General features: G+C 70.7%; 52 protein-coding genes, 3 tRNA genes and 1 pseudogene (3 of these 56 running past the window's edge). 28 read left to right on the forward strand and 28 right to left on the reverse strand.

What is annotated here, in order from left to right:
* Positions 1 to 191, reverse strand: the beginning of a protein-coding gene (locus tag CG740_RS15705) for an SSI family serine proteinase inhibitor (protein WP_100575743.1). Its footprint begins 247 nt before the window's first position; the window shows 191 of its 438 coding nt (coding positions 1–191); it begins with the start codon at positions 189 to 191; its stop codon lies beyond the left edge, outside the window.
* Between the two features lie 394 nt (positions 192 to 585).
* Between CG740_RS15705 and CG740_RS15710 the strand changes: the two genes are divergently transcribed.
* From CG740_RS15710 to CG740_RS15720, 3 genes are all read left to right on the forward strand, one after another.
* Positions 586 to 679: transfer RNA gene (locus tag CG740_RS15710), tRNA-Ser, on the forward strand.
* Positions 680 to 1,065: 386 nt separating this feature from the next.
* Positions 1,066 to 1,138 (forward strand) — tRNA-Arg (locus tag CG740_RS15715).
* Positions 1,139 to 1,368: 230 nt separating this feature from the next.
* Positions 1,369 to 2,010: an SIMPL domain-containing protein gene (locus CG740_RS15720; protein WP_100575744.1), complete on the forward strand. Its 642-nt coding sequence runs from the start codon at positions 1,369 to 1,371 to the stop codon at positions 2,008 to 2,010.
* A gap of 26 nt (positions 2,011 to 2,036) precedes the next feature.
* Here CG740_RS15720 and CG740_RS15725 read toward each other — a convergent pair whose 3' ends face one another.
* The gene (locus CG740_RS15725; protein ID WP_100575745.1) at positions 2,037 to 2,477 is read right to left on the reverse strand and encodes a VOC family protein; all 441 of its coding nucleotides are present in this window, start codon (positions 2,475 to 2,477) and stop codon (positions 2,037 to 2,039) included.
* 220 nt (positions 2,478 to 2,697) lie between these two features.
* Here CG740_RS15725 and CG740_RS15730 point away from each other — a divergent pair, with 220 nt between their 5' ends.
* From CG740_RS15730 to CG740_RS15775, 9 genes are all read left to right on the forward strand, one after another.
* Positions 2,698 to 2,955 (forward strand): hypothetical protein, encoded by a 258-nt coding sequence (locus tag CG740_RS15730; RefSeq protein ID WP_100575746.1) that lies wholly within the window; start codon positions 2,698 to 2,700, stop codon positions 2,953 to 2,955.
* 126 nt (positions 2,956 to 3,081) lie between these two features.
* Positions 3,082 to 3,960 (forward strand): DUF2797 domain-containing protein, encoded by an 879-nt coding sequence (locus CG740_RS15735; protein WP_100575747.1) that lies wholly within the window; start codon positions 3,082 to 3,084, stop codon positions 3,958 to 3,960.
* Positions 3,961 to 4,057: 97 nt separating this feature from the next.
* Positions 4,058 to 5,185: an amidohydrolase family protein gene (locus tag CG740_RS15740; protein WP_234376271.1), complete on the forward strand. Its 1,128-nt coding sequence runs from the start codon at positions 4,058 to 4,060 to the stop codon at positions 5,183 to 5,185.
* Between the two features lie 72 nt (positions 5,186 to 5,257).
* Complete coding sequence (locus tag CG740_RS15745; protein WP_053725868.1) at positions 5,258 to 5,998, forward strand: response regulator transcription factor; 741 nt, start codon at positions 5,258 to 5,260, stop codon at positions 5,996 to 5,998.
* Between the two features lie 6 nt (positions 5,999 to 6,004).
* Positions 6,005 to 7,636: a sensor histidine kinase gene (locus CG740_RS15750; protein WP_234376272.1), complete on the forward strand. Its 1,632-nt coding sequence runs from the start codon at positions 6,005 to 6,007 to the stop codon at positions 7,634 to 7,636.
* Positions 7,637 to 7,686: 50 nt separating this feature from the next.
* Positions 7,687 to 9,246 carry a bifunctional glycosyltransferase family 2/GtrA family protein gene (locus CG740_RS15755; protein ID WP_234376273.1) on the forward strand — a complete coding sequence of 520 codons (1,560 nt, stop codon included), beginning with the start codon at positions 7,687 to 7,689 and terminating at the stop codon, positions 9,244 to 9,246.
* Positions 9,243 to 11,450 carry an ArnT family glycosyltransferase gene (locus CG740_RS15765; RefSeq protein WP_100575748.1) on the forward strand — a complete coding sequence of 736 codons (2,208 nt, stop codon included), beginning with the start codon at positions 9,243 to 9,245 and terminating at the stop codon, positions 11,448 to 11,450. The genes CG740_RS15755 and CG740_RS15765 overlap by 4 nt, the downstream gene beginning before the upstream one ends.
* A gap of 717 nt (positions 11,451 to 12,167) precedes the next feature.
* Positions 12,168 to 13,751 carry an MFS transporter gene (locus CG740_RS15770; RefSeq protein WP_100575749.1) on the forward strand — a complete coding sequence of 528 codons (1,584 nt, stop codon included), beginning with the start codon at positions 12,168 to 12,170 and terminating at the stop codon, positions 13,749 to 13,751.
* 77 nt (positions 13,752 to 13,828) lie between these two features.
* Positions 13,829 to 14,605, forward strand: a complete 777-nt coding sequence (locus tag CG740_RS15775) for a TetR/AcrR family transcriptional regulator (protein WP_100575750.1) — start codon at positions 13,829 to 13,831, stop codon at positions 14,603 to 14,605.
* A 653-nt stretch (positions 14,606 to 15,258) separates the two neighbouring features.
* On the opposite strand, the gene CG740_RS15780 is transcribed toward CG740_RS15775, so the two are convergent.
* From CG740_RS15780 to CG740_RS15790, 3 genes are all read right to left on the reverse strand, one after another.
* Entirely contained in the window at positions 15,259 to 16,077 is an 819-nt protein-coding gene (locus CG740_RS15780; protein ID WP_100575751.1) for a YceI family protein, read from the reverse strand.
* 165 nt (positions 16,078 to 16,242) lie between these two features.
* A complete protein-coding gene (locus CG740_RS15785; protein ID WP_199846460.1) occupies positions 16,243 to 18,711 on the reverse strand; it encodes an MFS transporter in 2,469 nt (822 codons plus the stop codon).
* Between the two features lie 106 nt (positions 18,712 to 18,817).
* Positions 18,818 to 19,300: a MarR family winged helix-turn-helix transcriptional regulator gene (locus tag CG740_RS15790; protein WP_100575753.1), complete on the reverse strand. Its 483-nt coding sequence runs from the start codon at positions 19,298 to 19,300 to the stop codon at positions 18,818 to 18,820.
* A gap of 337 nt (positions 19,301 to 19,637) precedes the next feature.
* On the opposite strand from CG740_RS15790, the gene CG740_RS15795 reads away from it, so the two are divergent.
* Positions 19,638 to 19,856: a hypothetical protein gene (locus CG740_RS15795; protein ID WP_100575754.1), complete on the forward strand. Its 219-nt coding sequence runs from the start codon at positions 19,638 to 19,640 to the stop codon at positions 19,854 to 19,856.
* Between the two features lie 178 nt (positions 19,857 to 20,034).
* On the opposite strand, the gene CG740_RS15800 is transcribed toward CG740_RS15795, so the two are convergent.
* The 11 genes from CG740_RS15800 to CG740_RS15845 all read right to left on the reverse strand — a co-directional run bounded on the left by CG740_RS15800 (position 20,035) and on the right by CG740_RS15845 (position 27,748).
* A complete protein-coding gene (locus CG740_RS15800) occupies positions 20,035 to 20,895 on the reverse strand; it encodes a hypothetical protein (protein ID WP_100575755.1) in 861 nt (286 codons plus the stop codon).
* 135 nt (positions 20,896 to 21,030) lie between these two features.
* Positions 21,031 to 21,882, reverse strand: a complete 852-nt coding sequence (locus CG740_RS15805) for an RNA polymerase sigma factor SigF (RefSeq protein ID WP_100575756.1) — start codon at positions 21,880 to 21,882, stop codon at positions 21,031 to 21,033.
* A gap of 246 nt (positions 21,883 to 22,128) precedes the next feature.
* On the reverse strand, positions 22,129 to 23,004 hold the full coding sequence (locus CG740_RS15810; protein WP_100575816.1) for an RNA polymerase sigma factor SigF: 876 nt from the start codon (positions 23,002 to 23,004) through the stop codon (positions 22,129 to 22,131).
* Between the two features lie 232 nt (positions 23,005 to 23,236).
* Positions 23,237 to 23,530, reverse strand: a complete 294-nt coding sequence (locus CG740_RS15815; protein ID WP_100575757.1) for a Dabb family protein — start codon at positions 23,528 to 23,530, stop codon at positions 23,237 to 23,239.
* 190 nt (positions 23,531 to 23,720) lie between these two features.
* Positions 23,721 to 23,882: a hypothetical protein gene (locus CG740_RS40355; RefSeq protein ID WP_199846462.1), complete on the reverse strand. Its 162-nt coding sequence runs from the start codon at positions 23,880 to 23,882 to the stop codon at positions 23,721 to 23,723.
* A 433-nt stretch (positions 23,883 to 24,315) separates the two neighbouring features.
* Positions 24,316 to 25,065: a GAF and ANTAR domain-containing protein gene (locus tag CG740_RS15820; RefSeq protein ID WP_100575758.1), complete on the reverse strand. Its 750-nt coding sequence runs from the start codon at positions 25,063 to 25,065 to the stop codon at positions 24,316 to 24,318.
* Positions 25,062 to 25,796, reverse strand: a complete 735-nt coding sequence (locus tag CG740_RS15825) for an ANTAR domain-containing protein (RefSeq protein WP_234376274.1) — start codon at positions 25,794 to 25,796, stop codon at positions 25,062 to 25,064. Before CG740_RS15825 ends, CG740_RS15820 begins: the two co-directional genes overlap by 4 nt.
* A 373-nt stretch (positions 25,797 to 26,169) precedes the next feature.
* A tRNA-Ser gene (locus tag CG740_RS15830) sits at positions 26,170 to 26,254 on the reverse strand.
* A gap of 58 nt (positions 26,255 to 26,312) precedes the next feature.
* The gene (gene tadA, locus CG740_RS15835; RefSeq protein WP_100575817.1) at positions 26,313 to 26,741 is read right to left on the reverse strand and encodes a tRNA adenosine(34) deaminase TadA; all 429 of its coding nucleotides are present in this window, start codon (positions 26,739 to 26,741) and stop codon (positions 26,313 to 26,315) included.
* Between the two features lie 44 nt (positions 26,742 to 26,785).
* Complete coding sequence (locus CG740_RS15840) at positions 26,786 to 27,340, reverse strand: tRNA adenosine deaminase-associated protein (protein ID WP_100575760.1); 555 nt, start codon at positions 27,338 to 27,340, stop codon at positions 26,786 to 26,788.
* A gap of 228 nt (positions 27,341 to 27,568) precedes the next feature.
* Positions 27,569 to 27,748, reverse strand: coding sequence for a hypothetical protein (locus CG740_RS15845; RefSeq protein ID WP_100575761.1), 180 nt, complete (start codon positions 27,746 to 27,748; stop codon positions 27,569 to 27,571).
* 149 nt (positions 27,749 to 27,897) lie between these two features.
* Between CG740_RS15845 and upp the strand changes: the two genes are divergently transcribed.
* Positions 27,898 to 28,533 carry a uracil phosphoribosyltransferase gene (gene upp, locus CG740_RS15850; protein ID WP_100575818.1) on the forward strand — a complete coding sequence of 212 codons (636 nt, stop codon included), beginning with the start codon at positions 27,898 to 27,900 and terminating at the stop codon, positions 28,531 to 28,533.
* Between the two features lie 85 nt (positions 28,534 to 28,618).
* Here upp and CG740_RS15855 read toward each other — a convergent pair whose 3' ends face one another.
* Both CG740_RS15855 and CG740_RS15860 read right to left on the reverse strand, forming a co-directional pair.
* Complete coding sequence (locus CG740_RS15855; RefSeq protein ID WP_100575762.1) at positions 28,619 to 29,248, reverse strand: LytR C-terminal domain-containing protein; 630 nt, start codon at positions 29,246 to 29,248, stop codon at positions 28,619 to 28,621.
* A gap of 113 nt (positions 29,249 to 29,361) precedes the next feature.
* Positions 29,362 to 29,658, reverse strand: coding sequence for a type II toxin-antitoxin system VapB family antitoxin (locus tag CG740_RS15860; RefSeq protein ID WP_053725882.1), 297 nt, complete (start codon positions 29,656 to 29,658; stop codon positions 29,362 to 29,364).
* 96 nt (positions 29,659 to 29,754) lie between these two features.
* Between CG740_RS15860 and CG740_RS15865 the strand changes: the two genes are divergently transcribed.
* Entirely contained in the window at positions 29,755 to 31,548 is a 1,794-nt protein-coding gene (locus CG740_RS15865) for a helicase HerA-like domain-containing protein (RefSeq protein WP_234376275.1), read from the forward strand.
* Between the two features lie 941 nt (positions 31,549 to 32,489).
* Here CG740_RS15865 and CG740_RS15870 read toward each other — a convergent pair.
* Positions 32,490 to 33,071 (reverse strand): HhH-GPD-type base excision DNA repair protein, encoded by a 582-nt coding sequence (locus CG740_RS15870; protein WP_100575763.1) that lies wholly within the window; start codon positions 33,069 to 33,071, stop codon positions 32,490 to 32,492.
* A 343-nt stretch (positions 33,072 to 33,414) separates the two neighbouring features.
* On the opposite strand from CG740_RS15870, the gene CG740_RS40360 reads away from it, so the two are divergent.
* From CG740_RS40360 to CG740_RS15890, 4 genes are all read left to right on the forward strand, one after another.
* Positions 33,415 to 35,796, forward strand: a complete 2,382-nt coding sequence (locus CG740_RS40360) for a terpene synthase family protein (protein ID WP_234376276.1) — start codon at positions 33,415 to 33,417, stop codon at positions 35,794 to 35,796.
* Positions 35,797 to 35,878: 82 nt separating this feature from the next.
* Positions 35,879 to 36,802, forward strand: a complete 924-nt coding sequence (locus CG740_RS15880; RefSeq protein WP_100575764.1) for a cation diffusion facilitator family transporter — start codon at positions 35,879 to 35,881, stop codon at positions 36,800 to 36,802.
* Positions 36,803 to 36,974: 172 nt separating this feature from the next.
* The gene (locus CG740_RS15885) at positions 36,975 to 38,522 is read left to right on the forward strand and encodes an alpha/beta hydrolase (RefSeq protein ID WP_100575765.1); all 1,548 of its coding nucleotides are present in this window, start codon (positions 36,975 to 36,977) and stop codon (positions 38,520 to 38,522) included.
* 218 nt (positions 38,523 to 38,740) lie between these two features.
* Complete coding sequence (locus CG740_RS15890) at positions 38,741 to 39,361, forward strand: GNAT family N-acetyltransferase (protein WP_100575820.1); 621 nt, start codon at positions 38,741 to 38,743, stop codon at positions 39,359 to 39,361.
* A gap of 21 nt (positions 39,362 to 39,382) precedes the next feature.
* Here CG740_RS15890 and CG740_RS15895 read toward each other — a convergent pair whose 3' ends face one another.
* A complete protein-coding gene (locus tag CG740_RS15895; protein WP_100575766.1) occupies positions 39,383 to 40,981 on the reverse strand; it encodes a hypothetical protein in 1,599 nt (532 codons plus the stop codon).
* Between the two features lie 536 nt (positions 40,982 to 41,517).
* Here CG740_RS15895 and CG740_RS15900 point away from each other — a divergent pair.
* The gene (locus CG740_RS15900) at positions 41,518 to 42,048 is read left to right on the forward strand and encodes a response regulator (RefSeq protein ID WP_100575767.1); all 531 of its coding nucleotides are present in this window, start codon (positions 41,518 to 41,520) and stop codon (positions 42,046 to 42,048) included.
* 140 nt (positions 42,049 to 42,188) lie between these two features.
* Here CG740_RS15900 and CG740_RS15905 read toward each other — a convergent pair whose 3' ends face one another.
* Positions 42,189 to 42,917, reverse strand: a complete 729-nt coding sequence (locus CG740_RS15905; RefSeq protein ID WP_100575768.1) for an SDR family oxidoreductase — start codon at positions 42,915 to 42,917, stop codon at positions 42,189 to 42,191.
* A gap of 86 nt (positions 42,918 to 43,003) precedes the next feature.
* Between CG740_RS15905 and CG740_RS15910 the strand changes: the two genes are divergently transcribed.
* A complete protein-coding gene (locus tag CG740_RS15910; RefSeq protein WP_100575769.1) occupies positions 43,004 to 43,381 on the forward strand; it encodes a MerR family transcriptional regulator in 378 nt (125 codons plus the stop codon).
* A gap of 29 nt (positions 43,382 to 43,410) precedes the next feature.
* On the opposite strand, the gene CG740_RS15915 is transcribed toward CG740_RS15910, so the two are convergent.
* The gene (locus tag CG740_RS15915) at positions 43,411 to 44,394 is read right to left on the reverse strand and encodes a phosphorothioated DNA-binding restriction endonuclease (protein WP_100575770.1); all 984 of its coding nucleotides are present in this window, start codon (positions 44,392 to 44,394) and stop codon (positions 43,411 to 43,413) included.
* A gap of 705 nt (positions 44,395 to 45,099) precedes the next feature.
* On the opposite strand from CG740_RS15915, the gene CG740_RS15920 reads away from it, so the two are divergent.
* Entirely contained in the window at positions 45,100 to 45,459 is a 360-nt protein-coding gene (locus tag CG740_RS15920) for a hypothetical protein (RefSeq protein WP_100575821.1), read from the forward strand.
* A 150-nt stretch (positions 45,460 to 45,609) separates the two neighbouring features.
* Positions 45,610 to 45,924 (forward strand): hypothetical protein, encoded by a 315-nt coding sequence (locus CG740_RS15925; RefSeq protein ID WP_100575771.1) that lies wholly within the window; start codon positions 45,610 to 45,612, stop codon positions 45,922 to 45,924.
* Between the two features lie 515 nt (positions 45,925 to 46,439).
* On the opposite strand, the gene CG740_RS39665 is transcribed toward CG740_RS15925, so the two are convergent.
* Together CG740_RS39665 and CG740_RS15935 are read right to left on the reverse strand one after the other, a co-directional pair.
* Positions 46,440 to 47,756 carry a hypothetical protein gene (locus CG740_RS39665; RefSeq protein ID WP_153813857.1) on the reverse strand — a complete coding sequence of 439 codons (1,317 nt, stop codon included), beginning with the start codon at positions 47,754 to 47,756 and terminating at the stop codon, positions 46,440 to 46,442.
* A gap of 545 nt (positions 47,757 to 48,301) precedes the next feature.
* A complete protein-coding gene (locus CG740_RS15935) occupies positions 48,302 to 48,697 on the reverse strand; it encodes an NUDIX hydrolase (RefSeq protein WP_234376286.1) in 396 nt (131 codons plus the stop codon).
* 42 nt (positions 48,698 to 48,739) lie between these two features.
* Here CG740_RS15935 and CG740_RS15940 point away from each other — a divergent pair.
* Positions 48,740 to 48,934 (forward strand): annotated as a pseudogene (locus CG740_RS15940) (tyrosine-type recombinase/integrase); the annotation flags it as partial.
* 319 nt (positions 48,935 to 49,253) lie between these two features.
* Here CG740_RS15940 and CG740_RS15945 read toward each other — a convergent pair.
* The 3 genes from CG740_RS15945 to CG740_RS15955 all read right to left on the reverse strand — a co-directional run bounded on the left by CG740_RS15945 (position 49,254) and on the right by CG740_RS15955 (position 51,745).
* Positions 49,254 to 50,129 (reverse strand): GIY-YIG nuclease family protein, encoded by an 876-nt coding sequence (locus CG740_RS15945; RefSeq protein WP_100575773.1) that lies wholly within the window; start codon positions 50,127 to 50,129, stop codon positions 49,254 to 49,256.
* 78 nt (positions 50,130 to 50,207) lie between these two features.
* Complete coding sequence (locus CG740_RS15950; protein ID WP_100575774.1) at positions 50,208 to 50,777, reverse strand: peptide deformylase; 570 nt, start codon at positions 50,775 to 50,777, stop codon at positions 50,208 to 50,210.
* A complete protein-coding gene (locus CG740_RS15955; protein WP_100575775.1) occupies positions 50,774 to 51,745 on the reverse strand; it encodes a helix-turn-helix domain-containing protein in 972 nt (323 codons plus the stop codon). Before CG740_RS15955 ends, CG740_RS15950 begins: the two co-directional genes overlap by 4 nt.
* Positions 51,746 to 51,889: 144 nt before the next feature.
* Between CG740_RS15955 and CG740_RS15960 the strand changes: the two genes are divergently transcribed.
* The 4 genes in view from CG740_RS15960 to CG740_RS15975 are tightly spaced (each overlapping or abutting the next) and all read left to right on the forward strand, a layout consistent with a single transcriptional unit that may run on beyond the window.
* Complete coding sequence (locus CG740_RS15960) at positions 51,890 to 53,044, forward strand: glycosyltransferase (RefSeq protein WP_100575776.1); 1,155 nt, start codon at positions 51,890 to 51,892, stop codon at positions 53,042 to 53,044.
* Complete coding sequence (locus CG740_RS15965; protein WP_100575777.1) at positions 53,041 to 53,745, forward strand: hypothetical protein; 705 nt, start codon at positions 53,041 to 53,043, stop codon at positions 53,743 to 53,745. Before CG740_RS15960 ends, CG740_RS15965 begins: the two co-directional genes overlap by 4 nt.
* Entirely contained in the window at positions 53,742 to 54,971 is a 1,230-nt protein-coding gene (locus CG740_RS15970; RefSeq protein ID WP_100575778.1) for a hypothetical protein, read from the forward strand. Before CG740_RS15965 ends, CG740_RS15970 begins: the two co-directional genes overlap by 4 nt.
* Positions 54,968 to 55,837: the 5' portion of a hypothetical protein gene (locus CG740_RS15975; protein WP_100575779.1), read on the forward strand. 24 nt of this gene lie beyond the right edge of the window; only the first 870 of its 894 coding nucleotides appear in the window; it begins with the start codon at positions 54,968 to 54,970; its stop codon lies beyond the right edge, outside the window. The genes CG740_RS15970 and CG740_RS15975 overlap by 4 nt, the downstream gene beginning before the upstream one ends.
* Positions 55,819 to 55,837, reverse strand: partial view of an AAA family ATPase gene (locus tag CG740_RS15980; protein ID WP_199846464.1) — the final stretch only. 482 nt of this gene lie beyond the right edge of the window; only the last 19 of its 501 coding nucleotides appear in the window; its start codon lies off the right edge, out of view; it ends in the stop codon at positions 55,819 to 55,821. The genes CG740_RS15975 and CG740_RS15980 overlap by 43 nt on opposite strands.

The following is a 55,837-nucleotide window of genomic DNA, read 5'->3' on the forward strand; positions in this document are numbered from 1 at the left end:
GCCGGGTGGCATTCCAGGGTGTACGTCCCCTCGACGCCGGGGACGTCCTCGACGGTGACGGTGAGCCGGTCCTCGGTCTGCCCGCCGCCGAGCAGCGGCAGCGGGACGGGCAGGGGGCCGGCCAGGGCGGTGGGCGCGGCGGCGAGCGCGGTGAGGGAGGCGGCGGCGGTGACGGCGAAGCGGCGCAGCATGAGTCTCGTGTCTCCAGGCGTTCGGACGGGCTGTTCGGGCGGGGGCTGTGTTCGAGCGGGCTGTGTGGACGGGTGGTGTTCGGACGGACTGTGGTCGGAGGCCTTTCGGTCGGCCCCTCCCGGGGAGCCGCCCGTGGAGCCCCCGAATGGTCCCGAGTGGCATCCCAGGGCCACGCAGGCTTCCGGGGACTTCCGAGGACTTCCGCGGGCTTCCGCTGGCTTACGGAGGCTTCCGAGGTCTAACGGGTCTAACGCGCGTCAACGCCCGGCGTTGCGCCGCACAAACGGCTTTGCTCTGGCGCCCACCTGCCTAGTACCGTGGGGGCCGATTGGTGACGGCCCGCAAGGCTGTGTCATCATCTGCACGCACCACTCGCACACGCGACGGTGTGCTGGAGGCGTCGCCTAGTCCGGTCTATGGCGCCGCACTGCTAATGCGGTTTGGGTCTTAAAGCCCATCGAGGGTTCAAATCCCTCCGCCTCCGCCAGCATCACCCGAAGCCCCGGCCCCACGGCCGGGGCTTCGGCCGTTCCCGCCCGCGTCCGCCGGCCGCCTCGCCCTCGCCCTCATCCGGGCCGAGTGTCTCCCCCGCCCGCGCGGCCTTCACTCGCCTCGCGCGTTCCCGTCGTCGCGTGTCCCCGTCGCCCGGGCCGCGCCCCGCCCGCCCCGCGGCCCCGCCCCGGCCCTGTTCGAGCCCCGTTCGGACCCTCATTCGGCCCACCCGTGCGCCGGCCGCACTGCCCCCGGTTCGCTCACGCAGAGACATTTCCGCAGGTCAGGGCCGGTATGGCTAATGGATTTCGCGTCACGGCGCAGGTCATGTAATGTTGTTCTCGCAACGCCGACGGGGCAGAAAAAACCCCGGAAGCACAAGCACTCGTAGCTTAACGGATAGAGCATCTGACTACGGATCAGAAGGTTGCAGGTTCGAATCCTGCCGAGTGCACATAACGAAGAGGCCCCGGACATCGCGTCCGGGGCCTCTTGCGTTGGGTCTTACGGCAGCGCGGTGCGACCACCGGCTGACGCCGGATTGTCTTGGGCGGCATCTGGCCGTCGCACCGGGGCGGGTGCGTCAACTCATGTAGTGCGTAGGGATGGGAACCCGGGATGCTTTGCGCCACGGCGATGTTCAAGCCTGTTGCCGCGGTGGGGCGTTGCTGATTCGATCCTCGGATGACAGAGATCAAGGAGCCCTGGGGGCTCAGCGTGCTCGGTACGGGGAACGTGTCGGCGGAGCCCCGGATCGCCCAGACGATGCTTGCGGTCGACCTTCTGGCACCTACGCCCGGGGAAGCCTTTGAACAAGCGGGAGCAGCGGTTGTCAGGCTGCGGACCGTGCTGCGTGAGCATGGCATACCCGACTCCGACGTGTCCGGATCGCGTCTGGCCCTGCGGTCGGAGTTCAAGGGCTACGGCGCGGAGCGGACGTTCCTCGGCTATCGCTGCGAGGCGACGTACGTCGTGCAGACCGGGATCCTTGACCGGCTCGAATCTCTGATAGAGGACGCCGTCCGAGCCGGTGCGAATCGAGTCGACGAGCTGAAATTCGACGTACTCGACAAGCCTGCGCTCCGGGACGAGGCCCGCCGCAGGGCAGTCGCGGCCGCCCGGCGCAAGGCCGAGGTCTACGCGGATGCCTGTGGTGTGCGGCTCGGCCCCGTAGTGCACATTCAGGACGTCGATCCGGAATCGGTCGGGCTGCGCAGCCATGGAAGTCGCATCGGAGGCGATCCCGAATCCAACGGCGTCTTCGCTCCTGGTGAGGTGCGCGTCGAGGCCGCCGTGCTGCTCGGTTTCAGCCTGCTGCCCGACTGAGGTCTGCCGGCTTCCCTCCGAGGGCGCTAGTTCAGTTGCTCGGCCAGGCCGACGATGATGCCGGCCGGGCCGCGGAGGTAGCAGAGCAGATAGCTGTCCTCGAAGCGGGCGATCCCACCGACGAGTTCGGCGCCGTGCGGGCGCAGGCGGGCGACGGTGTCCTCCAGGTCGTCCACGGCGAACATGACGCGGTGCGTGCCCAGGACGTTGTGCGGCCGGTCCCGCGGGCCGGTGCTGATCACCGCGGGGGTGCGGTACCGCGACAGTTCGAGCCGGCTGTGGCCGTCCGGGGTCCGGAGCATCGCGATGTCGCAGTGGACGCCGTCGAGCCCGGTGCACTGGTCGGCGACCAGGCCCTGGACCTCGGTCCTGCCCTCCAGTTCCATGCCCAGCTCGCCGAAGAACGCGATCGCGGCGTCCATGTCCTCGACGACGATGCCCACGTTGTCCATCCGCTGAATCGCCATGGTGGTTTCTCCTTCTGGTGCGGGTTTCGTTGTACGGGTTCCTGTACGGGTTCCTGTACGGGCGGCCTTTGGTGGCCGCTGATGTTCCTGGGACGGAGCCGGTGGCGGCTTCTCGACATCTGCTGGCCGCCGCACTCCGACGACCGTCCTCGTCGACATCAATGTGCCCGTTGGTGGTACCCGGCCGGGCATGAGGCAGGGACGGCGAACGAGTGGCGCGATGTCCATTACCCGGCTGCGGCTGCTGCTGCGGCGGCGGAGAGCGCGGCGGGCGCTGGTGTTGGCCGGCGTGGTGGTGAGCAGCGGGCTGGCCGTCGTGGCGTCGCACCTGTTGCTGAAGCACTCGTGGGCCGATTCGACCGTGTTCGCCGTGTTGGTGCTGGCGGTCAGCGTGGGCTCGGCGCGGCTATCCGCGTTCGTCGAGCGGAAGTGGGGATGGAAGGGAGGGCGGTACTGGGGGCGTCGCGGGAAGGGCTGAGCCGGTGGCGCTGACCGGTGGCGCCGAGCCGGTGGCGCCGAGCCGGTGGCGCTGAGCGGGTCTTCCCCGGTTCGGGGCGATGGGCGTGGGCCCGGCGTTGTCAGTGGTGGGGAGTAGCTTCGAAGCGTGGCTGGGTTGTGGCGTTGTGTGGGGGTTCGCTGGGGCGAGGGCGGGGCGCGGCTTCGGTGGGAGGAGGGGCGTAGCAGTGGGCTGGAGTACGGGCGGGTCGTGGCGTTCCGGGCCGTGGGGGCGCGGAGCTGCGTGGGCGCCCGGGGCAATCCCTGCCCGGTGGGCGCGCAGGTGCCGGGGCGCGGTACGCAGGCGCGCTGTGCCGAGTGCGCTCGGCTCGATCGGGCGCATTCCGTCGCCGCCGATACGTATCTCGATGATCCGCGCACCTATCGGGTCTACCTCGCCTGGTTCGGGAGCGGGCTGCTCAAGGTCGGGATCACCGCGGAGGAGCGCGGGTCCGCCCGGCTGCTCGAACAAGGGGCGGTGGCGTTCTGCTGGCTCGGGCGCGGGCCGCTGATGGCGGCCCGGCGCTGCGAGGAGCTGCTGAGGGCGGCCCTCGGGGTGCCGGATCGGATTCCGTACGCCGAGAAGCGGGCGGTACGGGCCCGGCTTCCCGGGGTCGAGGAGCGGGCGGCCGAAGTGGCGGGGCTGTATGCGCGGGCCGTCGCGCTGCCCGGCTGGCCCGAGTCGTTGGAGCGGGTCGAGGGTCAAGTGGTCGACCATCAGGACGAGTTCGGGCTCGGTGGGCTGCCGGACGCTCGCGGAGTGGTCGCCGAGCTCGTGGACCAGGGGGTCGTCAGCGGGCGGCTGCTCGCGGCCGCCGGTCCCGATCTCCATCTGGACGCGGGGGACGGGTGGGGCGTCCTCGTGCTGGATACGCGGCTCATGAGCGGATGGGGGCTCACCGCGCTCGGTCCGGGTGATCCCGGCGGCTTCACCGTGCCCGTGCGGGAAGTGCCCAGGGAGGAGGGTGAGCAGGGTTCGCTGTTCTGAGGGCTGACGGGCTGACGGGCTGGCGGCCGAGGGGGTGGACAGGGCGGGGCGCTCCGCCGAGGGTGAGGGGCATGAGCGATCACGTGGGGCGGCAGGCGTGCTGGGGACGGCAGGGGCGGCGCGGGTGACCGGCGGCGGCAGCGACGGCTCCAACGGCGGCAGCTACGGCAGCGGCAGCGGCAGCCATGGTGCCGACGGCATCGGCCACGGCCGTACTGACGAAGGCGGCACGAGCGACGCCGGCAACCACCGCCACGGCCGCAAGGGCGACGGCCACGGCCGCAACGACGGCCGCAACGGCGGCGGCGAGGGCGACGGCGGGGCCGGGGTTCGGGCGTTCTGGGGGCGGCTCGGGCTCCCCGGGCTCGTCGACGTCCACACGCACTTCATGCCCGAGCGGGTCCTGAACAAGGTGTGGCAGTACTTCGACTCCGCCGGGGAGCTGGTGGGCGGGGTCGAGTGGCCCATCACCTACCGGGAGGACGAGGCCGAGCGGGTGCGGCTGCTCAGGGAGGAGTTCGGGGTGCGCGCGTTCACCTCGATGATCTACCCGCACAAGGCGGGGATGGCGGAGTGGCTCAACGGGTGGAGCGTCGGGTTCGCCGGCCGGACGCCCGGCTGTCTGCACACCTCCACGTTCTTTCCCGAGCCGGGAGCGGCCGGATATGTACGGGACGCGCTCGACGCCGGCGCCCGGGTCTTCAAGTCCCATGTACAGGTGGGCGGTTACGACCCGGGTGATGCGTTGCTCGACCCGGTCTGGGGGCTGCTCGCCGAGGCCGGTGCGCCCGTCGTCATCCACTGCGGATCCGGGCCCGCGCCCGGGAAGCACACCGGGCCGGGGCCGGTCGGGCGGGTGCTCGCCCGCCACCCCCGGCTGCGGCTGGTCGTCGCGCACCTGGGGATGCCGGAGTACGCCGACTTCCTCGGCCTCGCCGAGGCGTACGGGGAGGTCAGGCTGGACACGACGATGGCGTTCACCGACTTCAGCGAGCGTTCCGCGCCGTTCCCGGTGCGGGAGCTCGGCCGGCTGCGGGATCTCGGGGACCGGGTGCTCCTCGGCTCCGACTTCCCCAACATCCCGTACCCCTATCTCCATCAGCTGGAGGCCCTGGAGCGGCTCGGTCTCGGCGACGAGTGGCTGCGGGCCGTCTGCCACGACAACGCCGCCCGCCTCTTCGGGCTGCCGCTCCGCCCCCCGCTGCCCGGCCGGGCAGCGGGCTGAGCCGCCCACTTTCTCAGGGAAATCACAGGAACGGGCAAGGAGGTTCTCACGGCCCCCTCACAGGGTGGGGCCATGACCGTTACCTCCTCGCCCCAGGGGCGGACCGAAATGCTGCGGCCGGACGGCAGCCCCGTGCGCGTACTCGTCGTGGACGACGAGGCGCCGCTCAGCGAGCTGCTCTCCATGGCGCTGCGCTACGAAGGCTGGGAAGTGCGCAGCGCCGGTGACGGGGCCGGGGCGGTGCGCGACGCCCGGGACTTCCGGCCGGACGCCGTGGTCCTCGACATCATGCTGCCCGACATGGACGGCCTCGCCGTCCTCGGGCGGCTGCGCCGCGAACTGCCCGACGTACCGGTGCTGTTCCTCACCGCCAAGGACTCCGTGGAGGACCGGATCGCCGGGCTCACGGCGGGCGGCGACGACTACGTCACCAAGCCGTTCAGCCTGGAGGAGGTCGTCGCCCGGCTGCGCGGACTCATCCGCCGCTCGGGCACGGCCGCCCTGCGCAGCGAGTCCGTCCTCGCCGTCGGCGACCTCACGCTCGACGAGGACAGCCACGACGTGACCCGGGGCGGGGTCAACATCCACCTCACCGCGACCGAGTTCGAGCTGCTCCGCTTCCTGATGCGCAACCCGCGCCGGGTGCTCAGCAAGGCGCAGATCCTCGACCGGGTCTGGTCGTACGACTTCGGCGGCCAGGCCAACGTCGTCGAGCTCTACATCTCCTATCTGCGGCGGAAGATCGACGCCGGGCGCTCCCCGATGATCCACACCCGGCGCGGTGCGGGATATCTGATCAAGCCCGGGGAGTAGGACCGCGTGGCCAGGTTCCGGCGGCCCTGGTCGTTGCGCACCCGGCTGGTGGTGTCGGCGGTCGCGCTGCTCGCGGTGGTGGGTGCCGTCATCGGTACGGTGACCGTCCTCGCCATGGGCGCCAACCTCCAGGGCCAGCTGGACAATCAGCTGCGCGCCGCGCTCCCCCTGCGCTCGATGGGGCACGCGACCCAGGGGCAGGGAGAGGGACAGGGGCAGGGGCAGCGGCCGCCGGACGGTGACCGGCTCGACTTCATCGTGTCCCGCCCCGGACAGCCGCTGTCCACGGTCGGCGCGGGCGTCGCGGCCGACGGCTCGCTCACCGGGCTGCGCAGCACCCAGCCGGAACGCGAGGGCGAGAGCCGTACCGTGACGCTGTCCGGGGCGCAGGCCGGGGCGCTGGCCACCGTCCCCAAGGACGGCAAGGTGCACTCCGTCACGCTCCCCGGCCTCGGGGACTACCGGGCCCTGTGGGACCCGGACCGCGCCATCGTGCTCGGCTACCCCACCGACAAGCTGGACGTCACCGTCAACACCCTTGTGGTCGTGGTCATTTGCGTCACCGCCGCCGGGCTCGTCGCCGCCGGGATCGCGGGCGCGGCCATCGTCGGGGTGGCCCTGCGGCCGCTGCGCCGGGTCGCCGCCACCGCCACCCGGGTCTCCGAACTCCCCCTGCACAGCGGCGAGGTGGCACTGCACGAGCGGGTGCCGGGGGCCGAGGCGGATGCCAGGACCGAGGTCGGGCAGGTGGGCGCGGCGCTCAACCGGATGCTGGACCACGTCCACGAGGCGCTCAGCGCGCGGCAGGAGAGCGAGACACGGGTGCGGCAGTTCGTCGCCGACGCCAGCCACGAGCTGAGGACACCGCTCGCCTCCATCCGGGGCTATGCCGAGCTGACCCGGCGCGGACGCGAGGACATCGGGCCCGACACCCGGCACTCGCTCGGCCGCATCGAGTCGGAGGCGGCCCGCATGACCGGGCTGGTCGAGGATCTGCTGCTGCTCGCGCGCCTCGACGCCGGACGCCCGCTCTCGTACGAGAGCACTGATCTCTCCGCGTTGGTGGTGGACGTGGTCGGTGACGCGCACGCCGCCGGGCAGGGTCACACCTGGCGGCTCGAACTCCCCCCGGAGCCGGTCGCCGTGTGCGCGGACCGGGAGCGGCTCCAGCAGGTCCTGGTCAATCTGCTCGCCAACGCCCGTACGCACACCCCGCCGGGGACCACCGTCACGGCACGGGTCGAGCCGCGCGGGCCCGAGGTCGCCGTCGAGATCGAGGACAGCGGCCCCGGCATCCCGCCCGAGCTGCTGCCGCACGTCTTCGAGCGGTTCGCGCGCGGGGACGCGTCCCGCTCGCGCAACGCGGGCTCCACCGGGCTCGGCCTCGCCATCGTGCAGGCCGTCGTCACCGCGCACGGGGGGCGGGTGGGCGTGCGGAGTGGGCCCGGGCGCACGGTGTTCGAGGTCCTCCTGCCGGCGCAGGACCGTGGCCCGGGCGTCCGCCCCGCGCCGAACCCGGACGGCCGCCGCGCGGAACCCGGACGATCGCCCGGGACGGACTCCGGACACCGGCCCGGGACGGACTCCGGACACTCGCCCCGCGCGGGCCGCCCGGCCGCCCCGCACCTCACAGGCTGAGCACAGGCCGACCACACAGGTGTGACAGCGCCGCTCGCGAGGGTCGGCGTATGCCAACCGAACCCTCTGCCGCGACCGCGCCACACGCCGCGCCGCACCCCGCGCCCCGCGCGACGGTCCCGGCGCATCCGGCGCATCCGGCGCACTCGGTCCATCCGGCACACCCCGTGGCCCTCCCGGCCCGTCGGCACCTGACGGTCCAGCCGGCCGGCACCCCCGTCCTCGATGTGACGATCCCGGTCTACAACGAGGAGCGGGACCTGGAGCGGTGTGTACGGCGGCTGCACGAGTACCTCGCGCGGACCTTCCCGTACGGGTTCCGGATCACGGTCGCGGACAATGCGAGTACCGACTCAACTCCCGCCATCTCCCGCAGACTTGAGCGGGAGATACCCGAGGTGCGGGCCTTCCGCCTGGAGGAGAAGGGGCGCGGGCGGGCACTGCGTACGGTGTGGTCGGCCTCGGACGCGCCGGTGCTCGCGTACATGGACGTGGACCTGTCCACCGACCTCAACGCGCTGCTCCCGCTGGTCGCGCCGCTCATCTCCGGACACTCCGACCTCGCCATCGGCTCGCGCCTGGCGCGTTCCTCGCGGGTGGTGCGCGGTGCCAAGCGGGAGTTCATCTCGCGCACGTACAACCTGATCCTGCGCGGTTCGCTCGCGGCCCGGTTCTCCGACGCCCAGTGCGGGTTCAAGGCGATCCGGCGCGATGTGGCGCAGCGGTTGCTGCCGATGGTCGAGGACACGGGGTGGTTCTTCGACACCGAGATGCTGGTGCTCGCCGAGCGGGCCGGGCTCCGCATCCACGAGGTGCCGGTGGACTGGGTCGACGACCCGGCCAGCACCGTGCACATCGTCAGCACGGCGATGGACGACCTGAGGGGCGTGTGGCGGATCGGGCGGGCGCTCGCCGTCGGGGCGCTGCCACTGGACCGGCTCTCGCGGCCGTTCGGTGACGACCCCAGGGACCGGCAGCTGAGCGGGGTGCCCGGTGGGCTCGCCCGGCAGCTCGTCGGGTTCTGCGTGATCGGCGCGCTCTCCACCCTTTTCTACCTGGCCCTGTACTCGCTCTCCCGTACCGTGATGGGTCCCCAACTCGCCAACGCGGTCGCCTTGTTGGTGTCGGCCGTCGCCAACACATCGGCCAACCGGCGGCTCACGTTCGGCGTTCGCGGCCGGGACCGGGCGGTGCGCCACCAGGCGCAGGGCCTGGTGGTGTTCGCCATCGGGCTCGCCCTGACCAGCGGCTCGCTCGCGGCCCTCGACGCCGCGAACGCCGACGCCGCGCACTCCACCGAGGTCGCCGTCCTGCTCGCGGCGAACCTCGCGGCCACGGTGCTGCGCTTCCTGCTGTTCCGCGCCTGGGTGTTCCCCGACCGCGCGGGCTCCGCCCCCGATACCGCCCCCGATACCGGCTCCGGCCCCGGCCCCGGACCCGGCCCAGAAACCGCAGCCGACACGGCGACCTACACCGCAGCCGACACCGCGAGCGGCACCGCAGCCGACACCGCGAGCGGCACCGCAGCCGACACCGCGAGCGGCACCACGGCCGACACCGCGACCGAGAACACCCCGCACCACGCCGAACCGAAGGGCGACGCACGATGACCACGACCTCACCCCTGGCCGATTCGAGTGAGGGGGTCGCAGCGGACGGACACCGGTCCGTACGCGGCCGGCTGTGGCGCGGCCGCCCCGAGGACCCGGCCTGGGCCCGGCCCGCCTTCCTCGCGCTGCTCGCCGTCACCTGCGCCGCCTACCTGTGGAACCTCAGCGCCTCCGGGTACGCGAACTCCTTCTACTCGGCGGCCGTCCAGGCGGGCAGCCAGAGCTGGAAGGCGTTCTTCTTCGGCTCGCTCGACGCGGCCAACGCGATCACCGTCGACAAGCCTCCGGCCGCGCTCTGGCCGATGGCCCTCTCGGTACGCCTCCTCGGTCTCGGCTCCTGGCAGATCCTGCTGCCCCAGGTCCTGATGGGCGTGGGCACGGTCGCGGTCCTGTACGCGGCCGTGCGGCGCCGGTTCAGTCCGGCGGCCGGGCTGATCTCCGGCGCGGTACTCGCCCTGACGCCGGTCGCGGCGCTCATGTTCCGCTTCAACAACCCGGACGCGCTGCTCGCGCTCCTGATGACGGTCACCGTGTACTGCGTCCTGCGCGCCCTGGAGGACGCCCGCACCAAGTGGCTGGTGTGGGCCGGGGTCGCGATCGGCTTCGCGTTCCTGACCAAGACCCTGCAAGCCTTCCTGATCCTGCCGCCGCTCGCGGTCCTGTACGCGGTGTGCGCGCCCACTTCGATACGCCGTCGGCTCGGTCAACTCGCCCTGTCCACGGGTGTGTTGGTGGCGGCAGGCGGCTGGTGGGTGGCGGCCGTGGAGCTGTGGCCCAAGTCGTCGCGCCCGTACATCGGCGGCTCGCAGCACAACTCGTTCCTTGAACTCACCTTCGGCTACAACGGGCTCGGCCGCCTCAGCGGCGACGAGACCGGCAGCGTCGGCGGCGGGGGCGCGCGGCCCGGCGGCATGGAACTCCCGGCGGGCATGCGTCCGGGCGGAGGAGGCGGGGGCGGCGGTGGCGGCTGGGGGGCGACCGGCATCGGGCGCATGTTCAACTCCGAGGTGGGCAGCCAGATCGCGTGGCTCCTTCCGGCGGCCCTGCTCCTGCTGATCGCGGGCCTTGTCGTCACCTGGAAGGCCAAGCGCACCGACACCGCTCGGGGCGCGTTCCTCGCCTGGGGCGGGGCGCTCCTCATGACCGCCGTGATCTTCAGCTTCATGGCGGGGATCTTCCACCAGTACTACACGGTGGCCCTGGCCCCCTACATCGCGGCGCTCGTCGGCATGGGCGTCACGGTCCTGTGGGAGGAGCGCTCGCGCATCGGCGCGGCGCTCACCCTAGGGGCGGTGGTGGCTGCCACCGCGATCTGGTCGTACGTCCTGCTCGGGCGCACCCCTGACTACCTGCCGTGGCTGCGCTGGGCCGTACTGATCGGTGGCCTCGCTGCGGGCCTCGGCCTCGCCCTCGCGGGCCGGCTGGACCGCAGGGCCGCGTTGGGTGTCGCCGGTCTCGGTCTCGCGGCCTCGCTTGCCGGGCCCGCCGCGTACGCGGTGAGCACGCTGGACACCGGACACACCGGCTCGATCGTCACGGCGGGCCCCGCCGGGGCGAGCAGGGGCGGGCCCGGGGGCGGTGGCGGTGGCGGTGGTGGACGGATGCGGTTCGGGGGTGGGCCGGGTGCGGGTGCTGGTGCGGGTGCGCGCGCTGGTGCTGGTGCTGGTGTTGGTTCTGGTGCCGGGCAGAACGGGGGGTGGCCGGGCCGTGGGGCGGGCCCGGGTGCGGGTGCGGGTCAGGGCTTTCCCGGTGGGGGTGCCGGTACCGGTGGGGGTGGCGCTGCGGGGCCGGGTTCGGGTTCGGGTTCGGGTGAGCGTGGCGGTCTGGGGGGTGGCATGGGAGGGCTCCTGGACGGTGCCAAGGTGAGCGCAGCGGCGCAGGCGCTCCTCAAGAACAACGCGGACCGGTACACCTGGGCGGCGGCGGCCATCGGGTCGCAGAACGCCGCGAGTTATCAACTCGCCACCCAGAAGCCGGTGATGGCGATCGGTGGCTTCAACGGCAGCGACCCGTCGCCGACGCTGGACCAGTTCAAGAAGTACGTGGCCGAGGGGAAGATCCACTACTTCGTCTCCGGGGGTGGGGGGATGATGGGGGGTGGGAAGTCTGGTGGCAGTGCGATCAGTAGTTGGGTGGAGGCGTCCTTCGAGAAGGTGACGGTTGGGGCCGCCACCTTCTATGACCTCACCTCGCCGGTGAGCTAGCGGGATTGCGCGGGGGCGGCCTGGGGGGTTTGCCCACCCGCCCGCCCGTGCGGCGGGTTGGATCAGCTGAGCCCTGGGGCTGCGCCCCAGACCCCCTTGAGGGGCTGCGCCCCTCGAACCCCCGCAGGGGGCTCCGCCCCCTGCCCCCCGGTTCGGGGCTCCGCCCCGGACCCCGTTCGCGCCTGAACGGCGCTCGTCCTCAAACGCCGGACGGGCTGAAGATGCCGATGCTGGCCAGCACCGAGGCATTTAGGGGGCGCGGGGAACTGCGCGAGCAACCACGCACGGTGCGAGGCCGACAGAGGGTTGGGGGCGCGGGGAACTGCGCGAGCAACCACGCACGGTGCGAGGCCGACAGAGGGTTAGGGGCGCGGGGAACTGCGCGAGAAGCGACCACGGTTCGCGGACGAAGGCGGGGTTAAGGGGCGCAGGGGCGGTAGCCGGTGGTGGTTGGGGGCGATGGGTCCGAACTTCCCTCGCTTGATGGCCAGTTGTGCGGGGGCCGGGGGCCGGGGGCTTGTCGGGGCGAGCGGGGTGGGCGCGTGGCCGAGCCGGGCCGGGCGTTCGGGGGCTGCGCCGCCGTCCGCGCCCGGCCCCGTCCGCGCTCACGCCGTAAATGGCTTTACGGCGTAGAAGACCCGCCTTACGGTGTATAGCGGCGGCATGACGTACGCCGTATAAGACGCATCGCGAGCCAAGGGAAAACCGGGGGCCACCATGACAGCATCGACAGGCGAGCAATCCGGCGCATCCGCCGGCCAGCCGGAGCCGCAGCCCCAGCCGGAGCCGCGGCCCCAGACCCGGCCGGAGCCGCAGCCACACCCGCAGCCACACCCGCAGCGCTGGCTGATCCTCGGTGTCATCTGCCTCGCCGTGCTCACGGTGCTGCTCGACAACACCGTGCTCAACGTCGCCATCCCCTCCCTCACCACCTCGCTCGGCGCTTCCACCGCCGACATCCAGTGGATGATCAACGCGTACTCGCTGGTCCAGTCCGGACTGCTGCTCACCGCGGGCAGCTCCGCCGACCGCTACGGGCGCAAGAAGATGCTCGCCGCGGGGCTCGCGCTCTTCGGTATCGGCTCGCTGGTGGCCGGTCTCGCGCAGAACGTCGGCCAGCTCATCGCCGCCCGCGCGGGTATGGGCATCGGCGGGGCACTCCTGATGACCACCACGCTCGCCGTCGTCGTGCAGATCTTCGACGAGGAGTCCCGGGTCAAGGCCATCGGCATCTGGGCCACCGTCAACTCGCTCGGCTTCGCGGCCGGACCGCTCATCGGCGGGGTCATGCTCGACCACTTCTGGTGGGGCGCGATCTTCCTGGTGAACATCCCCGTCGCGGTCCTCGGCCTGGTCGCCGTGGTCGTCCTCGTACCGGAGTCGAAGAACCCCCACGGCGACCGGCCCGATCTGCTCGGGGCGCTGCTCTCCACCATCGGCATGACCGGTCTCGTGTACGCCATCATCTCCGGGCCGGGGCACGGCTGGCTCTCGGGCCAGGTGCTGGCCTCGGCGGCCGTCGGGGCCGTGTTCCTCGCGGCCTTCGTACGCTGGGAACTGTCCATCGAGCACCCGATGCTGGACATGCACTTCTTCCGCGACCGGCGGTTCGTCGGCGCGGTCGCCGGGTCGATCCTGGTCGCCTTCGGCATGGGGGGATCGCTGTTCCTGCTCACCCAGCACCTCCAGTTCGTGCTCGGCTACGGTCCGTTGGAGGCGGGCCTGCGCACCGCGCCGCTCGCGCTCAGTGTGGTCGTACTGAACATGACGGGCGTCGGCGCCAAACTGGTCGCCACGGTCGGCACCCCGCGCGCCATCGCCATCGGCATGACCGCGAACGCGGCCGGGCTCGCCTCGATCGCGCTGCTCGGCGGACACAACTACGGCGGCACGCTGTTCGGCCTGGTCGTGATGGGGGCCGGGATCGCGCTGTCCATGCCGGCCATGGCCAACGCCATCATGAGCGCGATCCCGCCGGAGAAGGCGGGCGTGGGGGCGGGCGTGAACGGCACGCTGGGGGAGTTCGGCAACGGGCTCGGGGTCGCGGTGCTCGGCGCCGTGCTCAACTCCCGGTTCGCGGCGCTCGCGCCGGTCGCCGCGGCCTCGCTGCCCGCGGCCCTGGCCGCCGCCGGGGACGGCGCGGAACGGGGCCGGATCGCCGACGCGTTCGCCTCGGGCCTGGAGACCAGCCAGCTGGTCGGCGCGGGCGCGGTCCTCGCGGGCGGGCTGCTCGCGGCGGTCCTGCTGCACCGCGCCGAACGATCGGCGCCCGCGCCCGACGGGGCGGCTCCCGCGGCATAGCATCGTCGGGGGTGAGGGACCCGAACTCCGGACCTGACCTGATGGGTCGGCAGCAGCGAGGACCGAGGAGGGCAGCGATGGTATCGGCGGCGGACCGCACGAAGGACGCGGCGCGTACCAGCGTGTGGCTCGGGAGCAAGGCGAGTCGCCGGGTGCGCCGAGCGGGGGCGCCCGAGGGCGGGCCCGTGCTCGACCGGGACCGGATCACCGCCGAGGCCGTACGCCTCCTCGACGCCGAGGGCGCCGTCAAGTTCTCCATGCGGCGCCTGGCGGCCGAACTCGGGGTCACCGCGATGTCCCTGTACTGGTACGTCGACAACAAGGACGACCTCCTCGAACTCGCCCTCGACGCGGTGTTCGCGGAGATCGAGATCCCCGACATGGACGACGAGGCGGCGGACTGGCGCGATCAGCTCCGCACGGTCGTGGTGGGCTATCGCGCGATCTTCGTCCGGCATTCCTGGGCGTCGGCGCTGATCGGGCGCTACCTCAACATCGGGCCGCACTCGATGGCCTTCTCGCGCACGGCCCAGCGCATTCTGGCCCGTACGGGGCTGCCCGCGCACGGGCAGATGGGCGGGCTCGCGGCGGTGTTCCAGTTCGTGTACGGGTTCGGCACGATCGAGGGGACGTTCGTGCAGCGGTGTGCGGATGCGGGGCGTACGCAGGACGAGTTCTTCGCGGAGGCGATGGGGGCGTTGGCCTCTCAGCCGGAGTACCGGGATCAGTTCGCCGATGCGGCGGAGTTGATGGCTGCGCGGGGTGGGGTGACGGTGCAGGAGATGCGGCAGCGGGACTTCGACTTCGCGCTGACGCTGCTGATCGCCGGCATCGAGGCGCTGAGCTCCCCCTGACCCCCGCAGGGGGCCCTGCCCCCTGCCCCCCGCTTCGGGGCTCCGCCCCGGACCCCGTATCGCGCCTTAAGGGCGCTCGTCCTCAATCGCCGGACGGGCTGAAATGCCCTGGTGCGGGCCGGCACCGAGGCCTTCAGGGGCGCCGGCAACCGGGCACCCCGGGTCACCTACAGGGGCGCGGGGAACTGCGCGAGAAGCGGCCACGGTCCGCACCCGAGAGGGGGGTTGGGGCGCGGGGAACTGCCCGACCGGGCCGCGCAGCGGCCCCGGGCTCCCGGGCACCCCGGGTCACCTACAGGGGCGCGGGGAACTGCGCGAGAAGCGGCCACGGTCCGCACCCGAGAAGGGGGTTGGGGCGCAGGCAACTGCCCGACCGGGCCGCGCAGCGGCCCCGGGCTCCCGGGCACCCCGGGTCACCTACAGGGGCGCGGGGAACTGCGCGAGAAGCGGCCACGGTCCGCACCCGAGAAGGGGGTTGGGGCGCAGGCAACTGCCCGACCGGGCCGCGCAGCGGCCGGGCTCCCGGGTACCCCGGGTCGGGCTCCCGGGTACCCCGGGCCGGGCTCCCGGTACCCCGGGTCGGGCTGCCGGTACCCCGGGTTGGGATCCCGGGCCGGCTCCCGGGCGGAGCCCAGGGCCGCCGGGTGCCCCGGTCAGGCGGTCGGCAGGGTTTCGCCCTGGACCGTCTGGATGTCCAGCTCGACCTTCAGCGTCGTGCCGATCGCCGAGATCCCCGCCTGCACCACCTGGTTGTAGTTCATCGCGAAGTCCTCGCGCCGCAGCTCCGCCGTCGCCCGGTAGGCCGCCCGTACCCCGCCCCAGGGGTCGGGGCCCGTACCGAGGTAGGACAGGTCGAGGTCGACCTCGCGGACGACTCCGTGCAGCGACAGTTCACCCCGTACCGTCCAGCGGTCGGGCCCGGCCGGGACCAGGTCCGTGCTGCGGTAGGTGATGTCCGGGAAGCGCTCGACATCCAGGAAGTCGGGGGACTTCAGGTGCCCGTCCCGCATCGCGTTCCCCGTGTCGATCGACGCCGCGCCGATGACCGCCTCGACCCGCGACTTCTCCAGGTCCTCCGCGATCTCGATGCGCCCGCCGAACTCCCCGAACCGCCCGTGCACGCTGGAGATGCCCAGGTGCTGGGCGACCGCGCCGACCGACGAATGCGCCGGGTCGATCGTCCAGGGACCCGGCGGCGGCAGTTCGACGCCGCCCTGCCGGGCCAGCACCACCGTGCCGACCGAGGCCCGCCCGCTCGCCGTCACCAGCGCCGTGGAGGCGGCCGGGGCGTATCCGACGGCCGTCACGATCACCGTGTAGGGGCCGGGCGCGAGAGCCACGTCCGCCGACACCGAGCCGTCCTCCGCCGCCGCGGCGCGCAGCACCTGCGTGCCGGTCATGTCGGTCATCGTCACCACGGCGTGCGAAACCGCCCAGCCGTCGCGCGTCCGTACCTGTGCCCGCAGTCCCATCCCGTTTTCTCTCCTCTTCAAGTGCAGAAGCCTCTTGGGGTCAAAAGGCCGGGCCCCGGGGCGGGACGGCCGGCCGTCCCCTGCCCGCCGCCCCGTTCCCGGGGCCCATTTCCACGCCGGGCGCGCCCCGCCTCCGCTCGAAGCGAAGGCGCACCCGGGGGTCAACTACTCGCCCGGGTGGGCGAGTTCGATGTCGTGGCCGTCGACACCGCGGCCGGCCACGGTCAGCGAGCCGGCCACCGGCGGGTAGCCGGTCGCGATGACCGTGTACTCGCCGGAGTTCAGGTCGGCGAAGGCGTACGCGCCGTCGTCGCCCGTGGTGGCGTTGGCGACCACGTTGCCCGCCGCGTCGAGCAGCGTGACGCGGGCGTCGGCCAGCGGACGGCGGTCGCCGCCGCCCCGGATCGTGCCCTGGACCAGCGCGCCGGCCTGGAGGGCGGCCTCGACGCGGGTCACGCCGTAGCCCGAGATCTCCACCGGCAGGGCCAGCGGGCGGAAGCCGTCCGCGTTGACCGCCACGGTCACCTGGCCCGGGACCAGCTCACCGAAGGTGAACTCGCCGGCCGCGCCGGACTTCCCGGTGGCCAGCAGATCGCCGCGCACATCGGTCACGATCACCATCGCGCCCTCGACCGGAGCCCCGGTCTCGGCGGCCTTCACCGCACCCGCGAGACCGCTGGTGCCGGACAGGAGGATGTCGTAGGCGAGCGCCTCGACGCCCACCACGATGGTGGAGGCCTGCGGCTGGAAGCCGTCGGCGGCCGCGATCAGGACGTAGCTTCCGGCGCCCGGCGCGGCGAGCAGGTACCCGCCGTCGGGGCCCGCGACGGCGCGGCCGAGCTGGCTGCCGCCGAGCGAGATCAGCGTGACGGCGGCGGAGGCGACGGGCGCCCCCTCGGCCGCCCGGACCGTGCCGCGCACCGGGATGCCGTCGAGCACGGGAGCGGTCAGGGTGTCGGCCACCGGGGCGGCCTCGACTGCCGCCGCCTGGGCGGGAACCTGGGCGGGAGCCGGAGCGGCGGCGGGCGCCTGCTCGGACTCGGCGGCGCCTACCGCTCGGGTGCGCAGCGGGATCTCCTTGATGAAGAGGGTGATCAGGAAGGCGAGCAGCGCGCACGGCGCCGCGTACAGGAACACATCGCCGACACCGTGCCCGTACGCGCTCTCGATGACGGTACGGATCGGGGCGGGCAGCACGCTGAGGTCCGGGATGGTGCCGGAGCCGCTGCTGTTCTTGGCCGCCGCGGCGCCCTGCGGGCCGAGCGCGGTGAGGCCGTCGGTGACGTAGTGGCTGACCCGGTTGGCCATGACCGCGCCGAGCGCCGAGACGCCCACCGCACCACCGAGGGAGCGGAAGAAGACGACGACGGAGGAGGCCGAGCCGAGGTCCGCGGGGGAGACCTGGTTCTGGGTGCACAGGACCAGGTTCTGCATCATCATGCCGATGCCGAGGCCCATGAGCGCCATGTAGACGGCGAGGTGCCAGTACGGGGTGTCGTAGCGCATCGTGCCGAGCAGACCGAGGCCCGCCGTCACCAGCACACCGCCGCTGACCAGCCACGCCTTCCACTTGCCTGTCTTGGTGATGACCTGGCCCGAGACGGTGGACGCGATGAAGAGTCCGCCGATCATCGGGATCGTCATGACACCGGACATCGTCGGCGTCTTGCCGCGCGCCAGCTGGAAGTACTGGGAGAAGAAGACCGTGCCGGCGAACATCGCGACACCCACGAAGAGCGAGGCGAGCGAGGCGAGGGTGATGGTGCGGTTGCGGAAGAGGCGCAGCGGGATGATCGGCTCGCTGGCCCTCGACTCGGCGAACACGAAGAGCGCGCCGAGCACGATCGAGCCGCCGACCATCGCGTAGGTCTGCCACGAGATCCAGTCGTACTTGTCGCCCGCGAAGGTCACCCAGACCAGGAGCAGCGAGACCGCGGCGCTGATCAGGAAGGCGCCGGTCCAGTCGACCTTGACGTCCCGCTTCACGACGGGGAGCTTCAGGGTCTTCTGGAGCACGATGAGCGCGATGACCGCGAACGGCACACCGACGTAGAAGCACCAGCGCCAGCCGAGCCAGCTGGTGTCCGTGATCAGACCGCCGAGCAGCGGTCCGCCGACCGTCGCGACCGCGAACGTGGCGCCCAGGTAGCCGCTGTAACGGCCGCGCTCACGCGGCGAGATCATGGCGGCCATGATGATCTGGGCGAGCGCGGAGAGACCGCCGACGCCGATGCCCTGGAACACGCGGCAGGCGATGAGCATGCCCGAGCTCTGCGACAGACCGGCCACGATCGAGCCGGACACGTAGATGACCAGGGCTATCTGGACCAGCAGCTTCTTGCTGAACAGGTCGGAGAGCTTGCCCCAGAGCGGGGTCGTGGCGGTCATCGCGAGCAGCGAGGCCGTGACGACCCAGGTGTACGCGGACTGGCCGCCGCCCAGGTCGCTGATGATGTGCGGCAGGGCGTTGGAGACGATCGTCGAGGACAGAATGGCGACGAACATGCCGAGCAACAGCCCGGAAAGCGCCTCCATGATCTGCCGGTGAGTCATCGGCGCGCCACTCTCGGACGGCGTGTGCCCTCCGTGCTTGGCGTGGCCGCCCCGCACACCGGCTGGTGTGGTCGTAGCCATGAAGTTCCTTGTCTTGTACGTCTGTTGGGCGGGTGTACGGGTTGGTTTGCTGCGTGAAGCGAGCGCGTGAAGCGAGCGCGTGACGCGTAGCGCTTGGCGCTTGGCGCTAAGCGGGTGTACGGGTCGGCGGACGGGTCTCGGGGCCCCTGACGTGGGGTGCCCGGCAGTCTCCGAAGGAGTCCCGCAGGCGTGCCAGCATCGTGTTGAGCTGCCCGACCTCGTCGTCGGTCCAGTCCTTGAGGGTGTGCGCGAACATCTCCGTGGTGCGCAGGCCGAGATCGTCGATCATGGTCTGGCCCTCGGGGGTGAGCCGCAGAATGCGCGAGCGCTTGTCGGCCGGGTCGGCGGACCTCTCGATCCAGCCGCGCTGGGCGACGTGTGCGACATGACGGCTCGTCACCGACATGTCCACCGCGAGGAGTTCGGCGAGCCTGCTGATCCGCATCTCGCCGTGGCGCTCCAGGAGGGTCAGCACGGCGGCCGAGCCGGCGGGGCACTCGGGCGGCAGGATCCGCGCGAGCCCGCGCTTGACCGCGCCGATCGCGCTGAGCTGCCGGGCCAGCTCCTCGTAGTGACTCTGTGCGGCCATGGACACCTCCCGAAATCTTGTTGCTTCGGGCAACCATAAGATTGTTGGTTGCCGAAGGCAAACTAAATCGGGGCCTTGGCGGCAAAGGAAACGCAAAGGCTTCGCATATGAAAACCCAAGGTGCAGGTCGGGGGCTTGCGGGCGCCTGTGCGGGGTGATCGGGAAGGGGTGGCGAGGGGGCGGTGAGGGAGGCGATGAGGGGGTGGGACGGCGGCGCGGGCGTGCTGCGCGGAGGTGCGCCGGGCGACGTCCGAGCCGCCTCGCGGGCGCCTCGCGGGCGCGTTCGCGCGGGGGCGGGGGTTGGGCGGGACCCCCATCTTCGCTAGGGTCCTGCCCCATGGCACACAACCCCCACGCACCCCAGGGTCCCGAGGGCAACTACGACCCGGCGGGCTCCACGCAGATGTTCCGCGCCTTCGTCGACGAGGGCGTACCCCAGGGCCGCCAGCCGGCCACTCCGGCGGCGACCGCCGCGGGCCCGCGCGTAGGCCTGATCGTCGGTGTGGTCGCCGTGATCGTGGTCCTGGCGGCGGTGGCCTGGCTGGCCCTGGGCTGAGACGCCGCTCGACGGCGGGGGTCCGGGGTGCGCCCCGCGCCCCCGCTCACCCACCCGGTCGTCCGCACTCGCTCACCCGGTCGTCCGCCGGTCCGCCTCGGCCGGTCGAGCCGCGTGGGCCGGGCCGGTCGCTTGGACCGGTTCGGCCGCCTGGACCGGTTGGGCCGCCTGAGGGGCGTCAACCCCAACTGGCCGTCACCGAACGCGTCTCCACGTGCATCCCCAGCGGCACCCGCCACGCGTCCACACACACCCCGTACGTCCGTGAGACCACCGCTCCCGCCGCAATGGGTGCGGGCAGCGGCTGACTCGACGTCATGGTGGCCCAGTCCACCCCGAGCAGCCCGATGATGTGGGTCGCGAATACAACGCTGCCCGACTTCACCGCTGTGCCGCCCGTGTTCCGGAACCGCACGGTGACGTTCTCGCACCAACGGTGCTCCCCGGCCGAACGGCTCGGTGCCCCGACGCTCAGCACCGCAGGGCCCGCGGGCGGGCTCGGCCTGCCCGGTGTGCCGGGAGGGGAGGGCGTACCGGAGGGGTCGGTGGCGCCGCCCGACGAGCCCCCTGCCGAGCCTCCCGCGGTGCCGCCGGGCCTGCCCGCGGCACCTCCGGGGGACCCCGAAGAGCCACCCGAGGCCGAACCCCCGGACCCCGCAGGGGATTTGGCGGAGCCGGCGCTCTCCGAACCGCCGGCCCCCGGTGCGGCGCCGGGCGTCCCCGGGGTTCCCGGCACGGAAGGCGTGGCGGACGTGGAGGATGTGGAGGACGTGCCGAACGTACCGGATGCGGAGGGCGTGGCGGACGTACCGGCGCTGCCATCACCGGGTGACGCGGCCGTGCCCGGGCCGTCCAGGGGGACCAGCCGTACCTTGCCGCTCGGCGGCACCGCGTGGTCCGGGGCCGGGGGCCCGGTGCCCGCGGCGCCCACCGCCAGGTAGCCGTCCCGGTCGCCGCCTCCGGCGCCGGCGGCGAGGGTGCCGCCGAGGCCGAGGACCACCGCCGCCGAGACACCGATCAGCGCAGCACGTCGTCGCATCGCGCCAGTGTGTCTGACGGATCGTCAATAAACCAGAGCGCGACGGAAGTTGCGGAACGGGGCTGAGCCCGGCCGGACATCAGCCGGAAAACCGGCCGGCCGTCAGTCGGAAACCGGCCGGCCGTCAGCCGGAGCTCAGTCGGAGATGAGGCCCTCGCGGAGCTGGGCCAGCGTGCGGGTCAGCAGCCGCGAGACGTGCATCTGTGAGATGCCGACCTCCTCGCCGATCTGGGACTGCGTCATGTTCGCGAAGAAGCGGAGCATGATGATCTGCCGTTCCCTGGGCGGGAGTTTGGCGAGCAGCGGCTTCAACGACTCCCGGTACTCGACGCCTTCGAGCGCCGTGTCCTCGTAGCCGAGCCGGTCCGCGAGCGAACCCTCGCCGCCGTCGTCCTCGGTGGCGGGCGAGTCGAGCGAGGAGGCGGTGTAGGCGTTGCCCACCGCGAGCCCGTCGACCACGTCCTCCTCGGACACCCCGAGAACCGCGGCGAGTTCGGGGACCGTGGGCGAGCGGTCGAGCTTCTGCGCGAGCTCGTCACTGGCCTTGGTGAGGGCGAGCCGCAGCTCCTGGAGGCGGCGCGGCACCCGCACCGACCAGGAGGTGTCGCGGAAGAACCGCTTGATCTCGCCGACGACCGTGGGCATCGCGAACGTGGGGAATTCCACGCCCCGTTCGCAGTCGAAGCGGTCGATCGCCTTGATCAGGCCGATCGTTCCGACCTGGACGATGTCCTCCATCGGCTCGTTGCGGCTGCGGAACCTGGCCGCCGCGTACCGCACCAGCGGCAGGTTGAGCTCGATGAGGGTGTCGCGTACGTACGTACGCTCCGGGCTGTCGGTGTCCAGCGTGGCAAGGCGCAGGAAGAGGGAGCGGGACAGCGTGCGGGTGTCGATGGCTGCGGTGTTTGCGGCGTGCCGGTGCACGGTCGGTGCCGGTGCGCTCTTGGTGAGCGTGAGCACCTTCGAGCTGCCCTGTTCTGCGGACATGCCACCCCCTTGAGGTCGCGGACGGTCGCGTTGGGCCACGACCATCGGAGGAAGCAGCCTCCACCTGAATACCGGAGGCGGGGCTGCGGCAAACGCGGTTTCGGCAGAATGTCACATGTCGGCAACACGCTGTAGTGACATGTCGACAAGTGGGGCCCGCGTACATGCAGGAAACAGGGGGTGTGCGGTTTTTCGGCCGGAAATTTTTTACCGGCCCGATGCCTGGGCCCGGCTCACTCGAACCGGTTATGCCTCGATTCGATTTGCGGATCGAAGCCGCGCGAAACTCCTGGCCAGAAGCCTTGACACATGCATCTGCGACACTCCCAATTCCTGACTGATCTGGGACTGCGTCAGATTGCTGTAGTAGCGGAGCATCAAGATCCGCTGCTCGCGTTCGGGCAGTTGTACGAGAAGGTGGCGGACCAGATCGCGGTGTTCGACACCGGCGAGCGCGGGGTCCTCGTAGCCGAGCCGGTCCAGCAGACCGGGCAGCCCGTCGCCCTCCTGGGCGGCTTCCAGGGAGGTCGCGTGGTACGAGCGGCCCGCCTCGATGCAGGCGAGCACCTCGTCCTCGCCGATCCTGAGCCGCTCGGCGATCTCGCCGGTGGTCGGGGAGCGGCCGTGCAGCGTCGTCAGGTCCTCGGTGGCGCCGTTCACCTGCACCCAGAGCTCGTGCAGCCGGCGCGGCACGTGCACGGTGCGCACGTTGTCGCGGAAGTAGCGCTTGATCTCGCCGACCACGGTGGGCATCGCGAAGGTCGGGAACTGCACGCCCCGGTCCGGGTCGAAGCGGTCGATCGCGTTGATCAGGCCGATGGTGCCGACCTGGACGACGTCCTCCATCGGCTCGTTGCGGCTGCGGAAGCGCGCGGCCGCGTACCGCACCAGCGGCAGATTGGCCTCGATCAGCGCGCCGCGCACCCGGCCGTGTTCCGGGGTGCCCGGCTCAAGGTGCTTGAGCTGGCCGAACAGTACCTGGGTGAGGGCGCGGGTGTCCGCACCCCTGGTGGACGTTCTGACGGGGCCCCTGGGGCCCTCCGAGGAGTCCTGGGCAGGCACTTCGGCGGCGTCCTGGGGCTCGTTCTGGGGCGGCACTTGAGGCGTAGTACTGGCCGGCACGGTCACGCCACCCCTTAGTCCTCGGTCTTGGTCGTCGGTCAACTCATCCGTCAAAAGCGGTCATAGCATCACAAGACATGTCCACTGTGTGCAAGCACCGTATAACCACGTGTTGAGGGCAAGTTGGGGCAGATGGCCCTGCTCGGAGGCGTATCGGGGCAGGAAAAAGCCCCGCACCTCTCGGGTGCGGGGCCGGGTGCCGCGTGCCGGAAGGGAGCCGGAACGCGCAGGGTCAGAACGGGTAGTCGGCGATCACCCAGGTGGCGAACTCGCGCCACTGGCCGGCCGCCGCCTGGTGCGCGGGGTGCTCGATGTAGCGCTTCAGGGCGTCCGCGTCGGCGACGGCGGAGTTGATGGCGAAGTCGTACGCGATCGGCCGGTCGGTGATGTTCCAGGCGCACTCCCAGAACTCGATCTCGGGAACGAGCCCGTCGAGCTCCTGGAAGGCCTTCACAGCGGCGACCACGCGCTCTTCGTCGCGCTGCACGCCTTCGTTGAGCTTGAACAGAACCAGGTGGCGGATCATGAACCTCTCCTACGGATACGACGGGGACCGGTCGGGGGCGCGACCGGGGACTCGTCCACGGCCACGGCCGGGGACATGGCCGGATGCATGGCCGGGTGCCGCGACGGGCGACTGGGCCGGTGGGCCCAGTGGCCGGCGATCTCGGCGGACCAGCGGCTCAGCGGGCTCGGCGGACCAGCGGGCCTGCTGCTCAGCGGACCAGGTTGGTCATGAACTCGCCGACGCCCTTGGCCGCGCTCGATATGCCCTCGAAGCCGGTCTGGACCATCCCGGCGGCCTGCACCGGCGACGTGATGATCGTGTACAGCACGAAGACCACGACGATGTAGAGCAGGACCTTCTTGATGTCCACTGTGCCAGCCCCTCCCCGGCGCCACCCCTGTGCGGTCGGGTGAGTCTAACCGCCACCCGTCCCGTACTCACCAGGCCTTTAGGGACCTACGGCCCGGCGATCGGGGCCCTTTGCCCGACGGTACGGACGTGACGGGAGAGCAGGATGGTTCTTGAGCCCACCACATCTGGCAGGAATGCGGTGGGTGAGGAACAGGACCTCACTGCGGGGTCCGCGCCGCGAGCTTCCCCCCTGACTGCGGCGCAGGACTTGCAGGTTCTGTTCTCATCGGGGGGAGCGGCTTGTCCCCCCGATGCCGCTCCCCCCGTCCCATCGTCGAAGCCCCGGTCACTTCCGCGACCGGGGCTTCTTCGTATGGCGCCGCGGCCGGGCCGCCGGCGGGGCAACCGTGCGGATCCGCCCGGCGGCCGTTTCGCGGGGCCCGGTGAGCGGCTCAGCTCTCGGACGGGGGCAGCGGGATCGTCGCGGTGTCGAAGGTGCCCGCGATGATCGACGCGGCGAAGTCGGCCAGCCGCAGATGGTGGCTACGGGCGTAGCTGCGGAAGGCGAAGAAGGCCTGGTCGGGGGAGGTGCCCCAGCGTTCCGCGAGAATCCCCTTGACCTGTTCCACCAGGATGCGGCTGTTGAGCGCGGCCTGGAGCTGGGTCGTCTCGATGTGGGACTGCTCCAGGGTGCGCTGCTGGAGGATCGTGATCGTGGCGACGCCCGCCAGGGCCTTGGCGAGCGCGATGTCGTTGTCGCCGAGGCGGTGCGGGGTCTTCTGGAAGAGGTTCAGGGCGCCGATGTTGCGGTCGCGCAGCCGCAGCGGGATCGCATGCGTGGTCACATAGCCGGTCTCCCGGGCCCGGGGCGCGAAGCGGGGCCAACTGGCCGTCGTACTGGGGCTGTTGAGGTCGATGTTCGTCCGAGCGGTGCCGCTGCGGAAGCACTCCACGCACGGACCCTGGTCGTGCTGGAGGGCGAAGAGCTCCAGGAGCCGGGTGTGCTCGTCGGACGCGGCCACGACCTGTAGTTCGCCGAAGGGGTCGGCGAGCAGGATGCCGGCCGCGGACACGTCGAGGAGCTCGACGCACCGGGTCGACAGGCGCTGGAGCAGGTCCAGCACATCGAAGTCGTCCGTCAGGGAGTCGGCCACCTCCATGAAGGTTTCCGCCAAGCGCTGTTCGCGGATCATGCCGATCATCCCTTTCGACCGCCGGGCGACAGTGGCCCGTCCGTACCGTCGTTATCGTCGTTGAACCGCAGCCGTCTGGCCACTACGTCTCCTGCCACATCGCCGAGCGGTACGTTGCTGCTGTAGGCGAACGCCCGCAGCCGCAGCAGCGCGTCCGCCAGGGAGACGTCCAGCTGGACGCTCACCATGCCGGTCGCCTGGTGCAGCACCGCCCGGTGTATCTCCCCCGGTACCGTCGCGGCCGTCCCCAAAGCCGCCGGGGGGTTCCCGTCGCGCTCCAGGAGCTGCGCGGTCAGCGCGGCGGCCAGGGCCAGGGCATCGGCGAACCGCTGCTCGGGGACGCTGTCGCCGGCCCGGGAGGTCACCGCGCTGAGCACCCCGAGCCGGATCGCGCCCAGGCCGAGGGGGAAGCAGTACGCGCCGGCCACCCCGATCCGGAGGGCCTCGGCCGGCAGCCCGGGCCAGCGGTCCGCGCGTACCGCCGCCAGGTCGGGCGCGACGACGGCCGTGCCGCTGTGCGCGGCGTCGAGGCCGGGGCCCACGCCGAGGGTGAACTGAAGCTCCTCGAAGTCCGCGGCGATGCCCGGCGAGCGCCACAGCGGTTCCGGTTCCGGCTGCGCGCCTTGACCCGCCGTGACCAGCAGTGACACGGCGACGCCGTCGACCCCCAGAGCTCGCGCGCACGCGGCGGCCAGGACACTGCCGTCATCGTGACGGAGCGACCGGAGCACATCGGCCATGCCGTCGCTGATCACTGGGCTCCGACCTGCCGGGGCTTGGGGGCGAAACGCCCGCCGGCTCTCACCATGAACCCTAGTCGCACCCGTGGGATGCCGCCCCGGACACCCGGCCGAGCCCCGCCCCCTGACGGGCGGCACAGCCACCCGCCGCGGTCCGGACGGCCCGCCCGGGTCGCGCGCAGGGCGCCCAGGGCGCAGCGGCCCGTGACGCAGACACCGGGCAAGCCGGGTGTGGCGCAGGGGGCTTGTCCCGATGATGACAACGGGGTCGCCGGGGCTCTCGTGCGGGTCGGCTGAGGCCGTTGGGGACGGAAACCGAGGCGGAGCAGCACGAAGGGCCGGGTTCCTGGGAACCCGGCCCTTCGTCTATCTGCGGTAGCGGAGGGATTTGAACCCTCGGTGAGTTTCCCCACACTCGCTTTCGAGGCGAGCTCCTTCGGCCGCTCGGACACGCTACCGAGAGAGAGCTTAGCCCAAGGTGGGCCCAGGTTTGAAATCGGTTCGGCGAGAGCTGGGTCACCGCTGCCGGAAGAACGCCGTCAGCTGTGCCGAGCACTCCTCTTCGAGGACTCCCGCGACCACCTCGGGGCGGTGGTTGAGCCGTTGGTCGCGTACGAGGTCCCACAGCGAACCGGCCGCGCCCGCCTTCTCGTCGCGGGCCCCGAACACGATCCGGTCGAGCCGGGACTGGACGATCGCGCCCGCGCACATCACGCACGGCTCCAGGGTGACGACGAGCGTGCAGCCGGTCAGCCGCCACTCGCCGGTCCTTCGGGCCGCGCGCCGGATGGCGAGGACCTCCGCGTGCGCGGTCGGATCGCCCGTCGCCTCGCGTTCGTTGTGCCCGGCCGCGAGGAACGTGCCGTCCGGGGCCAACACGACCGCGCCGACCGGCACATCGCCGGCCGACTCGGCCTGTGCGGCCCCGGCAAGGGCGGAGCGCATCGGCTCCGCCCACCGTTCGCGTACGGGGTCGTGCGGAGGGGGCACTAGCGGACGGCCTCCAGGACCTCGGCCGCGCCCAGCGCGTCCGCGATCGTCACGAGGGCGTCCCCGTCGAGCGCGAGCAGCCGGCCCTCGCTCACGCCGAGGTCCGCGAGGATCGCGCTCTCGCCGAGCGGGCCGGCCGGCACGGCGTCGTCCGACGACGCGTCGCCGTCCGGCCCGTCCACGGCCGTCGCGGCCTCGTCCTCGTCCTCGTAGCCGTCCTCCGTGCCGTCGAGGTCAAGGGTGTCCAGCTCGTCCTCCTCGTCGTCCTGGTCGTGGCCGAGCAGTTCGTCGGTGAGCATGGCCCCGTACGAGGAGCGGGCTGCGACGGCGGCGTCGGAGACGAAGACGCGCGGGTCGTCCTCGCCGTCGACGCGGACGACGCCGAACCAGGCGTCCTCCTGCTCGATGAAGACGAGCACCGTGTCGTCGGCCCCGTCGGCGGCTGCTTCACGGGCCAGGTCGGCCAGATCCGACAGCGTCTCCACATCGTCGAGCTCTGTGTCGCTCGCTTCCCACCCGTCTTCGGTGCGCGCGAGCAGTGCGGCGAAGTACACCGTGACTCTCCCACTGGTCATAGGCGTGCCGGTTGGGGGTCCCCCCGGCTGTGGCTTCATTCGGAATCGTGGCAGAAAACACCGCGGTTGCGAGAGTTCTTCCGCGGTTGCGTTTTTCCGGTCGCCCCGATCACGGCTTCCGACACGTCATGATCGCGGGCTCCGGGACACCCCGTCAGGTGCGCGCGACGGCCGTGACCACGGGCTTCGGGGCGCCGGGTCCGCGGGTCACCAGCGGAAGGTTCGCATGCGCATGGCCTGGCGCATACGGGCCGCTCGGGCGCGCCGGGGCTGGACCCGGTCGCGCAGCGCCTTGGCCTCGTGCAGTTCGCGCAGGAACTGGGCGCGCCGCCGCCGGCGGTCCGCATCGCTCTCCGGTTGTTGCGCTCGGTCGTGCTCGTCCGGCATTGGTTCACACCGCCCCGGGTCGGTTCGTGTCTTCCACCTTCCCCCCGTTCGGGCGCTTGACGCCAGCACGAACCAACGGCAAGTGGGAGCGGTGGATGGGACCGGCAGGTGGGACGCGGAGCCGCCACGCCCCGGTTACTGTGGACGTCATGCGGATCCATGTCGTCGACCACCCTCTCGTGGCGCACAAGCTCACCACGCTGCGCGACAAGCGCACCGACTCCCCGACCTTCCGGCGGCTCGCCGACGAGCTGGTCACCCTGCTCGCCTACGAGGCCACCCGGGACGTGCGCACCGAGCAGGTGGACATCGAGACCCCGGTGACGCCGACGACGGGCGTGAAGCTCTCGTACCCGCGGCCTCTGGTGGTCCCGATCCTGCGGGCCGGCCTCGGCATGCTGGACGGCATGGTGCGGCTGCTGCCGACCGCCGAGGTGGGCTTCCTCGGCATGATCCGCAACGAGGAGACCCTGGAGGCCTCCACGTACGCGACCCGGATGCCCGAGGACCTCTCGGGCCGTCAGGTGTACGTCCTGGACCCGATGCTGGCGACCGGCGGCACGCTCGTCGCGGCGATCCGCGAGCTGATCAAGCGCGGCGCCGACGACGTCACGGCCGTGGTGCTGCTCGCCGCCCCCGAGGGCGTCGAGGTCATGGAGCGCGAGCTGGCGGGCACGCCGGTGACCGTGGTGACCGCCTCGGTCGACGAGCGCCTCAACGAGCACGGCTACATCGTGCCGGGCCTGGGTGACGCGGGCGACCGGATGTACGGCACCGTCGACTAGGGCCTGCCCGCCGGACGGGTCCTGGACCCGATCGGTCCGCGCGGATGGCGCGGATACCGCGGATACCGCGGATACGCGGAGGTTCTCAGCACTTGCCGGAGGGCGCGGGTGCGGGCTTGGCCAGGGCGGCCAGGGCCGTGTCCGCGTCCTTCGGCGTGTTCAGGTTCGCGAACGTGTTCCCCAGGATCAGGTCGACGTCCTGCGTCTCGCGCGTGTCGGTCTTCTGCGTCGTGCCCGCGAGCTGGGTGCCGAGTACGGAGAAGGGGCCGCGGGTCGCCGTCGGCGCGCCGAGCAGCACGCCGTTGTTGGCCACCTTCTTGTCGTACTCGGTGGGCGCGTTGCCGACCTTGCCGATCGCGAAGCCGCGCTTCTTCAGCTCGTCGGCGACCGACTTGGCGAGGCCGCCGCGCGGGGTCGCGTTGTAGACGTTGACGGTGATCTGCGCGGGCTTCGGCAGTGCCTGGGGCGCGCCGGAGCCGGACGCCGTGGGCGCCGGGCAGTTCTTGCCGTGCGCGGCGGCCTTGGCCTTGCCGCCACCGCCCCCGAACACGTCGATGAGCTGGACTGTCCCCCAGCCGATCAGGCCGAGGGCCACGACCGCGCCGACCAGCGCGAGGACCAGCCGGCCGCGCTTACGGGGACGTCGCATCCGCGGGTAGGCGTCACCCTTGATGCGGTACTTTCCGCCCATGCCGGGGGGAGTGAGCATGCTCATAGGCGCAGGGTAGTGCCGACCCGGGACGATGCCTACTAAATGATCAACCGCTGGCGCGCGTATGCGCCCGTATGCGCGGCAAAAGGTCCGAAAGGCTCACCCGGGTGTCGGGTTCAGTCCATTTCGAGTACGCGCGCGTGCAGAACCTGGCGCTGCTGGAGCGCGGCGCGGACCGCACGGTGGAGGCCGTCCTCCAGGTAGAGATCGCCCTGCCACTTCACGACGTGCGCGAACAGGTCGCCGTAGAACGTGGAGTCCTCGGCGAGGAGGGTTTCGAGGTCGAGCTGGCCCTTGGTGGTCACGAGCTGATCGAGCCGGACCGGGCGCGGCGCGACATCCGCCCACTGCCGGGTGCTTTCCCGGCCGTGGTCGGGATAGGGCCGCCCGCTTCCGATGCGCTTGAAGATCACACGGAAAGCCTACCGGGCGAGCGGCTCCGGGCGCAGCCATGGAGCCCGAGTGCAATCCTGGGCAAAACGCCTGAAACCCGACTCAGGGGGCTCGTCATGACCGACAGCGACCAGACGGCGGCCGCGCCCGAGCCCATCAGTGCCGCGGACCCGGACGAAACCGGAGCGCGGAATCCCGCCCCGGCGCCCGCCGACGCGCCCGCGCCCCCCGCGCCCGCCGCGCCTGCGGATGGCGCCCCTGCCGAACCCGCGCCCGGCGGGGCCGGCGCACCCGTTGCCCCTGCCGGGTCGGACGCCGCCGAGCCGCAGCCGGCGGCCGGTGCTGCCTCCGCCGTGCCGGGGCCGGCCGTGGAGATCGCTGCCGGGTACGCCTTCACGGGACCGGCGATGGAACTGGGCGCGCTGCTGTGGGACGGCCAGTGCCTGCCCGACGCGCCCATCCGCATCCCCCTCTCCATGCTCAACCGGCACGGCCTGGTCGCCGGGGCGACGGGCACCGGCAAGACCAAGACCCTCCAGCTCATCGCCGAGCAGCTCTCCGCCAACGGAGTGCCGGTGTTCCTCGCGGACGTCAAGGGCGATGTCTCGGGCATCTCGGCTCCGGGCCAGGCGGGCGACAAGGTGACCGAACGGGCGGCGCAGGTCGGCCAGGAGTGGGAGGCGGCCGGATTCCCCTGCGAGTTCTACGGCCTCGGCGGCATCGGCCCCGGCATCCCGCTGCGCGCCACGGTCACCAGTTTCGGGCCCGTACTCCTGTCGAAGGTGCTCCAGCTCAACCAGACGCAGGAGCAGTCGCTCGGCCTGATCTTCCACTACGCGGACACCAAGGGCCTTGAGCTGTACGACCTGAAGGACCTGAAGGCGGTCGTCGGCTTCCTCGTCTCGGACGTCGGCAAGGCCGAACTCAAGGGAATCGGCGGCCTGTCGTCCGTCACCGCGGGGGTGATCCTGCGTGCGATCACCGCGTTCGAGCAGCAGGGCGCCGAGGCGTTCTTCGGGGAGCCCGAGTTCGACACGAGCGAGCTGATGCGGCTCGCCCCGGACGGACGCGGTCTGGTGTCGGTCCTCGAACTGCCCGCCGTCCAGGACAAACCCCACCTGTTCTCCACCTTCCTGATGTGGCTGCTCGCCGACCTCTTCCAGAAGCTGCCCGAGGTCGGCGACGTGGACCGGCCCAAGCTCGTCTTCTTCTTCGACGAGGCCCATCTGCTGTTCAACGGAGCGTCGAAGGCGTTCCTGGAGTCGATCACGCAGACGGTCCGGCTGATCCGCTCCAAGGGCGTGGGCATCTTCTTCGTGACCCAGACCCCGAAGGACGTCCCCGGCGACGTACTGGCCCAGCTCGGCAATCGCGTCCAGCACGCGCTGCGGGCCTTCACGCCGGACGACGCGAAGGCGCTGAAGGCGACGGTACGCACGTTTCCGCACTCCCCCTACGACCTCGAAGAGGTCCTGACCTCGCTCGGCACCGGCGAGGCGGTCATCACCGTGCTGAGCGAGAAGGGCGCGCCGACCCCGGTCGCGGCGACCCGTCTGCGGGCGCCCCAGTCCCTGATGGCCCCCATCGACGCGGCCGCACTGGACCAGGCCGTCAAGTCCTCGATCCTGTACGGCCGTTACGCCGAGCCGGTGGACCGCGAATCCGCCTTCGAGAAGCTGACGGCGGCGGAGCGGGCGCGGGAGGAGGCGGCGGTGTCGGCCGCGCTGGACCCGTTGGGCTCGGGTTCGGGTTCGGGTTCGGGCAAGCCTGCCGGCCGGGCGAAGAAGCAGGATGCGTCGCTGGCGGAGCAGGTGGTGAGCAGTGGGATCTTTCGGTCGCTCGCGCGGTCTGTTGGTACGCAGTTGGGCCGGGAGATCTCCCGCTCGATCTTCGGCACGCGCCGAAGGTAGCCCCGCCCCCGCGGCCCGGGGTCGGTGGGTCCCGGGTCCCCCTGGGGCTCCGCCCCAGACCCCGGGGGTTTGCCCGCCCACCCGCCCGTGCGGCGGGGTTGAAGGGTTCGGGCCCTGGGGCTGCGCCCCAGACCCCCTTGAGGGGCTGCGCCCCTGGGACCCCGCAGGGGGCTCCGCCCCCTGCACCCCCGTTCGCGCCTGAACGGCGCTCGTCCTCAATCGCCGGACGGGCTGGGGATGCCTGCGCCGGCCAGCACCGAGCCTTTTAGGGGCGCGGGGAACTGCGCGAGCAACCACGCACGGTGCGAGGCCGACAGGGGGTTGGGGGCGCGAGGAACTGCGCGAGCAACCACGCACGGTGCGAGGCCGACAGGGGGTTGGGGGCGCGGGGAACTGCGCGAGCAACCACGCACGGTGCGAGGCCGACAGGGGGTTGGGGGCGCGGGGAACTGCGCGAACGGCCCCCGCGGCCCGCGGACGAAAACGGGGTGTTGGGGGCGCGAGGAACTGCGCGAGCAACCACGCACGGTCCGCAGCTCAAACGGACCCAGGGGCGCGGGGAACTGCGCGCCCAGCCACCCACGGCCCGCAGCCGAACCATCCGCGACCACCGCCCCGCAGCCGAACCATCCAGCCACGCTCCGCAGCCGCACCCGCGACCCGCGACCCGCGACCCAGGGCCCGCGACCCAGGGCTCAGGGCGTGGCCCCGCGAGCGGTCCGCCACTTCACCCCCGGAGGGTTGCGGGAAGGGGCGGGGTGGGGCAAAAACCCAGGCCCCTGCCCCTGCCCCCGGCCCCAAGCCCAGCGTGACGACCGAGGGTAGGCCGAGCCGGGGGGCCGAGCGACCCAGACCGAGAGGGCGGGTCGCAAGCCCGGCGGGCCGGCCCGGGGACGCAGGTCGAGGGGGCCGAGCCCGGCCCCGCCGAGACGCCGGCGGGGCTACTTCGCGGCCCGCGCCGCCGCCTTGGCCTCCTGCTTGTACGCCCGCACCTTCGCCAGCGACTCCGGCCCCGTAATGTCCGCGACCGAGCGGAAGGACCCGGCCTCCCCGTACGCCCCCGCCGCCTCCCGCCACCCCGAAGGCCGCACGCCCAGCTGCTTCCCCAGGAGCGCGAGGAAGATCCTCGCCTTCTGCTCGCCGAACCCGGGCAGCGCCTTCAGCCGTGAGAACAGCTCCGCCCCGGACGCCACCCCCGTCCAGACCTCGGCCGCGTCACCCCCGTACTCCTCCACGAGGAACCCGCACAGCTGCTGGATCCGCTTCGCCATGGACCCGGGGTAGCGGTGCACCGCCGGCTTCTCCTTGAGGAGCTCCGCGAAGGCCTCCGGGTCGTACGCCGCGATCGCCTCCGCGTCGAGGTCGTCCGCCCCCATGCGCCGGGCGATCGTGTACGGACCCGAGAACGCCCACTCCATGGGCACCTGCTGGTCGAGCAGCATGCCGACGAGCGCGGCCAGCGGGCTGCGCCCGAGCAGCTCGTCGGCCTCGGGCTGCTGGGCGAGCCGAAGGGTTGTGTTCATGCCTCGATGATCGGCGGCCGACGCCCCCGACGCACGCGGACACGGTCCCACCCCGGCGCCGACCGCGCCCCATGTGCCCACACCACGTGTGCGCAGCACACAGACACCGAGGCCCGCCCCGCCCCACGTGCACGCAGCCCACAAAAACCACGCCCCCCGCACCCTTTTCGAGCTGACTCACGCTTTCGTATGACAGACGTACGGCACTCGAATGGCCGAGGCGGGGCCGGGTAGTTCCGTCCGGACCAGCATGTCCGGACCACACGTGCGGGCCAGGCGCGTGCGTCGTACGGCCGCGCGCCTATCCGCTTCCGCACGTGCACCACCAAGAGGGGCGACCGCAGTGAGCCAGCCTTTTGTCCTGCCGGATTTCTATCTTCCGTATCCGGCCCGGCTCAATCCGCACCTGGAATCCGCGCGGGAACACTCCCGTATCTGGGCCCGGGACATGGGCATGCTGGAGGGCTCCGGGATCTGGGACCTGGCCGACCTGGACGCGCACGACTACGCGCTGCTCTGCTCGTACACCCACCCCGACTGCGACGCGCGACAGCTCGCCCTGGTGACGGACTGGTACGTGTGGGTGTTCTTCTTCGACGACCACTTCCTGGAGATGTTCAAACGCTCCCTCGACCGCAAGGGCGGCAAGGAGTACCTGGACCGGCTGCCCGCCTTCATGCCCATGGACCTCGCCGACGGGTTCCCCGAGGCGACCAACCCGGTCGAGGCGGGCCTCGCCGACCTGTGGGCGCGCACCGTCCCGTCGATGACGAAGGAGTGGCGCGAGCGCTTCGCGATCAGCACCCGCAACCTGCTCAACGAGTCGCTCTGGGAGCTCGCCAACATCAACGCGGGCCGGATCTCCAACCCCGTCGAGTACATCGAGATGCGCCGCAAGGTGGGCGGCGCGCCGTGGTCGGCCGGCCTCATCGAGTACGCGGCGAACGCCGAACTCCCCGCGTCCGTGGCCGAGTCGAGGCCGCTGCGCGTCCTCACCGACGCCTTCGCCGACGCCGTGCACCTGCGCAACGACCTGTTCTCCTACCAGCGCGAGGTCGAGGACGAGGGTGAACTCAGCAATGGCGTACTGGTACTTGAGACCTTCCTGGGCTGTACGACGCAGGAGGCCGCGGAAGCCGTCAACGACCTGCTGACCTCGCGGCTCCAGCAGTTCGAGAACACCGCGCTCACCGAAGTTCCGGCGCTGTGCCTGGAGAAGGGCCTGACACCGGACCAGTGCGCGGCCGTCGCGGCGTACGTCAAGGGCCTCCAGGACTGGCAGTCCGGCGGCCACGAGTGGCACATGCGCTCCAGCCGCTACATGAATGAGGGCGCCACCGCCGGCCCCTCCTCCGGTCCCGCCTCCGGCCTCTCCCTGTTCGACGGGGTGCTGGGCACCTCGGCACTCGACGTGTCCGCCCTGTTCGGCCGCCCCGCCGCGGCCCGCCACCGCAGCTTCACCCATGTTCCGCGCCAGAAGACCGGTCCGTCGCTGCTGCCCGACTTCGACGTTCCGTACCCACTGTCGCTCAGCCCACATGTGGGCCACGCACGTGTGGCGTCGATCGCCTGGGCGGAGCGTATGGGGCTGCTCGACGACATCTGGGACGCGGAGAAGCTGGCCGGTTACGACTTCGCGCTCTGCGCCGCGGGACTCGACCCCGACGCGACACCGGAGGAGCTCGAACTCAGCACCGAGTGGCTGACCTGGGGAACGTACGGCGACGACTACTACCCGCTGGTGTACGGGCAGCCGCGCAATCTGGCCGGGGCGCGGGCGGCCGGGGCGCGGTTCGGCGCGTGCATGCCGGTCGACGAGCCGGCCGCCGGTCTCCTGGCGGCGACGACCCCCATGGAGCGCGGCCTCGCCGACCTGTGGGCGCGTACCGCCGGGCCGATGTCGGCCCAGGCCCGCGCGGCCTTGCGCCGATCCGTCGACGTCATGCTGGAGAGCTGGCTCTGGGAGCTGCACAACCAGGCCCAGCACCGCATTCCCGACCCCGTCGACTACATCGAGATGCGCCGCTGCACCTTCGGCTCCGACCTCACGATGAGCCTGGCCCGCCTGCGCCATGCGGACCAACTCCCGCCCGGCCTCTACGAGAGCGGCCCGATCCGCAGTCTGGAGAACGCGGCCGCCGACTACTGCTGCCTGCTCAACGACGTCTTCTCGTACCAGAAGGAGATCGAGTACGAGGGCGAGCTGCACAACGGCGTCCTGGTCGTCCAGAACTTCTTCAACTGCGACTACCCGACCGGGCTGCGCATCGTGGACGATCTGATGCGCTCGCGGCTGCGTCAGTTCCAGCACGTCATCGACCACGAACTCCCGGTCCTCTGTGAGGACTTCGAGCTGGACGAGCACGGACGACGTGTGCTCGGCGCCTATGTGGCCGAGCTCCAGGACTGGATCGCGGGCATTTTGCACTGGCATGCCTCGGTACGCCGCTATGGCGCCGCCGATCTCCCGGCCTCCCTGCCTCATGGCAGCTCGCCCCACACCGTGTCCCGGGGCGGTGTGGCCCCCGGGTGGATGCGGCCCAGTGGGGACGGGACATCGGCGGACCGGGTACGGCTGCCGAGTGCGACGAATTTGGTGGAAGTCGCGAAGGCGGCGAAGGCGGCGGAAGTGCCTGAGGTGGCGGGGATGGCGGGGGTGCCGGAGGCAAGAGGGGCTGCGGTCACCCTCCCCGCGCCCACAGTGGCGGGAGGCCATGCCTCGTGATCCTCTAATGTGCGGGGGCCACACACCCGGGGGCCACCCCGTGGGCCCGTGGGGCCGCACCCGGCCACGAGGAGGCGCGCACATGGGACACGACCACGGCGCACCCTCGGCGGCCTCCGGCACGCTCAGCGGCACATACCGCAACCGGCTGCTGTGGACCATCGGCATCAGCGCGTCGATCACCCTCATCCAGGTGGTCGGCGCCCTGCTCTCCGGCAGCCTCGCGCTGCTGGCGGACGCCGCGCACAGCCTCACCGATGCCGTCGGGGTCTCCCTCGCACTCGGCGCGATCACCCTGGCCCAGCGCGCCCCGACCCCGCGCCGCACCTTCGGCTTCTACCGGGTGGAGATCTTCTCGGCGGTCCTGAACGCCCTGCTCCTCGCCGCGATCTTCGTCTGGGTCCTGTACTCGGCGATCCAACGCTTCAGCGAGCCGGTCGAGGTCAAGGGCGGCCTGATGTTCGCGGTCGCGGTGGGCGGACTCGCCGCGAACCTGGTGGGCCTGTGGCTCCTGAAGGACGCCAAGGACAAGAGTCTCAATCTGCGCGGCGCCTACCTGGAGGTGCTCGGCGACGCCCTCGGCTCGGTCGCGGTGATCGTCGGCGGCCTGATCATCCTGTTCACCGGCTGGCAGGCCGCCGACCCGATCGCCTCGATCGTCATCGGCCTCCTGATCGTGCCCCGGACGTACGGGCTGCTGCGGGACGCCCTGCATGTGCTGATGGAGGCGGCCCCGAACGATGTGGACCTCGCGGAGGTCCGCCGCCACCTCCTCGATGAGCCGGGTGTGGTCGCCGTACATGATCTGCACGGTTGGACGGTGACGTCCGGGATGCCTGTGCTCACCGCACATGTGGTGGTGAAGGAGGCCGCGCTGGACGGTGGGTACGGGGAGCTGCTGAGCCGGCTCCAGCGCTGTGTGGGGGACCACTTCGACGTGGCCCACTCCACGATCCAGCTGGAGCCCGAGGGCCACGCCGAGGCCGCCGACTCCCTCCACCGCTGAACGCCCCGCCCCGCCCCGCCGCCCCGTCCCGCCTTGCCCCGCCCGGTATCCGGCCCGATATCAGGCCGGGCACGACCTCAGGGTCACTGAGCGTGAGCGCGGCTCGACGCGCGGGTTCGGGCGCGGCTGTCTAGCCTGTTCGGGGGGCTCCGCTTCCTGGAAGGGTGAGTCCATGAAGGGTGAGTCGAAGCTCGCTCGGCGGGTGATCGCGGCCGGGGCCGGTGCGGCCCTGGCCCTGGTCGGACCCGCCACCGTCACCCGCGCCGCCGGGTCCGGGCCGGACCTCGGGCGGTTCTACGAGCAGAAGATCGGCTGGGAGCCGTGCCAACCGACCGAGGGCCAGACCGGTGAACTCCTCGATTCCGTACGGGACATGGAGTGCAGCACCCTCAGTGTGCCGGTCGACTACGCGAACCCCGGCAAGGGCGCCATCGCGCTCGCCGTGGCCCGTATCAGAAGCACGGCCCACGGCGACGACCGCAAGGGCTCCGTCGTGTTCAACTTCGGCGGCCCCGGCGAATCCGGGGTCGACGGGCTCGCCGCCTTCCGTGATCTGGCGGCCGGCATCGGCAAGCAGTACGACCTGGTGAGCTTCGACCCGCGCGGGGTCGCCCGCAGCGCTCCCGTGCGGTGCGGCGGCGAGGACGAGGTGGACCGGATGGACGGCGGGAGCCAGGACGCGCCGGGCACGGGGGCCGCCGCCGTCGCCGAGGCGAAGCGCATAGCCCAGGCGTGCCGCGCGAAGACCGGCCCGGTGCTCGACCACGTGGGCACCATCAACACCTCCCGCGACATGGACGTGCTGCGCGCGGTACTCGGTGACGGCAAGCTCAACTACCTGGGGATCTCGTACGGGACCCGGCTCGGCGCGGTCTACGCGAGCCAGTTCCCCAAGCGCACCGGCCGGATGGTCCTGGATGCCGTGGACACCCTGCGCGGGACCGCCGAGCAGGACGTGCTCGCGCAGACCAAGGGGTTCCAGCAGGCCCTGGAAGGGTTTTTCGCCGGCTGCGCCCAGCAGAACTGCGAACTCGGCACCACCCCGCAGGAGGTCGCTGCGACCTTCGACAGGGCGGTCGCGAAGCTGGCCGGCGGGCGGACCGTGACGGGCTCCGACAACCAGGACTTCACCGGCGAAGACCTGCACAGCGCCGTGCAGTCCGCCCTCTACAGCCAGGCCTCCTGGCCCACCCTCTCGGCGGGCATCGCCGCCCTCCTCGACGACGACGACCCCACGGTCCTCGCCGCGCTCAACCCGGGCGCCGGTACGGACGACGCGCCCGCGAGCAACTCCGACGAGGCGATGCTCGCGATCAACTGCGCGGACGATCCGGTACGGCCGGCCGACCCGGCGAAGGAGTACGACTCCATGCAGCGTCAACTCACCCAGGAATCACCGTACTTCGGGCCCGGGTCGGCCGCGCGTGCCGTCGCCTGCACGGGGTGGCCGGCGGGAACCGACTACATCCGCCGCATCGACCGCCCCGGAGCGCCCAAGATCCTGGTCGTGGGCGGCAAGGGTGACCCGGCGACGCCGTACCCATGGGCCCGGGACACGGCGAAACAGCTCGGGTCGGGTGTCCTGCTGACCTACGAGGGCGAGGGGCACGGCGCGTATGCCGCCTCGCAGTGCATCCGCGCCAAGGCGGACGCCTTCTTCGCGGCCGGAACCGTGCCGCCGGAGGGTACGAGCTGTCCGGCCGAGCAGCCGGACGAATAGGACGAAGAGCCGGACGAGAGCCGGACGAGCGCCGGACGCGTGGCCACCCGCGTGGCCACCCGCGACAGGGTCTGCGGCAGGCGGGCCGGTTGCGGGCCGGGCGTCCGGAGTTAATTCGCTGGGCCAGGGGTGAGCTGGAAGGGCACAATTGGCGACATATGGATACTCCACACATGCCTTCCGAACCCAAGCCCTCGGCGCCCATGGCGTCGGAGCACATGTCCTCAGACGCCATGTCGGCGGCGTCCGCAGGAACGTCGTCGGGCGGTTCCGGCTGGCGCACCCGGCCCGAGACGTCCGGGGACATCGCCGCGGTCCGGGCCGTGAACCTGGCCGCGTTCCCCACCGGCGCCGAGGCCGACCTGGTCGACGCCCTGCGCGTCGACCAGGCGTGGATCCCCGGGCTCTCGATCGTGACGGAGGGCCCGGCAGGCCCGGCAGGCCCGCGCGGTCCGGAAGACGTGGACGGCATGGACGGCGTGGACGGCTCGCGCGGCCCGATCGTCGGCCACGCCCTGCTCACCCGGTGCCGGGTGGACGGCGCTCCGGCGCTGGCCCTCGCCCCGGTCGCGGTGGCCCCCGAGTACCAGCGCACGGGCGCGGGTTCGGCGGCGGTGCGGGCGGTGCTCGATGCCGCTCGGGAGCTGGGCGAGGACCTGGTCCTGGTGCTCGGCCACCCGGACTACTACCCGCGCTTCGGTTTCACCCCGGCCTCGGCGCTCGGCATCCGGGCCCCCTTCGAGGTGCCCGACGAGGCCATGATGGCACTCCGGCTGCGCCCCGGGGGAGCCCCGGCACCGTCGGGCGTGATCCAGTACCCGGCGCCGTTCGGGGTGTAGGCGTACGGGTGGGGGATGCGGTCAGGTCCGCCGAGGCGCGCCGCCCGCCCGGAACGGCGTGTCCGCAGGACGCCTCAAGGCCCCCAACACCCAGGCGCTGTATTGCTGTTCGGTCACCACATAGACCGGCGTCGTCCCGTCCCGGCACTCCACCACGTGCGAGCCCGGGGCGGGGCGTGGGCCCGGATCGGTCCAGTACGGCGGGCGGACCCGGACCACGGTGAGGGTGCGCGGCACCGGACATCGGGCCAGCAGACCGAAGGGGTCGGGGGTGGAGGCGAGCAGCCCCGGCGCGGCGACCAGATAGCCGAACTCCTCCTGACAGTACGGAACGTCACCGCGAATCGTGCCGGGAAAGCACTCCTCCATGGACGGGGGCAGCGGGGCCACCTTGATGGTGTCGGTGGTGCGGCGACGCCGCCGGTGGGATACGCAGGCGACCCCGCCGAGGACCGGCACGGCCCCGATCGCCGTGAGCAGCACGGCAGTTGGCACCCCGCCGGTGACCCAGGGCGTACCGAAGGCGAAACACGAGATCAGGAGTACCGAGGCGAGTGGCAGGGTGATCCGCCAGGGCTCCCGCGCAGCCGGCGCCGGGGCCGCGGCCGACCCGGCCGACCCGGCGGACTCAACGGGCGCGGCGAACCCGCCGGACTCAACGGGCGCGGCGAACCCGCCGGACTCAACGGGCGCGGCGAACCCGGCGGACTCAACGGGCGCGGCGAACCCGGCGGACTCAACGGGCGCGGCGAACCCAGCGGACCCAACACGCGTGGCGGACCAGGCAGAGTCGACTGTCCCGGAGGAGCCGCCCGCCTCGGCGGGCCCGGTCGCACCGGTGACCCCGGAAAGCCCGATGTGCCCCGCTGTCCGACCGGGCCCCGCTGCCCAACCGTGCCCCGCCGCCCAACCGTGCCCCGCTGCCCCACCGGGCCCCGTCGACCCGACCTGTCCCGCCGCCCCGCAGTGTGGCGCCGCCGCCCCGATGCCCGCCGCCGCCCCGATGGGCCTCGCGGCCCCGGAGGACCCGGTGACACGCAGTGCCTCGCAGTACGCGCCGCGCAGACAGGCCACGGCCACGGAGAGCAGGAAGAGCGCGGCGGCCAGCGGCAGCCGGTAGCCGCCGCGCGGATCCGCAGTCGTGTACTGGCGCAGGCCCCGGAACTCGACGTACCTGATCTCCCCTCGCCAGTACGTGAGTTGAAGGGCGGCGCCGGGTCTGACCAGTGCGAAGACGGGGGCGCGGCCGTCCATCTTGACGCGGTGCGGAGGCGCGGGGACGGCCCGGCCCGGCCGGCGCTTGAGCGGGCCGGCCTTCAGCCGCCCGGGCAGCGCCCCGGGCCCGTCCTGTACGTGGCCGAGGCCCAGCCAGTAGTACGTGGAGCGGTGCTGGTGATCGGCCGCGGTGGAGGTCACCGTGGCCGCGACGGTGTGTCTGCACTTCATGGAGACCTCGGCGACCGGGCAGTCGCCCGCCGCCGCGAACGCCCGCTCCACATCGAGCGCACGGGGCACGGTGACCAGGAGCAGCCAGCCGGCGACGAGCCCGAGCGCGACGGCGATCGCCGTGCGGGCGAGGGCGGCCGATCGGTGACGGGCCGAGGCGAGGAGCGCGTTCATCGCTCGCCGCTCGGGGGCGGGTTCCGTACGACGGAGGCTGACGGGATCATCATCGGGTCATCGTGAACCCATGCGGGCCCGAAGTTCCGCCCCTGGAACGGTGGTTCAGACCATTGGGTCATCGGCGTCCCGCTCCGGCGGAATCGATCAAGCAGTGGTCGCCGCCCCGGCGCACCGTGGCTCGGAACGGTGCGCCGACCTGCGCGGGTTCACCCATAGGTGTGAGCCGGGCAGCACATGAGCCTCTGGCACTTGCGCATCGGCACTCGGTGCCGCGAGGAGGCGGCCGGAGCGCCGGTCGGGGGCGGCGACAACAGACATCGTCGACACCCTGATGTTCCGGGGCGCCCGGTGCGAGAATTCGGTCCACACAAGCCAGCCGTCGACTATGTGCGGATCGACCCGGCACATGCGTTGCCACAGGTGCATCGGTGCATCCCCCACATGCACACCACAGTGGTACTCCCCGACTGCGTACGAGCCGCCGCGAACGGGCATATGCCTATCCGGCGCTCCCGAGTGAAGGTGATGGGGCCATGTCCGCGGACATGAAGGTGCTACTGGTCGACGACCACGAGGACAACCTGTTCGCCATGGAGAGCATCCTCGCGCCGCTCGGCTACCCCCTGGAGCTGGCGACCAGCGGGGACGCCGCCCTCAAGGCCGCGCTGCACGGGGGAATAGCGGTCGCGGTCCTCGATGTCGTGATGCCCGGCGTGAGCGGCCTGGACGTCGCCCGGTACCTGAGCCGCCTCACCCAGACCCAGCTGATCCCCGTCATCCTGGTGACCGGCATGGGCCAGGACAGTGAACTGGCCGCACAGGCACTGCACTTGGGCGTGGCGGATTACCTGATCAAGCCCCTGGACCCCTGGGCGTTACGCATCAAGGTCCAGTACCTCTACCGCACCAGCGCCCTCCTCGCCGCCGGCCCCCGTCAACGAGGCCCCCGCAACCACCCGGCCGAGCCGACGCAGCTCGCTTCCCAACTTCCCGCTCGCAGGCGGCAGTTGCACTCCCCGGAAGCCGTCCGAGTCCCCCGTCAGCCGGACGAACCGCCGCGCTGAGATCCCGGGGGCGTTCGTAGGCGGTGCCTTCCCGGGCGGTGCGTTCCGGGGCGGTGCGTTTCCGGCGGCCCGATTCCGGCCAGTCGGCTGGCCGACCAGCCGACCAGCCGACCAGCCGACCGGTGCAGCCTGGGAAGCGCTCAGGCCGCCGTCAGCGCCGCCAGCGCGCGGTCCATCGCGGCGTTGAACTCTTCCGGCGTCAACGGCAGCCGGGACTTGACGTCCCGACTCCACTGGTCGGCGAGCACCTCGGCGGATCCCGCCTCGACGCCGTCGAGCGCCGCGTCGGCCAGGTCCGACGGTGCCAACTTGTCCACGGGCCAGCCCGCGGCCATGTCGGTGTCGGCCAGGCCGAGGTGCACCGCCGTCACGAGTGTGCCCTGCTCGGCGAGCTCCAGGCGGACGCCGTTGGTCATGGCCCAGGCGGCGCCCTTGGTCAGGTGGTAGGCGTTGGCGCCCTTGCCCCCGAACCACGACATGGCGGAGAGCACGTTGACGATCGCGCCCCCGCCGTTCCTGGCGAGCGTCGGCGCGAACTCCCGGATCATTCCCAGGTGTCCGAACACATTGGTCTCCAGCTCGCGCCGCACCGCGTCCAGCGAACCGGTCACCAGGTCGGTCCCCGTCTGGATCCCCGCGTTGTTGATCAGCAGCGAGACGTCCGGGGCGGCCTCGGCCGCCGCCCGCACGGCCGCGGGATCGGCGATGTCGAGGGGCAGCACCTCGACCCCGGGCAGATCCAGGGTCTCCGGCCGGCGGGCCGTCGCATAGACCTTGCGGGCGCCCCGTTCGAGCAGGCGCTGGGCGAAGGCGCGGCCCAGGCCGCGGTTGGCTCCGGTGACAAGGGCGACTGAGTTGTCGATATCCATGCCCGGTACGCTAAAACCTGACGTTGACGTCAGAGGCAAGCGCGAGGCAAGCGTTGGCCGACAGGGCCTGGGTGGGAGGAATCACCATGACCGCCACAGCGGCCGCGGCCGAGCGGCTGATCCGCATCGGCGAGGTGGCACGGGGGGCCGGCGTCTCGGTACGCGCCGTGCGCTACTACGAGCAGCAGGGGCTGCTCATCGCGGAGCGCAGCCCGTCCGGTCAGCGCCTCTACCGGCAGGACGCCATCGCCCTGATCCGCTTCTTCCAGCAGATGTTCGCCGCCGGCCTGACCAGCCGGAGGATCACGGAACTCCTTCCCTGCTGGGACTCCGGGCACACCGACGCCGAGCAACGAGCCATGCTGCGCGCCGAGCGCGACCGGATCCAGGCCAAGGTCGACGACCTACAGGCTGCCCTGGACCGCCTCGACGAAGTCATCGCGGTCACGGACACCCACCCGTAGGCGCGCGCCGGTTGGGGCGTACGGGACGCTCACATCTCGGCGCGCCCGCCAGGCAGGAGCCGGCTGTCGCGGCTGTCGCGGCTGACGTGACGGTCGTGGCTGCCGTGGTGGCCGGAGCTGGACGTACGGGGGCTTCCGTGGAAGACCTGGCTGGTGTGCCAGGAGCGGTGGGCGGCGGCGATGGGGCGGACGCCCGGCTGGGGGCCGATGAGCGGACGGCCGGCGAGCGCGATGACGTGCTCGCGGGCGGCGGCGCTACGCCCGACGAAGCTCTGCGAGACCAGGATGCGGTGGGCCTCGCCATGGCCTTCGCCGAGACCGAGTACGCCCTTGTCGAACAGCTTGTGGTGCAGCGAGCACAGGCACAGGCCGTTCTCGACCTCGTCCGGTCCGTCGAACGCCCACCAGCGCACATGGGCGGCCTCAAGTCCGACCGGCACCGCGCCGATCCTGCCGTCGTACCCGCAGAAGGCGCACTGGTACTCGTACGCCGTCAGGACCATCTCCCGCATCCGGCGGTCCCGCGGCCTGCGCGCGGCCGTGAGCGGTCCGGTCTCGGCCTCCTCCAGCTCCAGGCCGACGGCATCGCACAGCTCCGCGTGGAGGGAAGGCGGGAAGTTCAGATCGAGCAGTACCCGCGCCATCCGGCCGAGCAGGGACGGCTCCCGCCGCAAGGCATTCCGCAGCTCCGGCGTCAGCCGGCCGGCCGCGCCGGTCGCGCGCAGTTTCCCGACCCCGGTCCCCGGGCTGCCGGGGCCGCGCTCGGTACGCACCTCCCACACGCCGTCACTCACCAGGTGATGGAAGGGATAGGCGGGCGTCGTCCGGTTACCGGGACCGTACTCGGCGAGCAGCCCCCGCAGGTCCTCCTCCACGGCGCTGTACCGCAGCTCGTCATCGGCGTCCCGCTGGAAGCGGCTGAGCGCGTACAGGAACAGCAACGGCTTGTGCGGAGCCCGCGTCCCGCTCCTCGTCCACTGCCTCAACTGCGCGGCGCGCTCGACCCAGTCCATGGTCCGCGATCGTAGTGGCGCCCGTCGCGGGACCCGAGGAACGACGAAGGGCCCCGCAGCGAACTGCGGGGCCCTTCGACGTATTGCCCGGTGAGAGCAATGGCGGAGGATACGAGATTCGAACTCGTGAGGGGTTGCCCCCAACACGCTTTCCAACTGTTCGTCTGGCTGTCCGGCGGGGTTCGTTAGCGTCCTGAACTGCGGCTGAGCCTGCCCGTCAGGGCGCGATGAACGGGCCTGAACGGGCGTGAATGCAACCCGAACTGCAACCCCGGCGGTCAGATGGCAGCCGCCCATCGCTTGATCACGGCGGGTGCGCTGTGAGGAGCCGGCCAGATGTGGAGGTGTAACCGCTCAACGGCCTCGGACGCGTCGAATCCTTCCTGGCCCGGCTGGCGAACGTTGGCCAGATTTGCCCCCGGGGCACGGATCCGCACGAAGCCCTCCTCCTCCGCTTCAGGCACGCTTTCCAACTGTGTGGCGTTCCCTGGACCAACGAACAGGGCCATTCACCTGCGTTTATGGGCGGCTGTTCGTGGGAGCGGTCGCGTTCTTCGGCCTTGTCTGAACCGCCGTGAACCGCGCTCAACGAGACAGGAACTGAGACGGCCTGACACACGGCCAGCCCCCCTTCACCTTCTGAGGGCGATTGCTGAGGTTGCGGTGCCTGGCTGCTGTGCCACAGGATCCAGAAGGGGGGTGACCATGGAACGGCATGAGCTGGGATCGCTGTTGGCCGGTGATGACGAGGCGTGGGTGTTAGCTCTTGCCACCCTCCGCAGCGGCGCCATCTACTGGGTGGGCGACCGAGCACAACCCGCAGGCCAGCATGCCGGAGTCTTCAAGGGCCGACTTCAGCGCATGCGGAAACATGGACTCGAACCTCTTGGGCTGGAACGAGCAGTTCAGCTCGTCCGCGAACATGGCCAGCCCGTGCGCACAGGGCTGATCGACGCTGACGATCGGACATGGACCACGCTGCTCTTCCTCACCGAGGACGGCAGCGCACCAGTGGCCTGCGCCGGCTGGCCGCTGCCGCTGGTTGCCATGAAGCCACCGCTTTAGGAGTTCGATCGCTGCGTGGCACTGCCGGGTAGCCGCCTGGTCACGCTGGCCGTGCCAGACCGCCTAGGAGCGCTGGCGTCCAGCGCCGTTGATGTCACTCATGGATGTCAGAACGGTGCAACGGCGTGTGCTCGCTGGCACGATAGTCCTGTGGTTGACCTGGAGCGCATCAACGCGGAGACCGTGGCGTACTTCCGAGCACTCGATGAGAACGCCACCCTGCGACACCATTTCCACCACGCTGACGAGGAAGGCGGCCTCTGGTACATCGAGGCCGTACCCGACCGCGGCGAGCTGATCGTCATCAAGCAAGCCGAGCTGACGTCGGCCGGCCAGCTTCACCGCTACAGCTGGGAGCACCTCGAGGACGAGCACGGCTTCCTGACAGACCAAGCGATCGACCCTGAAGATGATCCGCTGGAGGCCATCTCGCCCGGAGACTTCCAGCGGGTGTGGAGCCGGTGAGGGTGCTGGACAACCTCTTTAGGAGAGCGGGAGAGTGGGGCCACGCCTGACCTGCACAGATGCTGCGGGAGCTGATCGACACCCCAGAGCCCGACACCGCCCCTCGTTCGCCGTGGTTCCCCGCGCGATCTGGCACGGATGTGGCACGGTCTTCGATGCCGTCTGTCAGTGCCTCGGGACAGCGTCCACCTGCGCGCGGTCGGCTTCCGAGGTGTCCAGCTCTGTAGTGCAGCTGCATCCCTGGCTCTGTCCGGGGGCGGCCCGGTGCAAGCCCGGGACCCAACCGACGGCCAGGCTGCGCCGATGGCCAAGAGTGCCCTGCCAGCGCCGGCCGCGCGCGAACCTTCCTAGCCTATTCGCACGAGGTAACGACTTTGGAAGGCGCGTGCTGCACAAACGTTGGGCCAGTCCAGAGCCCTTCCAGAGTACTAAGGAGGCGGCCCCGGCCACGAATAGCCCTCGCATCGCCACCGACAAAGGAGATCTAAAGTCCGGAGGGGCCCACGCTGGAAAAGCTACAGAGCCCTTCCCTGCGCAATTACGATTTGCTCTGCAGCAAATCGCATCAGAGGTATCTCGCGTGCCAGTTCATCATCGTGCGCGAATGGGGCGTATTTCGGCAGTTCCCCTTCCTTGGCATGCACCAAAGCGTTGCGCACCTTGTAGATTCTCTTTGCGATAGCGTTACGCGCTACTTCTTCGTCGGCCCCGCGAATCGCAGCCTTACTCGCCCCGGCGAATGGCGCGTCACTTTGAGCGTAATAGTCGACCAGGCTGGCATCGTACGCATCGAGATCAGTCGCAAGTCGATCTAGGTTTACGAATCTGTCAAGGACAAGTTTGAGCGAGCGCTGCTCATTCACTCCACCTTCATCCTTTACCTGACGCTGCGCCTTGTTGACGATTCGAATAATCGACTGAATGTCTTTGTCGCGGCGAGTTGAGAAGGATGGGTCCGTAATGCTGGATCGAACCTGCTTCACCAAGTCTTCATTAAATACCTCTACGAAGTAATGCTCGGCGATGTGATAGTAGGCCAAGTATTCCAATAGAGGGATTTCGGCGGCGACCCCCATCAGGTAGTGGTGAACCAGGTCGGTCTCGTAAGTCTTCCTGGGGGCTTCAAGGGCATCGAACTGCGTCCTTCTGACCCGTTGGATGGCTTGCGCTCGAAACACGGGATCGAGCCCGATTCGAGCCGCCATGTCGGTGTTGTAGGCGGCATGAAAAAGGAAGGAGTTGGCCAGTTTCTCGAAGTCTGACCGGACCTTGGTGGAGCTGATGCGCAACGTGGTGACACGCAGCGATTCCCCGACGGCGTCGAATAGTGATTCGGCATCCAGCGGTCGGCGGTTGCTTCTGGTGATGCCGAGATTTGCACGTTCGCTGCCAAGGGATCTGATGCGATTGAGAAGCATTCGATGGCGAGGCGCCCGGAGGAGCAGAGGATTCTTTGCGAATAGACAGAGAAGGTAAGCAGAGAACTCGCGCGAAGGCTTTCCGACCTTGAAGGTGACGGGGTTATCTCCCTGACCGATGAACTCCTTTTCGTCGAAGTATCGATCAAATGCCCCTATGGGGTCGAGTGAAACGAGTGAGAATTCGGCTTCAGTGCCCCATTGAAAATAGCTTTCACTCTTGAGTTTGGCCGAATTCAGGCGGTCGGAGATCTCGGAGATCTCGGGTCCGGTGACTCCTGTAATTGTTTTCTCGTCATCTACCCGGATGGGATCCCGGAGGGTGAAATTACCGTTTCCCTCTTCGTTTATTCGGAATACTCTGCGAAGTCCGGCCGTGATGAGTTCTTCGCTTACCTCAGGGACTTCACTCATTCTTGCTGCTCCAGGTCTAACAAGGGGTGCCATCAACGCTCTGGTCGTACTGAGAAAGGTAGCTACTTGATGCCTCTCCCGGAGAGGTTTCGCAGCTTCGGGTCCAGCTCTTCGTGACACCTGCCCCTGCTCCCATCCCGTCTGCCGTCGACCCACACAACGTGGAGCAGGCGCGGTGCCGGGCGTCCAGGTGGAGCGCGCCACTGTACGAACGACCTGGACGCCCGGTGCCGTGTCTGCTCGGCTCTGCCTGGGTCGATGGCAGACGGGATGGGAGCCCCCACCGACACACCCCACCGGCCGGCACCCGCGTGCGAGCCCCCGCCATCCCGGAGCCTGAGCGCCCCCGCCGGAGGCATCATCTTGAGGTCGTACCCGCGTACCGCCTCGGCCGCATTGCGGGTTCGTCGCCCATCAACCCGAGCTGTCAGGCGTGCGGCCGGCGGCCGGGCTGGAGCGGAGCGTAGACAGGAGCGCAGGCCCGGGCGACGGGCCGCGCGCGCCGCGCCGTGCGTGGCGGGTGCCTTGATGAAGTAGGGAAAGTTCTACCGCGCTGCGATCAGGCTCTTGCCGTCATGGTTCCGTACGTGAGGCCCGTTCCCGTCCAAGGCGTCCAGGAGTCGGATCGCGAAGACCTCGGCCATGCGTTCGCTGACCTCTTCGGACGTGAGCCAGTCGACCGCGGTTGATTCGCTGGACGTACGTTCCGTGCCGCCTGAGGGCTTGCAGCGGAAGACCAGGGCGACGATGCCACGGGTGGTGTTGTTGTAGACCCCGGTGAGCTGGTTCACCTCGACGTGGATGCCGGTCTCCTCGAAGACCTCGCGGGCGACGCTGGCCTCGGGGGTCTCGTCGAGTTCAAGTACGCCGCCGGGGAGTTCCCAAGTGCCCTTGTCCGCGCGGCGGATCGCAAGGAGTCGGCCGTCCTCGCCGGTGACCACTCCGGCCACGGACACAGAGTGGAGCGATCCGGCTGCACGATGCTCGGCACGTCTCGGCACGGCACGGCCACCATGCTCACGGCGGCTGAAGTGGCGCCCCGCGTGGTGATGGAGATTCTCGGGCACTCGCAGATCAGCATCACCATGGACGTGTACACGCACATCGTGCAGGACACCCAGCGCGAGGCCATGAGCCACATGGATCGGCTGCTCAGGAAGCGCCCTGGTCGTGAGTGACCGTGCTCGCTGATGTCAGAAGTGGATGTCAAAGGCCACCTAGGAACGTTCCTAGGTGGCCTTGTCCCTGGTGCCCCCGGCAGGATTCGAACCTGCGACACCCGCTTTAGGAGTTCGATCGGACGGCAGCGCTCTCTTGCGCCCCCACGGCTGCCCGCACCGTGAGGAGCCGGGCCCGACCGCCGCAACCCACCGCCGTTGATGTGGGTTCTGGATGTCAGGCCGACTTCGATGCAGCCTTGGCGGCGATCATCGCGCAGAGCTGGCCGCGGCCTCCAGGGCGAACGAGGCTGATTCGATCGGCGATGCCATCTCTGACCTACAAGATATCCCGTTTTCCTGAGAGCTGGACGATTTCACTTTCAGCATCCATGTCGCTGTTTGCGATTCCGTGCTTAGCAAGGGCTTCGCGCCACTCTTCTTCTGGGCCCATCATGGAATAGCTGGCACCCACAACGGTCCAACCCAGCCGCTTTGGTGGTTTAATTTGACGCCGCTCCCAAAGGTGGGCAACATAATCGGAAGCCTCATCGCTGAGAATATCGAGACCCGTCATGATCATTGAATATGGATCGAGCTCAAGGAAAGAGTCGAAATTCTCTTTCGGGGAGTAGTGGACTGGGCAGAAGAAGCCGCTCTCGCATCGGTATTCATCGCGATGTCGATCGTAATCTTCCATGCATCGTTCGCGTTCGTCGCCGATACATCCCAGGTCATATATATTCTCGTGTGCCGCAATCTTGCGAAAGTCCGGCTGGAGCACCCATCTGATCAGACACAGATCTGAGTACTGCACGAATTTCACAGCCACGAGGTCACGCCTAATCCACCGACGCATTCGCTCTTCGAGCCCCGGTAGGGCGTCAAATTCGACCGCTTCGCGCGCTTCATTCACGGGATAGCGGGCACAGCTTTCCTGTACGTGGCGAATGGCTTCGCGGATTGAGATTCTAAAGAATTCTCTCTTTGGGTTGACGCGATGAGATTGCAGCAAGGAGTGAATTCGTTTCTCGGCACCCTTGGCATCGCTAACTACCTGATCATAGATCACCTCATATTCTTCCGGCACGCCCGTAGCGCGTGAAATTTCCCTGGCGCGTTCGACTGGCCCCCTTCCAGTGCGACCAATCTTCAGAACTCCAGGCATCAAGGAATTGGCGAGGATGTAAATCACGCCGCGGGTGCTCTCGCTCAAACTATCTCCTGGGAATCAAAAGCTTTCGAAATGGTCGGCGACCTTGTCCAACTTCTTTGCGAGGTGGGCCATGGGTCGCTACTGCTCGTAGGTCCAGGCACGACCGGTCTGGCGGTACTGCTCGACGGGGATGGGTTCGGTTCCGGTCCGCATCCGGGCGGTGTAGAGCAGGCCGTCCAGGTGGTCGACCTCGTGGTGGACGAGGCGGGCGATGCCGCGCTGGTAGGTGGTGGTCACCGTTTGACCGTCCAGCGTGGTGGTCTCCACGGTGATCCGTAGCGGCCGGGGGACCAATCCGCGGACGTCGAAGAAGGACAGGCAGCCCTCGAACTGCTCATCCGTCTCGTCCGAGCATTCGGTGATGCGGGGGTTGAGCAGAACGACCGGGGGTGCGGCGGGGTCGGCGGGCCGGACGACGGCAGCGGCCCGGGCGATGCCGATCTGTGGTGCGGCGATGCCCATGCCCTTGGCGAAGGGGTGGACCTGTCCGATGCGCTCCATCGAGGTGAACAGCTTCTCGACGACCTGCTCGGCGGCCTCACGCTCGGTCGGCAGGTCGAAGAGGCGGGCGGGCTCGGCGAGGACGGGGGCGCCGTGCTGCACGACTCCGAGATCACGCATCTGCTCGCTGGGCCGCACCTCGATCACCTGAACTCCCCTTGGCTTGTGTCACGTTCGGGACGGGTCCGAAATCGCCATTCCAGACGGTACCGGGCGTGGAGGGCGGGTGTGGACGTGCTCCAGGAGAAGACGCTTACCCCGTCCTCGTTGCGCCCGATCGGGGCGGTCCGCAAGGGTGCCGCCTCGGCGGTCATGGAGGTCTCGGTGCCCCACACCGTGGGATCGAGTGCGGCGGGGAAAGCGAGTTCGACCTCCAGGTGCTCGGTGGGCAGGCGGACGGCGCGCTGGAACCAGCGGCCCCACTTCTCGTCGCCCGCCGAGTAGGCGTACTCGATCCACACCGACTCGCCCGGGTACAGCGGGTACCGGCCCTGGCCGTTCTCGAAGAGCAGCCAGACTTCCTTGAAGGCGTCGCGGTCGTGCTTAGCCTGCCAGCGCATGTCCTCCCCGCGGCACGTGGCCGTCAGGGCGAGTTCGTCCCAGGTCAGCGGGTGCTCGCGGTAGTGGGCGTTGGAGCGCTCGGGCTCGCCAGGGTAGCGGTCGACGCTGATGCGGATCAGGTAGCGGGTGATCGGCTCGCTGCCGGTGTTCCGCAGCAGTCGGCGCATCGTCAGCCGGTACTGACGCCCGTCGTAGTCCAGGCGTGCGGCGTCGTGCTCGACGACGATGGCCGAGCCCGTCGCGTACGGCTGCTCGGCCCGGCGGGGCGGGGGTGGGGCTGCCGAGGGTGCCGTGCGGGCCTTTGCCGTCTCGAAGTCGAGCCAGCGTTTCCACAGGGCCTTGCCTGCATTCAGGATGTCCTCTGCACGGCGGGCGAAGTCCTCGGTCGGCTTGTGCCGCCCGGATTCGACGTGGCTGACGTAGGACGGGTCGAAGCCCATCCTGCGGGCCAGCTCCCGCTTGGACAGCCCCCGCACCTCACGCCAGTAGGCGACCTCCGCCGCGAACGCCTCGGCGGCCTGCTCAACCGTCGAAGCGTCGTCCCGCGCGTCCATCAAAGCCCCCGCTCTGGCTGCCGGATGAGATGAATGAACCGTGAGTGACCTCGATTCATCATTCTGTCACGCTCCCGCTTGCCGGTTCCCTTCCTTCACCAGCCCGGTTCGAGTTCCGGGCTTCCGTGAGGGAGGGCCCCAGCGATGCGTGTGCTGTACCTGCTCAACGTCTCCAACGCCAGTCGGCTGACCGCCGACTCCGGCTTCACCTTCGCCGACCTGCTCGCCCCGGCCATGGCCGACGCCGGGGCCGAGGTGACCGTGGCCTCCCCGGTCCCGGCCGGCGATGCCCGCGTGCACTTCGCGCCCACCGCCTCGCCGTCCACCAAGTACCGAGCCCGCTTCGACCCTGGCATGGATGCCCTGGTCGCACTGATGCGCGAATGGCGGCCCGAGGTGGTGGTGGCCAATCAGGTAGAGGCCGCCCCCGCAGTGCGGGCCGCGCTGCTGGAGGCCAAGGTGGACGCGCGGATCGCCGGGTACTGCCACTACCTGCCGTTCTCCTTCACCAGCAACGGCATGCTGGAGCTGGACCCGGCGATGAACGGCGGCGGCCTCGGCCGCAGCGTACTGCTGGCCTTCGCGGCTGGTCTCGCGGCCTGCGACCGCGTGCTGGTCCACTCCTCCACCGCTGCCTCGTGGGTCACCGCAGCCGCCGCCCGCACCAGCGTCGAACTCGGCGAGAAACTGCACGTCGTCCCTGCCCCCAGGGACGGGATCCTGGTGCGTGACCCGGCTGACATCACCCCGCCCGGGGGCCGGGCTACCGGCATCTACAACCACCGCCTGTACGCGCACTACGGCACCGCCCGCTTCACCCAGCTCGCCCGCCGCCTCGTCGCCGAGGCCCCGGTGCGGCTCACGGTGATGGACCTGTTCGGCACCCGCAGCCCCGAGCGCATTCGCCTCGACCCCAGCCCCGAGAGGCACCTGGAGGCACTCGCAGCCGTGGACGGCGTCACGGTCGCCTCCGACCAGGATGACCGCGTGCGCTACCGCAACCTGCTGGCCGGCGCCCACTTCGGCATCGCCCCCTTCCGCCCCGGCTGTCCCTGGTCGATGTCGGTGATCGACTGCCAGGCGATGGGCCTGCCCGTGATCGGGCCGCGCACCGGCTGGCTGGCCGAACACATCGACGCAGAGCTGCTCTTCGACACCGACGACCAAGCCGTCCAGATCGCCGAGCGCCTCGCAACCGACCCGGAGTTCTACCTGGTGCACGCCAAGCGCGCGCACGCCTCCACCGCCGACCTCACACCCGCGATGGTTGCCGCCCGCTACCTGGAGGCGATCGCATGACCAGCTTCGACGTGGTCCAGCTCTCCTACGACGAGCCGCTCGCCGACGCCCTGCACACCCGTCTCACCCGCGTGCTGGGCAGCACCACCAAGCGCCTGCACGGAGTGCGCGGAATGCGCCGCGCCTACCGGCTCACCGCCGAACTGGTCGACACCGACCAGTTCTTCCTCGCCGACGGAGACTTCGCCATCGACCCGGAATTCCCCGTCACCACGGTGGAGCCGCTGGCCGAAGGCGTGTCGATGCGAGTCTGGCGAGCCATCAACCCGGTCAACGGCCTCACCTACGGCTACGGCGGACTCAAACTGATCCGGGCCACCGCCCTGCGCGAGATGGGCCAAGCCGTCGACGTACTGGCCGCGCTGCCCGGCCGGGTCGAGTTCAGCCGACGGACAGCCGGAATCACGCTGTTCAACCAGACCCCGTTCCACTCATGGAAGGCGGGCTTCCGCGAGTGCGCGATGCTCGCTCGCGGTAGCGAGTACGGCATGACCGACGCCTCCGCCCGAGAACGCATCACCGCTTGGACGGCCAGCAGGCACGGCGACTTCGCCACCTACGCGGCGGCCGGCGCCCGCGACGGGCTCACCTTTGCCCGCAACGCGGCACGCGATTCCCAGCGCTTCGAGACACTCAACGACCCGTCCTGGCTGTACCAGCACTTCACCGCGCTGCACGGAGAACAGGCGGTCGCCGGATGAGCGCGGGCGACAGGCCGCTCGTGTTGATCGAGCCGTACGCGCACCGCGGGGGCGGGCACCACCAGCGCACGCTGGCCGCGCTCGCCGCCAGCAGGCCCGGCAGCCTCGTCATCGCCCCCGGCGGCCCGCCCGCCGACCTGGCCCTACCCGGGACGCGAGTCGTCTCCGACACCGTCGGCGTACTCGCGGCCGTTCTGGCGGCAGGCGCGCGTGCGGCCGAGCGCGCATCGGCCGCCGGGCGCCGAGCCTTCGCCTCCCGACGGTTGCCGCCCACGGTTCGCAGGTTCCCTCACCAGGTCACCCTCCTCGCCCGCTGCCTGGCCGAGGCGGCGTGTCTCCGTACCGGCCGCCGCCTCGCCCCGGACGCCGCGTCGGTGGTGATCCTCAGCGCGAGCGAAGCCCTCCACGGTGCCGCTGCCCTGCTCGGCGGCACCACGCACCTTCGGTTCGTCCACGAGATGGTCACCACCGAAGACCTCCCGGTGAGACTGCTGGGCCGCATCACCCAGCACGGCGAGAAGCGGGTGATCGCGCTGTACCCGACTACCGCCGTCCACGAGCAGTTCGCTCTGGCCTTCCCGCACCTGCCGGGCCAGGTGCGGACCTTCGCGGTCGACAACGGCCTGCGACTGACCGACGCCGAACGCGCCGGCGCCCGGACCGCCTTCACGATCCCGCAAAACGCGAAGGCGGTGTGCCTGGTCGGCGGCTGGTGGCCGTACAAGGACATCGCCGCCCTCGACGCCGCCCTCGCCCGCCTGACCAACCCGCTACACGTCCTGGTGTGCGGCACCCCGCTGGACGACACCGTGCTCGAACGCTGGCATCAGCTGACCAACGTCCGCCTCCACACGGTGCCCGGACCGGTCGCCGAACCAGTCCTGCGGCTCGTGTACGCCGCCGCCGACGCCGCACTCGTCGCCCGCCGCCCCGACGTGCGCAAGGAATCCGGACTGGTCATGGACGCCGCCCGCCTCGGCGTCCCCCTGATCGTCTCCACCCACGACCCCGTTCTCACCACCCGGCTGGCCGACCAGCCGTGGGCACGGCTCTATAAGGCCGGCGACGCCGATGCCCTTGCCACAGCCCTGGACGGCCTCACCCACGTGGTGCCCGAGCAGCCCGGACTCCAGGCACCCCGCCGCCTCGGCATGCATCCGGCGGACGAGCAAGTCGCCTTCCTCACCGACACGTACACCCGACTGCAGGCCCAGGAGCAGGCATGACCTTCGTACCTCCCGTACTGATCGCGGTCATCGGACCCGTCGAACCGGCCCTGCTCGCCGCGTGGACCTCCCACTACCGCGCACTCGGCATCGATCGCTTCCACGTCGCCTTCCACTTCCCCGACCACGTCCCCAGCCCCTGGCGGCACCAGCTGATCGCGGCCAGCCACGAAGTCGGCATCGTCCCGGCACAGATCAGCACCGGGCCATGGCACGAGCACACGAACAGCCAGCTCCGCGACAGCCTGCGCGAGCAGGCCGGACGCGGTTGGCACCTGCTCGCCGACTCCGACGAGTTCCAGTCCTACCCCGCCCCGCTGGCCGAAGTAGTGGCCCAGGCCGAAGCGACCAGGCAGAACGTGGTCGGCGGGCTGCTGCTCGACCGCGTCTCGAACGACGGCCGCCTGACCCCCTGGCAGCCGGAAATCGGACTGGACCGGACCTACCCGCTCGGCGGCCACGTCACCCACCGGCTCCTCAAAGGCGACCCGCGCAAGATCGTCCTCGCCCAGTCCTCGGTGACCGTGGCGTCCGGCAACCACCGCGCACCGGGACACAAGCCCGATCCGGACTCGCTCGCGTGCGTGCACCACTTCAAGTGGCGCTCCGGCGTTCTGGACGACCTCAGGCGACGGGCCGACCAGTTCACCTCCGGCGCCTGGGCCGAGCACACCCCAGCCGTCCGCAGCGAGGCATCCCGCCTGTTGCAGCACGTCGACCGCTACCGCGGCCGGATCGACGTCGCCGATCCCCGCCTGGCCTTCCGCCGCGTCATCCTCGACCGTCTGCCCAACGGCTGGACCGCCGAAGCCGCCAAGATCGCCACGACCTGGCACCCGCCCACGCATCAGAGCCAGTCCGGCTCC

The organism is Streptomyces sp. CB01201 (assembly GCF_002803085.1).
GTDB lineage: Bacteria > Actinomycetota > Actinomycetes > Streptomycetales > Streptomycetaceae > Streptomyces > Streptomyces hundungensis.

What these genes read in the sequence shown, in the direction of transcription:
- CG740_RS15855 (WP_100575762.1), bottom strand. Translation starts at nt 29,248, where the DNA reads ATGAGCATGCTCACTCCCCCCGGCATGGGCGGAAAGTACCGCATCAAG.
- CG740_RS15825 (WP_234376274.1), bottom strand. Translation starts at nt 25,796, where the DNA reads ATGGCCGATGTGCTCCGGTCGCTCCGTCACGATGACGGCAGTGTCCTG.
- CG740_RS15895 (WP_100575766.1), bottom strand. Translation starts at nt 40,981, where the DNA reads ATGAACGCGCTCCTCGCCTCGGCCCGTCACCGATCGGCCGCCCTCGCC.
- CG740_RS15885 (WP_100575765.1), top strand. Translation starts at nt 36,975, where the DNA reads ATGAAGGGTGAGTCGAAGCTCGCTCGGCGGGTGATCGCGGCCGGGGCC.
- CG740_RS15800 (WP_100575755.1), bottom strand. Translation starts at nt 20,895, where the DNA reads ATGCGACGACGTGCTGCGCTGATCGGTGTCTCGGCGGCGGTGGTCCTC.
- CG740_RS15965 (WP_100575777.1), top strand. Translation starts at nt 53,041, where the DNA reads ATGACCAGCTTCGACGTGGTCCAGCTCTCCTACGACGAGCCGCTCGCC.
- CG740_RS15795 (WP_100575754.1), top strand. Translation starts at nt 19,638, where the DNA reads ATGGCACACAACCCCCACGCACCCCAGGGTCCCGAGGGCAACTACGAC.
- CG740_RS15775 (WP_100575750.1), top strand. Translation starts at nt 13,829, where the DNA reads ATGGTATCGGCGGCGGACCGCACGAAGGACGCGGCGCGTACCAGCGTG.
- CG740_RS15890 (WP_100575820.1), top strand. Translation starts at nt 38,741, where the DNA reads ATGTCCTCAGACGCCATGTCGGCGGCGTCCGCAGGAACGTCGTCGGGC.
- CG740_RS15780 (WP_100575751.1), bottom strand. Translation starts at nt 16,077, where the DNA reads ATGGGACTGCGGGCACAGGTACGGACGCGCGACGGCTGGGCGGTTTCG.
- CG740_RS39665 (WP_153813857.1), bottom strand. Translation starts at nt 47,756, where the DNA reads ATGAGTGAAGTCCCTGAGGTAAGCGAAGAACTCATCACGGCCGGACTT.
- CG740_RS15765 (WP_100575748.1), top strand. Translation starts at nt 9,243, where the DNA reads ATGACCACGACCTCACCCCTGGCCGATTCGAGTGAGGGGGTCGCAGCG.
- CG740_RS15870 (WP_100575763.1), bottom strand. Translation starts at nt 33,071, where the DNA reads ATGAACACAACCCTTCGGCTCGCCCAGCAGCCCGAGGCCGACGAGCTG.
- CG740_RS15745 (WP_053725868.1), top strand. Translation starts at nt 5,258, where the DNA reads ATGACCGTTACCTCCTCGCCCCAGGGGCGGACCGAAATGCTGCGGCCG.
- CG740_RS15880 (WP_100575764.1), top strand. Translation starts at nt 35,879, where the DNA reads ATGGGACACGACCACGGCGCACCCTCGGCGGCCTCCGGCACGCTCAGC.
- CG740_RS15905 (WP_100575768.1), bottom strand. Translation starts at nt 42,917, where the DNA reads ATGGATATCGACAACTCAGTCGCCCTTGTCACCGGAGCCAACCGCGGC.
- CG740_RS15970 (WP_100575778.1), top strand. Translation starts at nt 53,742, where the DNA reads ATGAGCGCGGGCGACAGGCCGCTCGTGTTGATCGAGCCGTACGCGCAC.
- CG740_RS15805 (WP_100575756.1), bottom strand. Translation starts at nt 21,882, where the DNA reads ATGTCCGCAGAACAGGGCAGCTCGAAGGTGCTCACGCTCACCAAGAGC.
- CG740_RS15730 (WP_100575746.1), top strand. Translation starts at nt 2,698, where the DNA reads ATGTCCATTACCCGGCTGCGGCTGCTGCTGCGGCGGCGGAGAGCGCGG.
- CG740_RS15920 (WP_100575821.1), top strand. Translation starts at nt 45,100, where the DNA reads ATGGAACGGCATGAGCTGGGATCGCTGTTGGCCGGTGATGACGAGGCG.
- CG740_RS15900 (WP_100575767.1), top strand. Translation starts at nt 41,518, where the DNA reads ATGTCCGCGGACATGAAGGTGCTACTGGTCGACGACCACGAGGACAAC.
- CG740_RS15770 (WP_100575749.1), top strand. Translation starts at nt 12,168, where the DNA reads ATGACAGCATCGACAGGCGAGCAATCCGGCGCATCCGCCGGCCAGCCG.
- tadA (WP_100575817.1), bottom strand. Translation starts at nt 26,741, where the DNA reads ATGCGCTCCGCCCTTGCCGGGGCCGCACAGGCCGAGTCGGCCGGCGAT.
- CG740_RS15865 (WP_234376275.1), top strand. Translation starts at nt 29,755, where the DNA reads ATGACCGACAGCGACCAGACGGCGGCCGCGCCCGAGCCCATCAGTGCC.
- CG740_RS15915 (WP_100575770.1), bottom strand. Translation starts at nt 44,394, where the DNA reads ATGGACTGGGTCGAGCGCGCCGCGCAGTTGAGGCAGTGGACGAGGAGC.
- CG740_RS15910 (WP_100575769.1), top strand. Translation starts at nt 43,004, where the DNA reads ATGACCGCCACAGCGGCCGCGGCCGAGCGGCTGATCCGCATCGGCGAG.
- CG740_RS15955 (WP_100575775.1), bottom strand. Translation starts at nt 51,745, where the DNA reads ATGGACGCGCGGGACGACGCTTCGACGGTTGAGCAGGCCGCCGAGGCG.
- CG740_RS15725 (WP_100575745.1), bottom strand. Translation starts at nt 2,477, where the DNA reads ATGGCGATTCAGCGGATGGACAACGTGGGCATCGTCGTCGAGGACATG.
- CG740_RS15755 (WP_234376273.1), top strand. Translation starts at nt 7,687, where the DNA reads ATGCCAACCGAACCCTCTGCCGCGACCGCGCCACACGCCGCGCCGCAC.
- CG740_RS15845 (WP_100575761.1), bottom strand. Translation starts at nt 27,748, where the DNA reads ATGCCGGACGAGCACGACCGAGCGCAACAACCGGAGAGCGATGCGGAC.
- CG740_RS15815 (WP_100575757.1), bottom strand. Translation starts at nt 23,530, where the DNA reads ATGATCCGCCACCTGGTTCTGTTCAAGCTCAACGAAGGCGTGCAGCGC.
- CG740_RS15820 (WP_100575758.1), bottom strand. Translation starts at nt 25,065, where the DNA reads ATGATCGGCATGATCCGCGAACAGCGCTTGGCGGAAACCTTCATGGAG.
- CG740_RS15790 (WP_100575753.1), bottom strand. Translation starts at nt 19,300, where the DNA reads ATGGCCGCACAGAGTCACTACGAGGAGCTGGCCCGGCAGCTCAGCGCG.
- CG740_RS15720 (WP_100575744.1), top strand. Translation starts at nt 1,369, where the DNA reads ATGACAGAGATCAAGGAGCCCTGGGGGCTCAGCGTGCTCGGTACGGGG.
- upp (WP_100575818.1), top strand. Translation starts at nt 27,898, where the DNA reads ATGCGGATCCATGTCGTCGACCACCCTCTCGTGGCGCACAAGCTCACC.
- CG740_RS15960 (WP_100575776.1), top strand. Translation starts at nt 51,890, where the DNA reads ATGCGTGTGCTGTACCTGCTCAACGTCTCCAACGCCAGTCGGCTGACC.
- CG740_RS15785 (WP_199846460.1), bottom strand. Translation starts at nt 18,711, where the DNA reads ATGGCTACGACCACACCAGCCGGTGTGCGGGGCGGCCACGCCAAGCAC.